Origin of the sequence: Streptococcus sp. SR4 (genome assembly GCF_000517725.1) — a bacterium.
Taxonomy (GTDB): domain Bacteria; phylum Bacillota; class Bacilli; order Lactobacillales; family Streptococcaceae; genus Streptococcus; species Streptococcus salivarius_F.
Map to the genome: position 1 here is coordinate 57672 of NZ_AZYW01000068.1, position 56939 is coordinate 114610.

Consider the following 56939-nt stretch of genomic DNA (forward strand, 5'->3'; position numbering starts at 1 on the left):
AGCTTATTTTCACTTCTGGTGGGACTGAAGGAAACAATACAGCTATCAAAGGTTACGCCCTAGCCAATCAATATAAAGGTAAGCACCTGATTACAACTGCTATTGAACACCACTCTGTCCTTCACACCATGGCCTACTTGGAAGAGCGTTTTGGTTTTGAAGTAACCTATATTCAACCAGAAAATCAAGTCATTACTGCCCAACAAATCGCTGATGCCTTACGTGACGATACCATTCTGGTTTCTGTTATGTATGCCAATAATGAGACTGGCCAATTACTTCCTATTAAGGAAATTGGAGACTTGCTTGCCAATCACCAAGCTGCCTTCCACGTCGATGCCGTTCAGGTAGCAGGAAAGCTTCCTATTCACCCAGAGGAACTTGGAGCCGATTTTCTCTCTATTAGTGCCCATAAATTCCACGGACCTAAAGGTGTCGGCTTGCTCTATCATAACGATTTGCATTTTGACAACCTACTCCACGGTGGTGAGCAAGAAGAAAAACGCCGTGCCAGTACTGAAAATCTGGTCGGTATTGCCGGTATGACCGCAGCTTACAAACAAGCTAGCGAGAATTACCAAGACAATTACCAGCATGTTGAAACGATTCGTCAGGCCTTTCTAGATTCCCTTACCATTCCTTATGAAATCAATGGTGGAAGACCTAGCCTACCTCACGTCATCAACATCAGTTTTCCTGGTAAGGAAAATGGGCCTCTCTTAACCTTGTTAGACCTAGCAGGCTTTGCTGTCTCAACGGGTTCTGCTTGTACTGCTGGAACTGTTGACCCTAGCCACGTCATCCAGGCCCTCTATGGCAAGGATTCTGACAAGCTAAAAACAGCCATTCGCATTAGTTTATCAGAGGAAAATACCGCTGAAGAACTCCAGGCCCTAGCAGAAAAACTTAATCAAATCATAGGAGACTAACATGGCATTTGAAAAAAGCATTCATTTGACTGACTGTAAATACCGTTACACCATCAGTCCTAATGTCAAAAAATTCACCCTACGTGATACGACTTTTGTGCAAAATAAAATCGGAAACTACGAGTTGCACCGCCTTCTCGAAAAAGTGCCTAACTCAGGCGAAGGTTTCCCACTCAAAATCACTATTAACAAAGACTTGACTGGTTTCAAATTGTCGATTACAGACAAATCTGGCCTTCGTAACGTTAATATCTTTAAAAATGAAGATCATCACATCTTGCAAGAGAAATTCTATTTCTTGATGCAGAGTTTGGTTGATCGTAACGTTTTCGAGCAAGAAGAAGTCTAAATTTTTTCTTACTACATAGAAATAGCCTATCCATGTGATAGGTTTTTTATATCGCCTCATCTACACTATTTTGTTGCAATCTTCACAAACTTTTCTTAAAATATAAGAGAATCATACTAATTAAAGAAAGGAAAGCGATCAATGACATTTGAGAAAAACATCCCAAACGCCACTGCCAAACGTCTCTCTCTCTACTATCGTATTTTCAAACGATTCCATCGTGAAAATATCGACAAAGCAAGCTCTAAACAAATTGCTGAAGCGATTGGGATTGACCCTGCTACTGTTCGTCGGGACTTCTCCTACTTTGGCGAACTAGGTCGTCGTGGTTTTGGTTATGACGTGAACAAGCTAATGACATTTTTCGCTGAACTCCTTAATGACAATGCGACAACAAAGGTACTCCTCGTAGGTGTTGGTAATGTCGGGCGTGCCCTCCTCCACTACCGTTTTCAAGAGCGTAACCGCATGCAGCTAGTCATGGCTTTTGATACAGACGATAACGAACTGGTTGGAACTCAAACCGAAGACAAGATTCCTATCTATGGGATTTCCCAGATTAAGGACAAGATTGCCCAAGAAGATATCAAAACAGCCATCCTTACAGTGCCATCAGTTAAGGCCCAGGAGGTGGCTGATCTTTTGGTTGAGGCTGGAATTGAAGGCATTCTCTGCTTCTCTCCGGTCAACCTCAATCTTCCACGCCATGTGGTGGTCCAATATGTAGACTTGACTAGCGAACTACAAACCCTACTCTATTTCATGAAAGAAGAAGAAAAATCAAGGAGAAACAATGACTAAACCAATTATCGGAATCACTGCCAATGTAAGGCCTAATCCAGCCCATGAAGACATCAACTGGTCCTATGCCCCATCTGGCTTTGTAGAAGGAGTTCAAAGAGCCGGTGGCCTAGCAATCCTACTACCAGTATCCGATCCTTCGGAAGCCAAGACCTACATCTCCATGATTGACAAACTCATCCTGATCGGTGGACAAAACGTTGACCCTAAATTCTACAACGAAGAGAACCATGCCAGTGAAGATGACTTCTTCCTCGAACGGGATATCTTTGAAATGGCACTCATCGAGGAAGCTACTAAGCAAAAGAAACCCATCTTTTCAATCTGTCGTGGAACCCAACTCATGAACGTCGCACTTGGTGGTAGCCTCCATCAAGATATTGAGAATCACTGGCAGGACAAGCCTTCTGATTACCTCTACCATGAGATGATTGTTGATGAGAACAGCAAGTTGGCAGAAATCTACGGACGCGAAACGTCTATCAACTCCTTCCACCATCAAAGTATCAAACACTTGGCCTCTGACCTTCGTGTCATTGCGCGTGATCCTGAGGACAACACAGTCGAAGCTGTTGAGTCAAATAGTCCAGACCTTCGCTTTCTTGGTGTACAGTGGCACCCAGAGCTTCTCCTAGACAAACGTGAAGAAGACCTCAAACTCTTTGAATACGTCGTTAACGAACTTTAAAAGCAACTGAGACTGCACTCAGTTGCTTTTTCTTGTCTTTATCCCATCGGCTCAATCTAAAGCTCAAAATCCTCCCTCTCCTCACGAAAGGAATAATAGGTTGATTTTCCAACAATCAGATGATCAAGCAGACAAATCCCTAAGTCATCACAGGACCGCTTAATCTTTTGAGTAAAATCAATATCATTACGACTAGGATAGGCTTCCCCCGAAGGATGATTGTGAACCACAATCAAAGACGTTGCCATCAGATGACAGGCATAATGTAAAATCTCACGTGGCTCAGCAATCGAACGACGGACCCCACCAATAAAGACCGTCTTTTGCTGAATAATACGGTTCTGCGTATCCAAATAGATAGCCACCAGATGCTCCTGAGGCTTGTCGCCAATATCCAACATCATACGACGCGCCACCTGCTGGCTAGACATAATCTGCTCAGACCGAGCCAACTCAGCCTTCTCAATCCGCTTAGCCAACTCCACCATAGCCTTGAGCTCAATAGACTTCACACGCCCAATACCAGGAATCTCCTGAAGCTCATTCAAGGACAAACGAGACAAATCCGCCAAACTCGTCATCCCTTTCAAAATACGATTGGCCATAGATAGGACCGACTCAGACCTAGTCCCTGTCCGCAGCACTATCGCCAACAACTCCTGGTCCGACAAAACCTCTGCTCCCTTCTGTAAGAGTCGCTCACGAGGCAAAAGCCCCGACTCCTCAGATACAATACTATACATAAGAAAAAACCTCCTACTTACCTATTCGTAAGTGGGAGGGGGATAATTACTATTTCATAGTATTTTTACTACTCTTGGATGTAAATCTACGTTTTATTCTTCTCAAAATATACTTCACAGCAGTTCCTGGACCTACAATAATATATTTGAGAGCACCTTTTATACCACCGATATTATCAAAATTAATATAGGTATTTGGTAAAGTATCAGGTCGGATATTTAACACAACATTATCTACAAAAGGCGTAATATAGATATCGTTTTTTGCAATCGCATAATCATAACGTCTTGCCCATGCGAGGTAAACTAGAATACGCTCAATTGAATGCAAAATGGTATGTTGAGGAATTGGTTCTGCTGGGATTTCTTCATCTTGCAAATCAAGGTCAAACAACGGTTTCAAAGCATCATATTTAAACCAAATAAATGTTCCATAACTCATGATAAAAGTATTCATCTTATCAAAGTCAATTTCTCGACCAAGATTCATACGCTCCCATAAATCATTCATTCCTTCGGCAAAACGATTCTCATTCCAAGGATCCACAATTTTAGTATAACGGAAGAAAGTTGGAATATCAGCAATTACAAGCCCTAACCTATCATCACGTTCTAGATTTGCAATAATATTATCAGCAGGTTGAATTAACATTGAGAAAAGTTCATTTCGCCATGAATCTCCAACCCAATAAGGGTATTCTGGTGATTTTTTCGTATGGAAATGTCCAATATAATCATAAGCAGAAAGTTCATCTTTCAACTTAAGCATTGGAATAACATCACGTCCACGATTCCCAGTAATAAAGATTCGAGCTACTTTTCCATTCTTATCAAGGATAGACTGAATCTCTTCCTTCTTCTCTTCAGAATCCGTTGTTAAGAAGAGGTCATAAGTAAAGTGAAAATTCTCAAATTGCTTCAAAAAGTCTTCGAGTAAGTCGACATAGTAGGTGTGAAGATGTACAGCAATTTTTTTAGTGTCTGAATATGTCTCTGAGCTTTCCTCAATGACTTTGCGATCAAGTAAATAAGGTGGAGTCGGTAAACTCATATCCGACATGTGTGACAAAATGAATTCTACCGGATAGTCCGTTCTATTCTCAATTTCCTTAAGCAAATAAGGTGCAAGGTGCTGGGTTAAATCAAATGTCTTAACCTTAATAAATGGAACCCCTGCATCAAGCAAAACATGAGGATAATGAATTGTAAAATTACTATGGAAAAACTTATCATTTAGTGGAATCGTATTAAGAATCGATTCATACTTAAATCCAGCATCCATAAACTTCTTGGTATAAAGAGTTTCATAATTATCGATTACCTTTTGAACATCTTCGAAACTCTCAACTGACTTCCAGAACTTTTGGAAAACACTAGATTCAACTAAACGTTTTTTAAATGAAATAAAGTAAGATTGCAAATGTTCATGAATATAAATATCACCAGCCTTGATTCCTTGATGATTAGTCATACCCCAAAAATCTACATTTGGGTTTGATTCATATTTATCATAGATTGGTGCCATATCCCATAGAGGACCAAAACAGGTATCATTCATAACAGTGACAGAATCATACTGTTTCAAGTTATCAAATCCAACAAATTCCATACCATCATGCCAAGCAGCAAAATCGTAACCCTTATTCTCACGTTGGATAAAATCATCAATCAAGTGTTTATCACGAAGCTTTTGTACTTCACTTTCACTAAGACGACTATTTGAAATAAAAACCAATTTATCAAACAAGGGTCTCATATGTTCAAGTTGATAAAATACATGTCGACTAATATGATCATATTTATTGAAATGAACATAAAGCAATAGACGTTTCATTTACTTCTCCTAAAGAAATTAATAATTTTAGTTGGTATTGTCCATCTTCTCGAAGTAACAACACTGTTATATTGGATTTGTAAGTCATCATATAAACTCTGTATACGATTCAACTCACTTTGAAAATCTTGATTTTCTTTCTTCAAGACTTCAATATACTCATTTTGGTCATGAGAAATCTGTGATACCTGATTTAGTTTCAAATTCAAGTCTTCTATCTGACGGTCTTTTTTAAAAACTAAGATATCCAAATCACGATCCTTAACGAGGGCCAAGTGTGAAATTCTTTGAATATCCTGATCTGGATACTTGTTGAGATATTTAATTTGAGAATCTAAGATACCAGTGAACCGCCTTTCAGCAGTCTCCAATGTCATAGGTTTTGAATCAGATCCCAAATTCATACGATATACAGTAGTGGAATCACTCAAAAAAGAAATTTTAGTGCGTTTGAATAATTCAAGTTGCAACTCAAATGTATCGTCTGCAGCTGTATCGCTAATTTGAGCAGATACATCTTGCATAAGAGCGGTATCAACCACCCAGGTTGAAGCCATTGTCATTCCTTTCATGACAAGCATCTCTTCGTAAGAATCAATCAAAGGAAGTGCCTTATTAGCAAAGGCATCTTTTTGGATAAGATTTCCGTCTAGGTCTACCATGTCAAATTCGGTATTTGACCATAGTGAATCCGTTGAAGCATCTAGCAAATCAACTTGCTTTTGAAGTTTTAATGGGTCCGTCCAAAAATCATCACTATCACATCTCGCGATGTATTGACCCTTAGCTTCTTGGCAAACTTTTTTCCATGTTCTAGTAATGCCAAGATTCACTTCATTACGAAAAGTTCTAACTTTTTCAGGAAACTTTTTTTGATACTCTTGAATAATCTCATACGAATGATCTGTTGAAGCATCATCAATGATAATAATCTCAAAATCAAAATTAGTTTTCTGATTGAGAAAGCTATCTATAGCCTCTCGTACCCAATCCCCCTTATTATAATTGGTACAAATAATCGATACTTTCATTCAAACTTCCCTTTTTTCTCTTAAGAAAAACTCCACTTCCCATTTCTTTGAATAATACCAGTTGCAGAATCTTTAGCTGACTCGTCATCTTCATCAATATCATCCCTATTTAGAACAATAACTGGAATCTCATCAGCTGGAAGAAAGGCTAGAACTTGGTTATTCGCATCCCTTACAGTAATTTCGAGTTTTAACTTAATATCGTTTAGCCCTGCCAGTGAACACTGATAGTTTACTTTAACATCACCCTTGCCACTTGTTAAATTATCCATCGTATTATCATTGTAAATCCAAATATTACGATCAATATCTGTAAATGAGATAGCAATATAAGTAGGCACATCTTCTAGCAGAGTATACATCAAATCAAATGAAATTGGTTCATTTGGTGTCGCTCTCTTAGAAGACAATAGTGATAACTTCAGATTTTCCACAACTGAACCACTTCTTTCAATTCCTGATTGTTCTGAAGTGATTACTTGTTCTGTATTGTCAAAACTATATTGATTGGCAACGTCTCTAGGCTCGCCTTTGGCTTTAATGTATCCGTCCTCAATCAAAATAGCCTTGTTACAGTACTTCTTAACAGCTCCCATATCATGGGTTACAAGAATTGTTGTTTTCCCTGATTTCTTACGTTCCATAAAGTAGTCATTACACTTACGTTGGAAGGCTTCATCACCTACTGCAAGAACCTCGTCAAGGATAAGAACATCACCCTGTGCCTTGATAGCCACAGAGAAAGCCAAACGGACCTGCATACCAGACGAGTAGTTCTTGAGTTTTTGGTTCATGAAATCTTCAAGCTCTGCGAACTCAACAATCTCATCATACATGGCATCAACTTCTGCCGTCGTAAAGCCAAGCATGGCTCCGTTCATATAAACATTCTCACGTCCAGTTAATTCAGGGTTGAAACCGACACCAAGTTCAATAAATGAAACCATTTTGCCATTTACGGTAACCGTCCCTTGTTCAGGAACATAAATTTGAGAAATAATCTTCAATAATGTTGATTTCCCTGAACCATTTCGTCCCACGATTCCGAAGAAATCACCTTCCTCAACTTCGAAGTCAATGTCTTTCAAGACATGTTGTTCTTTATAGCCTTTGATTCCTTTAAACCTATTTACTAGGGCAGTTCTAAGACTTTGAGTAGACTCAACCGGTAATTTGAAAAACTTACTTACATGGTCCACTTTAACTGCAATTTTCTTTTCTGTCATTAGAGAATCTCCGCGAATTTTTTAGCTTGATGATGGAAAATGTAGTAACCAATAGCAAAGATAACAAGTGGTAGGAAATACGGAATGATAGCAATAGCCTTATGTCCAATTAAATCCCAACCACGTAAGCTACCTGAGAAGACAATAAAATGTCGCAAGTCCTGAATAATTTGTGCTAAAGGATTCAACATCATCAGTTTTGCAATCTTAACTTGTCCACGTTGCAAAATAAATGTCAATGAATAGATAATGGGTGTCGCATACATACCAGCTTGCATAACTACTTCCCAAATCGGACCAATGTCACGGTACTTAACAAAGAGCGTTGCTAAGACAAAGGCAATACCAGCTGAGAAAAGGAAAAGTTCCGCAAATAATGGAATAACTGTCAACCATCCAACTGAAAAATTAACACCGTTTACCAAGGCAAAAACAAAGACAACAAGTAGGTTGATAATATAGTTAATTGAAGCCCCAACAACAGATGAAATGACGATAATCTCTTTCGAAAAATTCAATTTTCGTAACAAGTCACCCCTTGATACAATTGACATCATACCCATACTCGTCGCTTCTGAAAAGAAACTCCATGTAACCATACCAATTAAGAGGCCAATAGCGTAATGCGGTGTTCCGTCGTCAAAACGCAAGAAGCGAACAAACACTAGGTACATGATTGTAAAGAGCATAAGTGGTTTCAAAATAGACCACAAATGACCGATTAAACTACCTTGATAGCGCAATTTGAAATCGGTTTTAACCATTTCTCGTAACAAAATACGATTTTTCTGACTAAAAAAGTCTAACATCTTTCTCTCCTCTATATGCAAACTTTGTAAGAATCAATGTCGTAAACACAGTTGTGTGAAAAGCTCTATTTTTTCGATAACCGTATTTTCGGATACGTGCTAAACGTTCTCTAAATGGAGCATCCATAATTGTCACAAAGTTTTCAATGATTTCCTTATTCTGTGAACTTAACGGGAGTTCTAACAAATTTCTAGCCTGATCTTGACTAGCTTTGATAAGACTCCAATATTTGGCAAAAAGGATATGGGGTCTAACCCAATTTTTCATCCGCTTTCGCAAAGTTCGGGCGCCAAGGACATTACTGCTATGCTGACGATAAAGCTCGGTTGGCTCATCAATATAGACTAAGTTACCAAAGGCAGAAGCTAGCAAACCCAGATACCAGTCATGCATCAGTAAATCATGCTTTTCCTCACCAGTCCATAGTTCTGCTAAAGCATGGTTTATCATAGCAACGCCACCAGTAACTGTATTTTCAGTCAACTCTTGAATCAGCTCAGTATTCGCATGGTCAGACTGAGTACGAATCATACTCTCATGCAGGACAGATAAATTTTCATCCACTACCTTTAAATCTGTGTAAATGAGTAAAGGTTTATCCTGAGAATACTTTTTGGCTTCTGCCACTTGAAGTGAGATTTTTTCAGGAAGCCAAAAATCATCCTGATCACTGAAACAGTATAGGTCTGCCTCCCCATGCTTAAGTAGGGCATGGAAACTTTTGATTACACCAACGTTTTCAACATGATTCTCATTGATAAAGTGAATACGTGAATCTCGTGCAGCCAGTTGTTTAATAATTTCAACTGTCCCATCAGATGAACCATCGTCACGTATGAGAAGTTTCCACTCTTGATAGGTTTGCTCTTGGATACTCTTCACTTGTTCTGCTAAATACTGCTTACCATTGTAGGTTGACAGTAAGATATTTACTTTCATGATAAAAATAACTCCTCGTACTCACCTACAATTTTTTTCCAAGTAAAGTTCTGTTCCATGTTCTCCTTAGCTAACTTTCCTAGTTCAGAGTAATCTAAAACACCATCTACTTGATCAATCAAATAGGACAGATTGCCCTCATCTTTTTTCCAATAACAAGCTGTATCTTGAGCTACTGACCGGTTAAATGAGACGCCTAATACTAAATTCAAATCAGTTTGTGCCATAGCTTCCAGTAAGCCAGGGTTGGTTCCTCCAACTTCATGACCATGAATATAAGCAAAGGCTTCTTTGCGAATATATTTTAATAGGTCTTGATCATAAACTGTTCCAACAAACTTCACACGTGGATCCGTATCAAACTGTGTTTTAGAACGCAATTCCTCAAAATAAGCATTGCCCTCATGATTACAAATAATAATTAAATCACGTTTTGTTGAGGAACTCATAAACTCACGAATGGCCGTTTCATAGTTATTTTCTGGAACAAAACGACCAAGAATCAAATAATAGTTTTTCTCGTAAGTGTTCCACGTCTTGTAAATATCTCTAACTTTAGCATCCTGATTTGTAAGTCTTGTCGGTGATAAGTCTGTTCCATAAGCAATATAAGTTGTCTTAGACCACGGATAGGCATCTTGAATATAAGTTTCAATGCCTGGATTATCCGAGATAACTAAATCAGCATGTCTTGTCATTACTTTCTCAGAGTACTTTAGATAAGCTTGTACTGGCTTGGGCCACTTAGCTCTTTTCCACTCCAAACCATCTGGATTAATGTAGAATTTACCACCAATTTTATGAATCTTAGTAGCAAAGGGAGCCACAAAAGCACCTATAGTATTTCCTAGAACATAGAAAATCGGTTCTTCTATATTTTCCTCATGGATTATCTTCAAAGCGTAATTAATAGCCATCATATCATAGGCAATAACGCGAGCCGGTCCTAATTTCGGTGCCTTAATCGTGAAACAATCTACACCCTTATATTCGAAATGCTCATAGGCCTTTTGATCAGAAAGGCAGGCAACATGGTATTTAACTTGGGATGAAACTTGGTTGGAGACTAATTGATCTACAAATGTCTCAAAACCACCGTATTTTGCTGGAAGTCCACGACTTCCGATAATGAATACGTGTTGCATAAATCCCCTTTCTAACAAGTCTATAATCTAGTCAATTATACCATTTTACAAAGCTTTTGCCTAATGCAAACAGAAAAGCAGCCACTAAGGACTGCTTAAAAAAACTATTTATAAAATGCTAGAAATTCAGTTCTTCACACCGTAATACTGAAGAATTGTCAATACTACTGACATCAATATAAACAGATTGGCAATAACATAAACAAAGTATTCTCGTCTATCAATTGTCTCATCGAAGTCTATGTTATTTTGAGGATAAAATACTCTTGAACAGTTAACAAACAAACCTAATAGGAGTAAAACACCTGTGAAATAACGACCTTGAACACCTGCAAAACTAATATCAGCAGTTTGGCCCCACATAAGATATGAAGTCATTAAAATACCAAATGAAATTCCAATAGCTACAAGTGCAGTACCAATTTTACTAATTTTTGGTAAAGGTAAAGGTTGAGGAAGCATTAAAATAATAGAACTTACAAAGATAAGATAATACCACGAAATATTACCTAAACCATAGGTTAACCAACCGAAAGTAAATAATGACCCCATCTTATTGGGAATCAAGTCAATCCATTCCCGAAGGAAGGTCTTGAAAAAGACGTTAGCATGTGCAATAGTGAATTTTATCTTGTCCACTGGGTTTGCACCATGAGTTACCTTACTTGCATTAATATCACTCGATTGCTTCAACCATAAGAAACTTAATATGGCGGTAACAAAAATTAATAGAGCTGCATAAAGATAGTTCTTCTTAATTGTCATCTTTTCCTTTGGTATAAACAATAATAAGCCCACTAAAAGAACATATGGTAATTTCATCGTTGCTAAAACTAAGCTCAGTGCTGCAAAAATGATCATATCTCTTAAACTTACTTTTTGTTCTCTATTTATCAGATAACAGAACTGTGCTATCAAATAAAACGTTAATGCGTTAACCATTCCATCAGTACTGAAAGAAGCCGCTAAATAAACACACATTGGTAACAAAGCAATGGTGCCAAAAAGAATTTCAAAACCTTTAGCTTTTTTTATAGCAAGACGAGTAATTAAAGCATAACACACTAAATTACAAAAACGACCTAAAATGACTAACCATAGGAGACTAAGTCCTAGAATCCTTGCTATCCAAATACCAATCACTTGAGGAATGTAAGGGATAAATGATGATGCATTGGTAACAATAAAGAGTGAAGAATGTACCTTTTTAAAAGATACCTTTATCTTATCTAAACCAGTTTGTTTTAAAGGAACTTTAAACTCTTTAGTAACCTTACTAACATCATCTGAGACTTTTAAATCCTTGTCTTTTTTCGGTAGATAAGCATGGAAATCTGCTACATATAAGGCACGAGCAAAATGTGCATTCTCATCTGGAATGTCAAGGTTAGGGGAAGAAACAACAAATAAACTTCCTGAAAGTACAATAGCAATGGCTATTTTGTTATAAAATTTCCCTGGTAATAAAATAATGATAGAAAAGAATATACCTGTTACTAATAATAAACTTTTAGGAAGATTTACAAGACTACCACCTAAATATATATATATTACTCCAATTGTAAGCCAAACCAGGATAACCTGCATCCAGTGCTTACGTAAATTTTTCAAAAAATCAGAAGAAACCTCCTGCATTTTTGAAGCAATTAAATCTGTCCGCATTATCACTCAACTACCTTTCAATTTTTTGATAACTGGCCAAACACTAAAACCACCGTATTTTAAGAATTTCAAAAATACAGGGACAACATATGATAGCGATGAATTAATATTTACTTTTTGAACTCCACGTTTAACATACTTATTTTTATCCCAATGTTTTCCAAAATACTTCTCCATAAAGATAATAATATCTTTAAAATCTTGTTTTGTAGCCTCAGGGTAATTTAACAAACGATAAGTATGTCCGACACATAGGTGCTCAATTGCTAAATATTGCAGCTCATCCTTATAGGTTTCGAATTTATCATTAAATAAATCAAATAAATACTTTAATGAATCATAAATATCAAATATATTCGATTTATTAGAATTCATGATAGAGCCGGCAGTATTCACCGTATACTTATATATTGGTATTTGAATATAGCTCACGCTAGAACATAGAGAAGTTATATATGGCATCAAAGCAATATCTTCGTAAATTTTTCCTATAGGAAAACGAAATTTACTTAAGAATTCTGACCTATAAATTCTAGTCCAAGAAGCATGTTTTGTTAATAGGAAATAACGTAGATTCACTTCTTCAGATTCTAACTTCGAATAAAAAGGATTCACATTTAAGTGCTTAAGTAATTTCCCCTCCGAATCAACTAAATCAAAATCAAAGTAAATAACATCACTACCTTTATTCAAAATAAAGTTTTGAATATAATCTGGACAAATAGAATCATCAGGATCAATAAAAGTGACATATTCACTATCACTTACCAAATCAAGCCCTGCATTTCTAGCAGAAGAAACTCCACCATTTTCTTTATTAAGGAGTTCAATAAATGAAAATCTATTTGAATACTCTTCTATGATTTTTTTAGAATTATCGGTACTTCCATCATTTACACATATTACTCTCAGTGAACATTCTTCAAGTTTATTTTGCTCTACAATACTGTCTAAGCAATTAGAAAGTAAGTTTTCCATATTATATACTGGAATAATTACAGTCAAATCGTAAGTCATTGTCTTCTCTCTTTAATTCTTTCTCTAAAATAAATAATTGAAATACCAAACACATACACAATCATAACTACTAAAAATGCTAATGAAGCACCAAGCATCCCCCACGAATAGATAAATGTCTTAGTAATTAATAAAGTAACAACCAACATTGCAACATAAATAGCAATCAGTAGGTGTTGCTTTCGCATAATGGTAAGGATGTTTTCAAAAATAATCGCGACAGCGTACAAAACTCCAGCTAAAATCAAAATTGTAAATGGTACCTGATAAGATGCTAAATCTAATCCAAAGACTAGTCCTAATACTTGGACTCCTAGTAAATAAGCTAAACAAACTACTAGTAACCCACCACCTATGATATAAAGCAAAAGTTTTTTGATAATCGAATCAAACTTCTCATATTCTTTATCCACATACAAAAAAGCAAGTTGTGTAATCAAAGGACGAACCATTAGAATAATAAGGCTCATGAAAAAGACAGGCATGAAGAGAATATTGAAATCTCTTTGCATTCCTGTTTGTAATACTCCCTCAGATAAACCTCGCTCAATGATTAATTTAGGCTCATTTAAAACATAAAGTAGTATGAAACCGTTCAAGAAAAGTGGGAAGCACTCCTTAAGGATATCCAGAGACTCATGAATCTTCCTTAGGTCAAATACTCCTCTCCAATTAATTGATTCGAAGTGATGAACAAACCTAAACTCATATAATAGAATAAAAAGTCCATTCCAAATGGTCAAAGCTAGCAAGGATGTAATAAGAGATTTTGAAATAAGCAAAGCAAGAAACAAGACCACCGTACTAGTCGAATAACGATAGAACATGGTCTTTCCTGCAATATCCATACGCTCACGTTGTTGAAACAACCCCTGAAAAAGATCAGAGACTGAATCCCAAGCTCGATATAAAATCATCAGAAACGCCATTAAAATAACAGACGAGGTATATCTATTACCCCCTATTATCTTTAAATAAGGTAACAGTGTTACTATCATGGCAAGTATCGTCAGAATGCGGGCTTGAAAGTACGCTCTAAACGAATGCTTCTGCCTTACATCTGTTCCATGATAATTTCGAACTTGAAAAAGACCGATAACTACCCAAAGAGTCCCGATAGACCATACCAAACTAAATTGGTCAGCTAGAGACGCCGAAGTCAATCGAGTAACGATTAAGAGATATAAAACCGATACACCTGAAGCTGCTAAATTTCCCAGCAGATTCCAAAAATATATCGTTTTTGCATCTGGAAGCTGACTTTTTTTACTCATCTTTCCCTCTCAAGGCAATTGTTTGTACTAAGTTTTTGAACTTTGTATCAAGTTTAGACAAGCGAACTGTTAATTGATATTGATTAATCAGTAGAAGGAAAATGATAAAGAGAAAAATAAAGTTTACCGCCGAAACAATTCCTAACGCACTCGCAATAATCTCAGCTAATTTTGGAAAGACGCTAAATATAAGCAATACTACTGAGAAGAAAATCCAAAATAGTGAATCATTAATTTGTACTTGAGATTTTCTAATCCCTCTAAGAATAAAGGTAACTGTCGCTAGAGATACAAAAATTAGAACAATTTGAAACCAAATAGTCATGGAGTCTAGCCTCGCTTTCTAAAGTTTTGAATGAGTAGAATTGACACAAACATATGTGTCATATATTTAATAGAACGAGAAAGAGTCAAATAACTTTCTCCCGCTTGTCTATCTTCCATTCTAACTTGTGCTTCCGCAACTTTTACACCATTACGGATGAGATAAGACACAGTATCTGGCTCTGGACCATAGTTAATATTGAGTGCAAACTCTTTAATTAAATCTTCTGAGAACATTCTCATTCCTGAAGTTGGGTCCTTAATTGTCTTACCAGTGGTAAGTTTAATAGCTGAACTAATTAAGATATTACCTAACATTCGTAAAGAATTTGGTCGTTTCTCTGTAACAAATCGAGAACCAATAACTAAATCAAAGCCATCATTGATTTTTTCTTCCAGACCTTGAATATATTCTGGTAAGTGTTGACCATCTGCATCAAATTGCACCGCTTTTTTATAACCATGCTCATATGCATATCTTAAACCTGTTTGAAAAGCTCCCGCAAGACCGAGATTCACTGGCAAATCAACAATATTGTAATGATTCTCATGGCAAATTTGTGAAGTCTTATCACGAGAGCCATCATTGATAATGACGTAGTCATATTGAGGATAATTTTGAATGATGTTGTTAACAACATTTTCAATCGAGCCTTCTTCGTTATAGGCTGGAATAATAATAAGTAAATCTGACATTTTTATACGTAGTTTCTCCTGAAAACTCTATTAAAAAGGTCAGTCAAATATATTCAAATCTATTTAACTGACCTTGATTCTTATTTCACTTCTTGTTTGTAAAACTCTTTCAAAGCATCTTGCCATGTTGGAATGACAAATCCTGTAGCCTTAGCCTTAGCCAAACTCATTGTTGAGTTAAGTGGGCGTTTAGCTTTAGCTGGGAATTGGCTTGAATCAACAGGTTTCACTTCAACATCAGTATCTTTGAGGATTTCAACCGCAAAGTCATACCAAGTTGTATCTTCTGCTGCATCATTTGACAAGTGATAGTAACCATATTCCTTACGGTTTTCAGCCAAATAAGTCATGAACTCTGCCAAAGTACGTGTCCAAGTCGGGCGACCATGTTGGTCATTAACAACTGTAAGTGTTTTGTGAGTTTTAGCAAGGTTTTGCATAGTGAAGACAAAGTTCTTACCATAGTTACCGAACACCCACGCAGTACGGATAATGTAGTAGTTAGTCACATGTTTTTCGACTAACTCTTCACCCATGCGTTTTGTACGACCATACTCTGTCTGTGGATCTGGTTTGTCATCAACTTCCCACTCTTGACCGACTGGTTTTTCACCATCGAAAACGTAGTCTGTTGAAATATAAACTAGCGTTGCACCATGTTTTTCAGCAGCCTTAGCGACATTTTCAGTACCTGTCACGTTGATAGCATAGTCAAGCTCTTTACCTTCATCTTCAGCAGCATCAACAGCTGTGTAAGCAGCACAGTGATAAACCAAGGTTGGTTTTACTTCCGCAAAAACTTCATCTACTTTGGCAGCATCAGTGATGTCCATTTCTGCCACATCTACTGCTACATATTCTTCGTTACGTTCATCAAGAAGGTGACGAAGCTCAGTTCCAAGTTGACCATTTGCACCTGTTACTAGAATCATATTTTTCTCCTTGTAATTTTCATTAATAGCACTTTAATTTTATCAAAAAAAGCAGAAAAAATCTGCTTTCATAAATAATTCTATACAACAAATTTATTTGTATAAATAGCTGGTTATCTTCACCCTTTTTCTTTAATAACATAAACTGGTCGTTTCTTGGTTTCTAGGAAAATCTTTGAAATATAGTTCCCGATGATTCCCAAGGCCAAGAGTTGGATTCCTCCGATAAAGAGGATGATCGAGACAAGGCTTGCCCAGCCTGCAACACTCCCACCTATAGTTAGTTTTCGGATAACGACAAAGAGAATTCCAACCAAGGAGATTAAGAATGAGAAGGTTCCTGCCCATGTGGCAAGTTTCAAGGGTACTTCTGAGAAGTTGATAAAGCCATCAAGTGAGTAACTCAATAGGCTCCAGAAAGACCAAGAAGTCTCTCCTGCCACACGTTCACGATTTTCATAAGAGACGTAGGCCACATCAAAGCCGACCCAAGAAAAGAGCCCTTTTGAAAAGCGATTCACTTCCTTGAGCTCAAGGATGGCATCAACGACTTGACGAGTCATCAAGCGGAAATCACGTGCCCCATCCACCATTTCGGTATCAGAAACTTTATTTATCAACCAATAGAAGGCCTTAGCAAAGAGTGAACGAATAGGTGGCTCACCCTTGCGGTCAGCACGTCGTGTTCCGACAACGTCGTAACCTTCTTGGATTTTGGCATACATCTCGATAAGAAGTTCAGGTGGATCTTGAAGATCGGCATCCATAACTGTGACATAGTCACCTTGGGCTGCTTCAAGTCCTGCCAGTAAACCTGCTTCCTTCCCAAAATTACGAGAGAAAGAGAGATAGTGAACATTTTCAAATTGTTTTGAAACCTGTCTCAAAACTTCCAAGGTGCGATCTTTTGAACCGTCATTGACAAAGTAATAGTTGAAAGCCAACTGATTGGCCATTTGTCGCTCAACTGCCTGACAAGCCTCTAAAAAAGGATGAATAGTCTCTTCCTCGTTATAACAAGGAACAACGATAGCCAGTGTTTTCATAAGATTTCTCCTAACGAATACCTAGGGCGATACGGGCATAACGACTCATCTTTTCGATAGTCCATGCTGGTGTCCAGACCAATTTAACCTCTGTCTTAGTGACTTCTGGCACTTCTTTCATAGCGTCATAAATTTGGTCTGTCAAAAGGTCTGCCAGTGGGCATCCCATAGTCGTCAAGGTCATATCGATTTCAGTATAGCCATCTTGCTGGAAACGGATATCGTAAATAAGGCCAAGGTTGACAATATCAATTCCCAACTCAGGGTCAATAACCATTTCTAAAGCTTCTAAGATACGGTCCTTGATTTTTTCAATTTCTGCTTCAGTGTATTTTACTTCAGACATAGCTTTTCCTCCAAAATCAGGGCCTAATAATCAGGCCCCTTCCATTTACTATCTTAGTCTTCAATAAAGTCTTTAAGTTGTTTACTACGGCTTGGGTGGCGCAATTTACGAAGGGCTTTAGCTTCAATCTGACGAATACGTTCACGAGTAACATTGAAGACTTTACCAACATCTTCCAAAGTACGCATCTTCCCATCATCAAGACCGAAACGAAGACGAAGAACATTCTCTTCACGGTCTGTAAGAGTATCAAGCACTTCATCCAATTGTTCACGAAGAACCACACGAGTTGTGTAATCTACTGGATTTTCAATAACTTCATCCTCGATAAAGTCACCCAAATGGCTATCATCTTCTTCACCGATAGGTGTTTCTAGAGAAACTGGCTCTTGAGCAATCTTAAGGATTTCACGAACCTTATCTGGAGTCATATCCATACGTTCAGCGATTTGCTCAGGTGTTGGGTCTTGTCCCAACTCTTGCAAGAGGTTACGTTGCTCACGCACCAATTTATTAATAGTTTCAACCATGTGAACTGGGATACGGATGGTACGTGCTTGGTCTGCGATGGCACGTGTGATCGCTTGACGGATCCACCATGTCGCATAAGTTGAGAATTTGAAGCCTTTAGAGTAGTCAAATTTATCAACGGCTTTCATAAGCCCCATGTTACCTTCTTGAATCAAGTCCAAGAACTGCATACCACGTCCTACATAGCGTTTAGCGATTGAGACTACCAAACGAAGGTTGGCTTCTGCCAAACGTTGTTTAGCTTCCAAGTCACCATTTTCAACAGCGATAGCCAATTCTTTTTCCTCTTCGTTACTCAAGAGAGGAACTACCCCAATCTCTTTGAGGTACATACGAACAGGGTCATTGACCTTAGCTGAGTTTGAACCAAGAAGTTCCTCATCTGTCAACTCTTCTGGTTTTGGGGCTTCAACAACATATTTAGATGAAGGATTTCCGTCCTTATCAGTGATAGAGATACCACCGTCTGTCAAACGTTCCAAAAGGTCATCAATCCCATCAGCATCAAGAACAAATGGGATAACTAGTTTTTCTGTGACTTCATCATCAATTGCTGTACCAGCTTTTTTGTGGTTACGAATGAAATCAGCGACTTGAACGTTAAATGCTGTATTTTGTTTTTTCTTTGCCATGTGTTACTCCATATCTCGTTTTTGGTCGATGAGCATCTGCAGGGCTTCCACCGCTGCATCCACATCACCGTGGTTACTTGATTCTCTTATTTGTTTACTTTGCTTACGAAAGTCCTGTTCCCTCAATAAATGATTTCTCCGCTCTTCAATAGCCTGAACTTCTTCAAGACTGGTTTCAGGTGGTAAAATCTCCTCTAAAACCTGATAATAGGCTGTTTGCACCTCTTGAGAAAGTAGAGACAAAGCTACGGTATCAATCTGACCATCCTGTTTCAGAATATGATAAAGCTCCTCTAACTCAGGTGTTTGGAAGAAAAACTCCTCTCTCATGCGATAGTCATTCAAAATCATAGGATGATTAAGCATACGATGGAAGAGTTGATTTTCCGCTCGACGAAGACCTGTAATCTTAGGTGTAGAAGGTAGTTTGACCGTCCCTCTGAATCCTGACGCTGAAGACTCATAAGCACTATTACTAGCAGCCGATAATTGAGCCGTCTGCTGATTCCTCATGGTCAACCGTTCGTTATTGACCGCTTGCTCGACTTGGAAAAAATCAAAGTCAGGCAAAAGGTCAGCCACCTTAGAAATGTAAGAATTTTGTGCCGTCACAGAAGGTGACTTGGCAATAATCTTAGCAATCTGCTCAACATAGGCAATCTCTGCTTGAAGATTGTCTACATTAGCAGGCTTGAGCTGTCCAATCCAAAATTCCACATCTGAAATGCGGGACTCGACCAAGAGTTTCCCCAAAGCCTCTTCGGATGTTTTCTGTAGATATTCATCAGGGTCCATATTGTCTGGAATTTTAACAATATCGACTTGAAAATCCGATAAAAGCTCAAGAGACTTGGCAATCGCATTTTGCCCAGCCTTATCACCATCATAGGTCAGAACAATTTTCTTGGTGAGTTTACGCAGACGATTGACATGTTCAGGGGTCAACGCCGTCCCCATAGAAGCCACAGCATTAACATGCCCAGCCCTATAGGCAGCAATGACATCCATGAATCCCTCCATCAGATAGACTTCATGAGTCTTCTGAATCACCGGTTTAGCCTGATCGAGGTGGTAGAGTTCATAAGACTTATTGAAAATGCGGGTAGCCCTTGTATTTTTGTACTTGGCTTGTCCTTTTTCAATATCGTCCTTAGTCCAAACACGCCCTGAAAAACCGATGGTCTTTCCAAACTCATTCTTAAGCGGAAACATGATTCGATTCTTAAAAGTATCGAAAAGACGATTACTTTCAGAAAGATTAAAAAGACCTGATTCTGTCAGTACCTCTTCGTCATATTTTTTTGATACAGACTGATAGAGATAATCTGGTTCGTCAGGGGCTAGACCAATCTGGAAGGTCTTAAGTAAATCGTCAGTCATACCACGCTCATAGAGGTAGGCACGCGCTGCTTCTCCTATCTTGGTCGTCATCAGGACTGCGTGATAAAACTTAAGCGCATCCTCATGAAGATCATAGAAGGCTTGATTAGGAGAATTCTGCTGCTGAGCCTGTCTTGGTGCGTCTATCGTAACTGCAATACCTAAGCGGTCTGCCAGAACCTTGACACTTTCTTGGAAAGAAATCTGACGGTATTCCTCTAAAAATTTGAAGACATCCCCAGACTTTCCACAACCAAAACAATGGTAAAACTGTCTGTCCTCAATAACATTAAATGAGGGGGTTTTCTCCTTATGGAAGGGGCAGAGACCCAGGTAATTGCGACCTGCACGATTAAGACTGACAACTTCGCCAATCACGTCGACGATGTTGGTACTGCTCTTAATATCTTCTATTAAAGCTTTATCAATCACCATCTAATCGCCCCCTATCTTACCATAATTGCATTACCCCTAATTATAACACGATGAAAAATGAAAGTAAAATAAAATTGATTTTTCATGAGCAAATACCTTGTCAAGATTTACAAAATCAGATAAACTATTAAAAGTAAATAAAAGAAAGGATTCATTGTCAAAATGATTAAAGAACTTAAAGACTTTTTGTTCAAGGGTAACGTCCTTGATCTTGCTGTAGCCGTTGTTATGGGGGCTGCTTTCAACGCTATCATCACTTCACTTGTAAGTGATATCATCACTCCACTTATCCTTAACCCAGTTGTTAAGGCTGCTAACGTTGAAAACCTCTCTAAATTGTCATGGAACGGTATCGCATACGGTAGCTTCTTGAGCGCAGTTATCAACTTCATCATCGTTGGTACTACTCTCTTCTTCGTTGTTAAAGCTGCTAGCAAAGCAACAGCTCTTAGCAAAAAAGAAGCTGAGGATGCTGCTGAAGCAGCAGGTCCATCACAAGAAGAATTGCTTGCTGAAATCCGCGATCTTCTTGCAAACAAATAATCTTTATTTGTTCAACTAAAGACATATGAAACTCAAGACGTCTGAAATCTCAGACGTCTTATTTTTTTGTACCTCAGGACTACTAACTGACTTATTTATTCGATGAAAAGAAAAAAACTTGAGTCTTCTCAAGTTTTTTTCTGTTAATTTCATTCTTAATTAGAATTTTTTACGTTTGCGAGCTGCCTCTGATTTACGTTTACGTTTTACAGAAGGTTTTTCGTAATGTTCACGTTTACGAGCCTCTTGAAGAGTACCAGCTTTAGTCACAGAACGTTTGAAACGACGAAGAGCGTCGTCAAGTGATTCGTTTTTACGTACTACTGTTTTTGACATTGAATTCACCTCCTCAAGATAATGTAACATTTTACACGTTCTATTCAAGTATACAAGACTGATCTTTTTCTGTCAAGAAATATCTTTTAAGATTGAGTATTTTTGATGTCAACACTATTTTCTAAGTCTTATTGGAGATTATCAGGGGCTTTACCATACAAAAAACTAGAGGAATCATCCTCTAGTCTCTCTTTTATTCAACTGCTGTATATTTAGAAGCATCCTTGATGTACTCGTCGTAAGTACCATTGTCTTTCAATTTCTTGATAACCTTGTTTACTGCTTCTTTCAATTTGTCATTACCTTTAGCCATAGCGACTGCTTTAGCATCACCATCGTCAACTTTGAGGGCAACACTGGCCAAAGCCAAATCTGGATTTTGTGCCACGTAACCTTCTGCTACTGGTTTTTCAAGGTCTACAGCATCAACTTGGCCAGACTTAACTTCGTTAATAGCTTCACCCATTGCTGTAAGTGATACGACTGTTGAGTCTTTCAACTGTTTCTTAGCAAGTCCTTCTTCGATAGTACCTTTTTGAACAGCTACTTTTTTACCTTTGAAAGCATCTAGGCTTGAGTAGGTAGATTCTTGATCTTTACGAACAATGATAGCATTTTGTGTTTCGTAGTAAGGATCTGAGAAATCGAAGGTTTTCTTACGTTCATCTGTTACTGAGATACCAGAGATAGCAATGTCAGCCTTACCAGCTTGAAGACTAGAAAGGACATTGTCAAAGCTCATAGTTGTCACTTCGAGTTTAACCCCAAGTTCATCAGCGATAGCTTGTGCCAACTTGATGTCTGAACCGACAACTTGGTCTTTACCGTCAACCAAAGTTTTGAACTCAAATGGTGCATAGTCTGGACTGACAGCCACGACAAGTTTTTTATTTTCTTTAATAGATTCGTAAGCGTCTTTTTTTGACCCACATGCCACCAAAGTCACAGCAGCAAGGAGAGCCATGGCTCCAAGGAATAGTTTTTTCATAAGAAACTCCTGTATAAATATAATTTTTGCTCGTTTATTTTACTTAAAATTAGTGGTATTGTCAACATTTATTAAGAAATTGCGACAGTTTTTCCAAGCCCTTTTGAAGGACCTCCTTATCGCAACAATAACCAATGCGAACATGTGACTCCTTGTCAAAACGGTTACCTGGAACCACAAGCACACCATACTCCTGAAGAAGCTCTAAGGCGAACTCTTCAATGGGACGGTCAACATCTAATTTGACGAAGGAAGTTGACACACGGGCAGGACGAATCCAGCTAGCCTTAGGTTCCTTGGCAATCCATTCATCCATAAGAGCTAGATTTTCCTCTACAATCTGACGATTACGCTCTAGGATGGCTTCTTTATTTTCCAGGACAAGGGTAGCCACCATATCGTCGAAGACACCGGCACAAATCATTGTGTAATCGCGGTAGTCCCGCAGAATGTCTGCCACCTCAGTATTAGAAGCTACCCAACCAACTCGAATACCAGGAATCGAATAGGTCTTTGAAAGACTGTTGACCGCAATTCCCTTTTCATATAAATCAACAATAGAAGGTGCAGGCTGGTCAAAACTGCGATAGACCTCATCTGAGAAGATATAGGCACCCACTTCTTTGGCGATAGCCACTAGGTCCTCAAGGTAAGCAGCATCCATAAGGGCACCGGTCGGATTATTAGCATTGTTAATGCAAATCATCTTGGTATTGGGACGAATCAGACGACGTAGTTGCTCCAAATCAGGCAACCAGCCCTTGTCCTCCTCAACTTCCCAGAGATCCACTTCTGCTCCTAGTGACTTAGGAATGTCATAGAGCTGTTGATAAGTTGGATACATGGAGATGACATGGTCCTCAGGCTCAATAAGCGCATAAAGGGCTAGCATCGTCGCTCCTGTAGCCCCATTGGTTTGGAGGATATTATCAACCGGCATGTTCTTGTATAAGCTAGCCACTTGAGTTTTGAACTCTGGTGACCCCTCAATCCAGCCGTAATCCATCTTTTTCTTTAGAAGTTGGGCAAAAAAGGCATCCTTATCAAGGCCTGACAGGTCAAATAATTCTTCCATTGTGAGGGCCTTAATTGAAACTCCTGCGATATCATATATGGCAGATTTTTCATGGACATTAAGCCATTCTTCAACACCAAAACGTGGTAGCTTCATAGTTTCTCCTTGCTTTTCTTAAGCACTCTATACGATGTCATTTGTCTATTTGAACAGACTTACCTACTTTGATAATAACTGTTTTTAGCAGAGAATTCAATAAAAAATGGGGTATTCCCCATTTAGATTTAAGAATTTTTGGAGACTCCCCTTAAGTGAATAAAGCGAGGACCAAACAAGACTTTTCGTTGTTGATGAAAGCACCTGAAATTTACTCTTTTCAGGTGCTCGGAAGTTTTAAATTTACTTACTTTGTTTGTAGGTTGATGCTTCTTTTAACCATTGGTCAAATTTTCCAGAGTCCTTAGTCTCTTTGATGACGGCATTGATTTCTTTAAGCAAGTCATCCGAACCTTTACGTGTTGCGACGGCATAAGCATCTGTGCCATCCGACTTGAGATTAAAGTTGGCAAGGGTTAAATCATCATTTTGAGCGATATAACCTTCTGCAATGGCCTTCTCAAGTACAACCGCTTGAAGCTGTCCTGACTTGAGTTCGTTAATCATTTCACCATTTGAAGTTAGTGATACGACACTTGCCTTAGGGATTTGTTTCTTAGCAACGGTTTCTTGGACAGACCCTTTTTGCGTACCGACAGTTTGTTTTGCGAGACTATCAGTGCTTGTGTAGTCATTTACCTTGTCTTTTTTGACAATCACTACATTTTCTGACGTATAGTAGCTGTCTGAAAAATCATAAACTTTCTTACGTTCGTCTGTCACCGAAATCCCAGCAATGGCGATATCAGCTTTACCACTTTGCACGTTAGCAAGAACATTATCAAAAGACATCACGGAAAATTCAACCTTTACACCGAGTTTTTCACCGATAGCTTTGGCCAACTCGATATCTGCTCCAACTAGCGTATCTTTGCCGTTAACCAACGATTTGAACTCAAAAGGTGCAAATTCAGATTCTGTTGCCACGACAATTTTTTTCTTTTCCTTAATCGTTTTGGGACTTACTCCCTGACTTCCACTACAAGCAACTAGAAAGCACGTGACGACTAGAGCTGTAAGGATAAAACAAAATTTCTTCATATAATAACCCCTTATTTAGTAGAACTCTTAAGTGAAAGAGCATAGGCATCTTGAACATAGCTGTCAATCTTACCTTCTTTTTTGAGTTTAGCGATAACCTTATTAACCTTTGCTTTTAGCTTATCGCTTCCTTTAGGCATTGCGACAGCATAGGCATCTTTTGAATCAGACTTGAGCGCAATGTCTGACACAGCTAAATCACTGTTTTGATCTACATAACCTTGTGCAATGGCTTTTTCAAGAACCACTCCTTCAACTTGACCAGATTTCAATTCATTGATAGCTTCACCAGGTTGTGCCAAGGATACCACATTAGCATCTGACAAGTTGGCTTTGGCGATGTTTTCTTGAATAGAACCTTTTTGAACGGCTACAGATTTTTTAGCAAAATCACCGGTTTGTTTGTAAGTTCCTGTCGCATCTTTTTTAACAACAAGAACTGTTTCAGACTCATAGTAGGTATCTGAGAAATCAAAGATTTTTTGACGTTCTTCAGTAGCTGAGATTCCTGAAATGGCAATGTCTGCCTTACCAGATTGAACATTGGCCAAGACATTATCAAAAGACATTTCAGAGAATTTGACTTTTACACCAAGCTCATCTGCAATAGCCTTAGCAATTTCGACATCAGCTCCAACAATCGTATCCTTACCATTTTGGATTGTCTTGAATTCAAAAGGAGCAAAGTGTGGATTAAGAGCAACTGTCAAAGTTCCTTTATCTTGTACCTTTTCCAAAGTGTCCTTCGACGAAGAACAAGCTGCTAAAGTCGTCAAAGCAAAGATCCCTGCAAATCCCAACAAAAGTTTTTTCCATGTTTTCATAATCAATCTCTTTTCTATATTTATTAACTTATGTAAGTATAATAATGTATTATTATGCATTTGTCAATGAAAAAATGAACTTTTATTGATTAAAATTTTCATTTTTATTAATTTTATCGTCATTACAAAATCTAAAAAATGCTTATTTAAAGCTCTTCTATCTGATTTTAACGACAAAAAAACTATTCATTCATTTGAATAAATAGTTCATATTATTACCAAAATTCTCGGATAAAGTCATTTTCGAGTCGCTCCCGATAGAAAAGTTCTGAGAGATTGTCTTTTTCAAAGACACGAAGGAGATTAATCATGTCATAAGCCAAGTCCATCTTAGGAACATCCTCTCTAGCAACCCAGCGAACTTCGCCTTCTTCTGTTGAATGGATTTTTCCTTCAAAATCCGAAGTTCTATAAAGGAATACTAGATAACGCTCATCATCTGTCGTGTAAAAATGCTTCATACCAACTAATTTAGGGTTTTTGATGGTCAAGCCAGTTTCTTCTTTAACCTCACGGATAACTGATTCTACCAGACCTTCATGTGCTTCGATATGGCCACCGGGTAGGGCTGCTCCCGACCAGTAATAACGCTTGGGATCGCGAATTTGCATGACAATATTTCCATGACCATCTTCGATGAGACACATGTTGGTCAGAATAGTAGCTTGTGAACGTGACATAGATAGTCCTTTCTAGTAAGTAGTCAAATAAAATCTTAACAATTAGTTTTTAATCGACTCTCGATGTCGCAAATGCAGATAAATAGAAGCATAGAAAGCCATAAACAATATATAACCAAATATTGGTATCCAAACAAGTTCTCTTTTTATCATCCACAAGGGCTCAAAAATAATTCGCGGATTCTCTTCATTCATATCACTTATACCTACCATAGCATGCAACAGAAATACAATAAGGTTAAAATTTAAACCAATAAAAGCTGCAATTTTTCTCTGATGCTTATAGGCAATCTGATCCTTATGGGCAAGAAGTAAGAGGAACCAGATAAGAAAGTTAAGCTCAAACGGAAACAATATACCACTTCAAAATAAGGTAGGGAAATAAACATAAATCAGAAAAGAAATAACAAAACCTGGTATAAAAAGACAGATTGTCTTAAACCAACTTGAATTCAATGTTGCCTCCTTTTTTGAAAGTTCATCTTGCTAAAGCATCAACCTAACGTCCAGTATTTCTAATCCATACTCTTCAGTTCTAGCACCATATCACGGATTTGAGCCGCCAATTCAAAGTCAAGTAGTTCTGCTGCTTCATGCATTTGTTTTTGAAGTTTCTTGATGGCTTCTTGGCGTTCTTTCTTGTTCATGGCACTGTAGTCCACAGTATCCTCTGCCACTTCTGCTTCATTAGCCTTGGTAATCGAAATAAGGTCACGAATTTCTTTCTTAATCGTTTGTGGAACAATGCCATGCTCCTTATTATAGGCCATCTGGATTTCACGACGACGAGCTGTTTCGTCCATGGCTTTTTGCATAGACTCCGTAATCTTATCCGCATACATGATAACGTGCCCTTCGCTATTTCGGGCAGCACGTCCAATCGTTTGAATAAGCCCACGTTCATTACGAAGGAAGCCTTCCTTATCAGCATCCAAAATAGCAACCAGACTAACTTCAGGAACGTCAATCCCTTCACGGAGAAGGTTAATCCCGATAAGAACATCAAAGACACCCAAACGTAGGTCACGGATAATCTCAGTACGTTCCAAAGTCTTAATGTCAGAGTGCATGTATTTAACCTTGACACCCATTTCCTTAAGATAGTCAGTCAAGTCTTCAGCCATCTTCTTAGTCAAAGTGGTTACGAAGACACGCTCGCCTTTTTCAGTTCGGGCATTGATTTCACCAAGGAGGTCATCCATTTGTCCCATGGTTGGACGCACTTCGACTTCTGGATCAAGAAGCCCTGTCGGACGGATAATTTGCTCAACGACAGTCTCAGTTTGCTCCATCTCATAGTCACCTGGAGTGGCAGACACATAGACAATCTGATGAACATGACTCTCAAATTCTTCACGTCGAAGTGGACGGTTATCAAGCGCTGATGGCAAACGGAAACCGTAATCAACCAACATCTTCTTACGGGCCTGGTCCCCGTTATACATTCCCTTAATCTGACCCATGGTCATGTGACTTTCATCAATCATGATAAGGAAATCTTCTGGGAAGAAATCAAGCAAGGTGAAGGGGGGCTCGCCTTCTTTACGTCCATCCATGTGTCGTGAGTAGTTTTCAACACCATTGGTGTAGCCCATTTCACGAAGCATTTCAACATCGTATTCAGTCCTCTGGCGGATACGTTGAGCCTCGATGAGCTTACCCTCAGCTTCAAATTGCTTAACCTGGGCTTCCATCTCTTCCATAATATTCTTGATGGCTTCTTCCATATGCTCTTCATTGGTCATAAAGTGAGTCGCCGGGAAAAGAACAAGGTGCTCAACCTCGCCGAGATTGCGTCCTGTCAAACTTTCAATCTCACAGATACGGTCAATCTCATCACCGAAAAATTCCACACGAAAGGCGTGTTCATCGCGGCTGGCAGGGAAAATCTCGACTACATCACCGCGTACACGGAATTTCCCACGTTGGAAATCAATGTCATTTCGCTCAAACTGGATATCAACTAGGTCATTGAGCAACTTGTCTCGAGAAATCTCTTGCCCTGGACGAAGACTAACCGCTGAATCGGCATATTCTTTTGGCGAACCCAAACCGTAAATACAAGAAACGGAAGCCACAACGATAACATCATTACGCTCAAGGAGGGCAGATGTCGCTGAGTGACGGAGCTTATCAATTTCATCATTTACAGAACTATCTTTTTCAATATAGGTATCTGATGACGGTACATAGGCCTCTGGCTGATAGAAATCATAGTAGGAAACGAAGTATTCTACAGCATTGTCTGGGAAAAACTCCTTGAACTCTCCATAAAGCTGACCTGCCAAAGTTTTATTGTGGGCGATAACCAAGGTTGGTTTATTGACGCGCTGAATGACCTGACTCATGGTATAGGTCTTACCTGTCCCTGTCGCCCCCTTTAGGATTTGAGCTTTCTCACCACCTTCAATATTCTCCACCAAGGCTTCGATGGCCTGAGGTTGGTCCCCAGAAGGTTCATATTTAGAAACCAAATGGAATTGGTTGTCTTCTTTTCTATCTATCATGGTTTTTCCTTTCATTTATGTAATCATTCATCTCTTGGTCGGAGAAGATTTCTCCACTTGTAAGCGGAATTTGAATCATTCGCATCTTAGCGACATAGGCACGTTTCTTCCGTGATTGATGACCAAGTTTTTTGTCATAGGTAACAGCTGTCTCACCATTTTTGAAGAAGACAAGCAAAACCTGGTACCTCTTTTTATCATCAACTTCGGCATCATAGTCGAAAACATGCTCAATGCGTTTCAAAGAATATCTCACCGTCGAAGAGCGTTCAATATCCTCCATCCGTGTTGTCCAAGCTTTCTTGACAAATTCAATCTCGGATAGGGGAATGTCAAAGGTTTTCCGTCCAAATGCTTGGCCGTAGTAGGTCAAGAAATTGTCATCAAGTTCCAAGAGGTTTCCATGACCTTTGAGATTTACGATACCGTCTATGAGAAGAATAATGGAAAATAAAAGCCAAAATAAAACAATGATAGCAAGAAACTGCTTGACTGGATTTTCACGGAGAGAACCTCTAATGAGCTCAGGACAAAGAATCCATAAAGACAAGACGGAAAATATAAGGCCAACCACTATTTTCAATTTCAACATGACCCTATCAAGCTTAACTATCATATTGTCCCCTCCAAGTGTTTCTTCTATTTTAACACAGAAGTAAAAAGACCGAGTCTTTGAACTCAGCCTTAAAAGTTTTCTTTCTTCAATTGTAATCGAAGGATGATGATACCTACCACCAAAACCACACAGGTAACGATATTACCTTCTAGGCCAAAGGCCCCACCTGACAACCAATCAGGCACGCCTGACCTGGCCTGAAAGTGCAATAAGCTGCCACCTGCATTCTGTCCACTAACTGACACGCCAACTAGATTTCCTTGCGCAAAGTTCCAAGCACCGTGAAGGGCAGCGACTCCCCAGATATTATCTGTCTTGAGCATGTAAAGAGCCATGAGAACACCCACTAGAACAATACTGATGAGGGACAAGGCGGTAACACCTTGATTTCCTAGGTGTAATATTGAAAAGAAAGAACTTGAAATAGCAATTCCCCAAGAAAGGTTTAATTTATTAGTCACCGTCTGAAGCAACCAACCACGTGTCACCAGTTCCTCGGTTCCACCTTGGATAAACCAGAAAGGTATTAGGGATAGTATATATAGGACTGTTCTCTGAGAAAAGTCCACTTTTACAAATTCTAACCCTCCAAGTAAATAAGTCCCAAGGAAACTAACTAACAAGAGTAGAGTCCCAAATCCCCACCCCTTAAGCAAGTTCAACCAAATATGACCCTTAAAAAATCCAAGTGTACGAATGGGGCGTTTTTCAACAACTTTAACCCAGAAAAAGATAGCTAAGGCAGTGAAGACAAAGGTTCCCAACTGAAAATACAAGGTTGAAAACAATTTATAGGAAATCGTATTTATATCCTGGAACTGAATATTGCCATTTAATACTAAGAACCAAAGGACAATAGCCACTGGAATTCCCACAACAATCCCTGATAGAAATCCACCTATGAGGACATAACCAAAGGCAATAAAACAGGACAGCATAATCATCAGCCAACTTGGGACTTTATCATATAGGCTAGTATATTTCTCAAGCATACGTTTCTTCATTTTTTTAGCTCCTGTAACAAATCTTACATGTATTCGATTACAGTGTAACTAATTGACACAAGCTTGTCAAATTCTTCTAAAACTCTTCTCATATCTAACGAACCTTGTTACATTTCCTAACATCAAACTCCAAGAAGTTTGATAACAAGACCTTTTTTTGATAGAATAGGAAGGTATTTTATAAAGGAGACTTTTTATAATGAAGAAAAAACTTCTGACACTCTTCTTGAGTGTCATGTCAGTTTTCTTTGTTTTCGGAGCTAAGGTATCTGCCGAGACTATCTCAGTCGTTTCAGATACAGCCTATGCCCCATTTGAATTCAAAGATTCTGATCAGACCTACAAGGGTATCGACGTTGATATTATCAACGAAGTTGCCAAACGTAAAAATTGGGACGTTAACCAAACCTTCCCTGGTTTCGACGCAGCTGTCAATGCTGTTCAATCAGGCCAAGCTGACGCCCTTATGGCCGGTACTACTGTTACCGACGCACGTAAGAAGGTATTTACTTTCTCAGACACTTATTACGACACCTCAATTGTTATCTACACACGTAGTAGCGATAAAGTCAGCGACTACAAACAATTGAAGGGTAAAACAGTCGGTGTTAAAAACGGTACCGCTGCTCAAACTTGGCTTGATAAAAACGCTAGCAAATATGGTTTCACAGTTAAAACTTTTGACACTAGCGACTTGATGAACAACAGCTTGGATTCTGGTTCTGTTGACGCAGCTATGGACGACACACCGGTTGTTAAATACGCTATTGGTCAAGGAAAAGACTACGCTATCAACATTAAGCCTGAATCTATCGGTAGCTTCGCTTTCGCTGTTAAAAAAGGTGGAAAACACGAAAATCTTATCAAAGACTTCAACGAAGCTCTTAAGGAAATGAAGGAAGACGGCACCTACGACAAAATCATGAACAAATGGTTGGGTGACTCAGAAAAGTCTTCTTCATCAAAACCTTCAGCAGATCTTAAATTGACTGGTGATGCTAACGCAAAAGCCACTCCTGCTAAGGAAACCTACACTATCTCAATGGACTCATCTTTTGCTCCATTCGAATACCAAAATGGTTCTGGTAAATATGTAGGTATCGATGTCGATATCATCAATGCCATTGCTAAAAACCAAGGTTTCAATGTCAAATTGACAAACCCTGGTTTCGATGCATCACTTAATGCTGTACAATCTAGCCAAGCTGATGCCGTATTGGCTGGTATGACCATCACTGATGCTCGTAAACAAATCTTTGACTTTTCTGATCCTTACTACACATCAAACATTCGTTTGGCTGTAGCTAAAGGAAGTAAGGTTAAATCTTACAAGGATCTTAAAGGTAAGACTGTAGGAGCTAAGAATGGTACATCATCATACTCATGGTTGGAAGACCACGCTGGTGAGTATGGCTTTACTGTTCGTGCTTACGATGAAGCTTCTACTATGTACGACAGCTTGAACTCTGGTTCAATCGATGCTCTTATGGATGACGAAGCCGTTCTTCTATACGCTATCCAACAGGGACGTAACTTTACAACACCAATCGAAGGTATTGCCACTGGTGAAGTCGGCTTTGCCGTTAAAAAAGGTGCTAATCCTGAGTTGATTGAGATGTTCAACAATGGTTTGGCTGCTATCGTTAAAGATGGTACTTACGATAAGATTATCAATAAATACCTCGATAGCAACAAATCAAAAGAAGGAATCTCAAAAAAAGCTACCGATGAAACAACCATCGTAGGCTTGATTAAAAACAACTACAAACAACTTCTCCAAGGTCTTGGAATTACCCTTGGATTGACCCTTCTTTCATTTGCTATTGCCATGATTATCGGTGTTATCTTCGGTATGATGGCAGTTGCACCAAACAAGACACTCCGCGTGATTTCGCAAGTCTTTGTTGACGTGGTTCGTGGTATCCCATTGATGATCGTTGCAGCCTTCATCTACTGGGGTATTCCTAACTTGATTGAAAATATCACTGGTCACCAATCACCAATCAATGATTTTGTGGCAGCGACAATTGCCCTCTCACTTAACGGTGGTGCTTACATTGCCGAAATTGTACGTGGTGGTATCGAAGCTGTTCCTATTGGTCAGATGGAAGCTAGCCGAAGCTTGGGTGTCCCTTACAATACAACAATGCGTAAGGTTATCTTGCCACAAGCGGTTCGCTTGATGTTGCCAAACTTCATCAACCAATTTGTTATCTCATTGAAAGATACGACTATCGTATCAGCTATCGGTTTGGTTGAACTCTTCCAAACTGGTAAAATCATCATTGCTCGTAACTACCAATCATTCCGTATGTATGCGATCTTGGCCATCCTTTACTTGGTCATCATCACATGCTTGACGAAATTGGCTAAACGACTAGAAAAGAGACTTAAATAATGGCTGAATTGAAAATCGATGTGCAGGACTTGCACAAATCATACGGCGACAATGAAGTCCTTAAAGGCATTGACGCCAAATTCTACGAAGGTGACGTTGTATGTATCATCGGTCCTTCAGGTTCAGGTAAATCAACCTTCCTTCGTACGCTTAACCTACTTGAAACAGTGACATCTGGTAAAGTAGTCGTTGATGGCTATGAATTATCAGATTCTAAGACAAATCTTGACAAAGCCCGTGAAAATATCGGGATGGTCTTCCAACATTTCAACCTCTTCCCACATATGACAGTCCTTGAAAACGTGACATTTGCACCTGTTGAACTCGGACGTATGAACAAGGAAGAAGCTGATAAATTAGCTATGGATCTTCTTGATCGTGTTGGACTTGCTGACAAGGCCGATGCAACGCCAGATAGCTTGTCAGGTGGACAAAAACAACGTGTGGCAATTGCACGTGGTTTGGCAATGAATCCTGATATCATGCTCTTTGACGAACCGACTTCTGCCCTTGACCCTGAAATGGTCGGAGACGTTCTTAACGTTATGAAAGAATTGGCAGAGCAAGGTATGACCATGATTATCGTTACTCACGAAATGGGATTTGCTCGTCAAGTTGCCAACCGAGTAATCTTTACTGCGGACGGTGAGTTCCTCGAAGATGGTACTCCAGATCAAATCTTTGATAACCCACAACACCCACGTTTGAAAGAATTCTTGGACAAGGTTCTAAACGCCTAATTATCAAAACAGTTACTCTTGCTAGAGTAGCTGTTTTTGATTACCATTTTGGATAAGAAAAACAGAGCAAGTGCTAGACTTGCTCTGTTTCTTCATTTAATTCAGGGTGTTTCGCTGCTTCTTCCCTTGCCAAACGCTCACGTTCAAGACGGAGTTTTCGGTTAGGATTTAAGCGTGTAAAGAGTTCTTCAAGTTTCTTTGGATTCCAAACATCGGCCGCAGAAACAAAGTTTCCATCTTTATCCCTGAAGGATATCGGTTTATCTCCCATTGTAAACCTCTTATTTCAATATTTTTATATTTCACTGACCTTACGCAGTTAGTGAGGTTGATAGGCAGTCCGACATAGCGGCTGCCGTAGACTATCTTGTGCTTCAGCACTTAGAGAGTCTTTCAACGTCAATCCACAAACTCAAATTCGAAGTTACCGATACGAACGATATCGCCATCCTTAGCACCACGTTCACGAAGCGCTTCATCAACTCCCATACCACGCAATTGACGTGCAAATTTCATGATAGATTCGTCACGTTCCATATTAGTCATGACAAAGAGTTTTTCAAGTTTCTCACCAGAAAGTACCCATGAAGCATCGTCGTCACGACTAATTTCAAATGGACGTTCATCCTCGTTAAAGCCATAGTAAACTTCTTCTTGCTCCATATCGTCTTCGCTATAAAGCAAGAATTCGTCTGTCTCATCAAGCAATTCTGCAGTAGCTTCCAAGAGATTTTCCAAACCTTGGTGAGCCAAACTTGAAATTGGAAAAATTTGTGGCAACTCATCAAATTCATCATAGTTAGCAGCCAATTTTTCCTTAAACTCTTTCAAGTTTTCCTCAGCCCCAGGCATGTCCATCTTATTAGCCACAATAATTTGTGGACGTTCCATCAAGCGAAGGTTGTAAGTTTCCAACTCTTTGTTAATTTGAAGATAGTCCTCGTAAGGATCACGCCCTTCACTCGCTGACATATCAATCACATGAAGGATAACACGTGTACGCTCAATATGGCGAAGGAACTGTGTTCCCAAACCAACACCCTGGCTAGCCCCCTCAATCAATCCTGGAAGGTCAGCCATGGCAAAGCTCTCACCTGACTTCGTACGAACCATCCCCAAGTTAGGAACAATTGTCGTAAAGTGATAGGCACCAATCTTTGGTTTTGCTGCTGTTACCACACTGAGAATCGTTGATTTACCAACGGATGGGAAACCAACCAAACCAACATCAGCCAAAATCTTCAATTCCAATTGAAGTTCACGTTCTTCTCCTGGTTCACCATTTTCAGCGATTTCAGGAGCAGGGTTACGAGGTGTCGCAAAACGGATATTTCCACGTCCACCACGTCCACCGTGAGCAACGACAAACTCTTGGCCATCCTCAACCATATCAGTAATAACCTTGCCTGTCTCAGCATCACGCACCGTTGTACCAGGCGGGATGCTAACGATGAGGTCTTCAGCACCTCGACCGTGCATTCCCTTGGTCATGCCTTTTTCGCCATTCTTAGCCTTGAATTTACGGTTATAACGGAAATCCATAAGGGTACGCAAGCCTTCGTCAACTTTGAAAATGACTGAGCCACCCTTACCACCGTCACCGCCCCAAGGACCGCCATTGGGTACATATTTCTCACGACGGAAGGCAACCATTCCGTCTCCACCACGACCAGCTTTGACACTAATCTTGGCTGTATCTAAAAACATACTCATCTATATTTCTCTCTTTCTGATTCGTATGCCATGTACAAATTCAATTACAAACGAAAGAATTTCCGACATACACAAAAAAACGCTTGATAGCGTCTTAAAGGACAGCTGCGACTGCTTGGAAAATCAATGCCCCAACTGTTACTAATAGCATAATCAAAACGACCAATACTGTTAGACGTTCAAAAAATGATTTCTTACGTGGTCCGTTATCTCCAAATGCCACTTGAATTTACCTCGTTTTTTCTTCTAATATTTCACAATAATAGTAACAAAAATCTGCCTATTTCGCAACTCTTAGACTAGCTTAAGCCAAAGGAATTCCAAAAACCGTTAAAGCTTCCAACTCCTCCTCGGTCAAACGTCGCCAAGCACCAAGGTCTAAATCATCTGGCAGGCTTAAAGGTCCCATGCTCAGACGTTGTAACTCTGTCACTTCCTTACCACAAACAGCTACCATACGCTTAACCTGATGGAATTTCCCCTCAGCAATGGTAATCTGAACCAGGCTAGTCCCAGTAGCCCTATCTACTGAAATAATTTCTAGTTTAGCCGGTTGGCAAGTATGATCTTTGAGTTCAATTCCTTTTTCAAAAGCCAGAATATCCTCCTGATTCATGATTCCATCAACCTTAGCCTGATAAATCTTATCAACATGTTTCTTTGGAGACAGCATAGCGTGAGCTAAATCGCCATTATTTGTCAAAAGCAGGAGACCGTGAGTATCAATATCCAAACGTCCAACAGGAAAGACCTGCTTATGTCGTGCTGTATCATCCAGTAAATCAAGTACTGTCTTGTGACGGGCATCCTCCGTCGCTGAAATGACTCCCTGAGGCTTATTTAAAAGATAGTAAACAAAGGTCTCGTGTGTTAATGCTTGACCTTGAAAAGCAATCTGGTCTTGATTCTCATCAATCTGAGTCTTGGGTGACGTCTCCACCTGACCATTTACGGTCACTTGCTTCTTTTTGAGAAAGGTCTTGACTTGACTGCGACTACCAACACCACAATCAACCAAAAACTTATCCAGACGCATCTATACTTCCTCCTTTATTGGAATCCAAACTTCCATCTCATAATCTTCAGCCTGACGATTCCCTGGTGGATAAACCTCTACAGTTGGCTGATTAATCATTTCAAAATGTTTCTTAGCATAATGAAAACTCTCCCAAACAGCTGCTGTTGCAGGCCCACTAAGTTTAAAAACCGCATAAGTAGCTGGTGCAAGAGCAATCATTTCCATACTATCATCCTCACCAGCCAAGGCCGTTACATAAGTCTTGCGACTGCCATCATTGATCCGAATACCATAGGTAGGAACAGCCAAATCATCTTGTTCTGCCAAAAAGGGTACCCAAAGAAAGTCTGTTGGCTGACCTAGTTCCTCGCCCTCAAAAACCATCCCTGAAAAACTCAAAAATCCCTTTCGAACAACCTTCACATCATAACGAACGGTTACTAAATCTAGCTTTTGAATCACCTTTTTCAGTTTTGTCAGTTCAACTGGAACCTCATCCGCTAGGACATAGGAAATCTTTTCTACAAATGCTTCTTTTTCAGCATTACCAGAACCTATAGGAACCAAAACCCAATCTTCTGCTGTAACACTTTGGTCTTCACAAAGGTAGGTAAAGTGCTTTCCTCCTTCGTTAAAAGACACATCAGCTAAACGAAAAAGGGGCTCAGGCAAATCGACAACCACCATTTCAAGCCCCTTTGCTTGAAACAAGAGCTCTTGATCCCTTAAACGCACTTTCATAGCCAAGCTATCACTATCAATAGAAAAGCTGTTATCCAAGTCCATTACAGACTGAAAGAAGGCCTGGTGTAACCCTGAAAAAGTCCAGACAGCATGCCAACGACACATCATCTCGTAATCATCAATGGTCACAAGAAGAGAGAGCTCCTGCTGGTCTGACGCATAAGAATAGGCTTGAACTTTCAATCGGTCTGGTGTCAGGTAGTCATTAACAAAGACCGCAAAGTCATCCATGGTTTGAAAATCTGACATAAACGCTCCTTTTCTATTCCTCGACCGAGCCTGTCACATACATGGTAAATGTAGCCCTTGTAAGAATTTTCTCTTCCTGATTAGTAATAACAACTTCCACCACCTTAGTCGTCTTACCATTATGAACACACAGGCCTTCAATTTTGAGTTGGTCAGACAAATGCCCTGCCTTAAGATAATTGATATTAGACTGAAGCGTCACCGCATAGTCACCTGTTGAAATGGCCACGAGCCCTGCGACCTGGTCACAAAGCGTAAACAGATATCCCCCATGAGCATTACCAAAATAATTCAGGGACTTCTCGACTACCTTAGTTGTCACGATAACATGTCCCGTTTCAAATAGTTCTTCTTGAAAATTCTCAAATACACGGATCTCATGTAGTTTGTCTTCCATAGCAAGCCCTCCTATCGTTGCTCATTCCACACCTAGTGAAATGACACGTCTTTATCTACTAGTATAACACGAAGTTCATAAAGGATAATAAGCTTATTTAGCTAAGCTAATATCAACCTTAATATCTTCACGAAAAAGCTTCTTCACTCGACAATAATTATCCACAAAAGCCAAGAGTTCTTGTTCATTTTCCAAAATCAGATCCTTAGGTAAATAAATCGCAAGTGTAAAATGCCCTTCTTCATAGTTGGAATCAACCTGAATAGCAAGCTCCTCAATTCCCTGATACTTGGCAAAATAACTCTGTAGACACATGGTCACACAAGAAGCCAAAGCAATATTCACCAGGCTCATAGGTGTTTCCCCATCTTCCGTATAGCCAAAAAGTTCCACAGGTGCTCCATACCCCTCTGAAAGTGAATGGAATCGTTTGTCACCTTTAATTGTTGTTTGATACATCATATCACCTCAATTTGTTTTTATTATTATAACAAAGAGAGGCCTAAGGACCGAGCTGAACGATTTGAAATATCTATCAAAAAAACAGAAAGCGTAAGGGTTTTCAACTCTTATTTTCCAATAGATTAGTCTTGTACAACACTGATATTACCGAGGGATTCCAGTTGAGTAAAAACGACTGGGAGCGCTTTTAAAATTTTGTTTTTTCATTTAAAATGACTTTACTAAGAAAAAAGGGAGACTATTATGAAAATATTTTCTAAATTAACTTTAGCCTCTGTCTCAGTTCTTGCCTTGTTGACCTTAGCAGCATGTGGCAACCCTAAAGACAAAACTGACTCGTCATCTTCAGCACCATCATCAAGCAAGGTGACCAAAGAATCTTCTTCAACTGATTCAAGTGCTTCAGTAAAAGTCAACAAAGATGGATCAACTGAAGTCAGCGACGGAAACGGTAACTCAGCAAAAACAAACGGCAATAACACTGTAGAAGCCAACGATAGCGAGGGTAACAGCGCAACAGTTGGTCAAGATGGTTCAGTCGAAGTTAATAGCCAAGACGGTACAAACGTCAAAGTCGGATCAGACGGAACTGTCTCAATTGGTAACTAAATAAGATAAAAAAGGCTAGCTATTCTGCTAGTCTATTTTTTAGATTTAGATTGATGTAAACGCTTCCTGAAAGTGTTATAATAGGCGTGGTAATCCAATTCAGGAGGTGAGACAATGAAAAATAAAATCATCTTGGGATGTTTGGCTGCAGCGACTTGTGAGATTCTCTTTGGGCTCAGTTTTATCTTTACCAAATCTATTACAGCACAGGTCAGTGACCTGGCTTTAATCTCTTGGCGTTTTGTCACAGCCTTCCTTTTTATTAACCTCTATTTCCTCATCAGTCGACGTCGGATAAACATTAACGGTAGGAATCTTAAACCTCTGACACGTATTGCCATCCTCAATCCGATTATCTATTTTATCTGTGAAACGATTGGCATTCGTATGACGACGGCTTCTGAAAGTGGAGCCTTTCTCGCCTGCATCCCAGTCGTTGCCCTTATCATGTCTAGCCTTATTTTAAAAGAATGGCCCAGCCGTTGGCAGGTGGTCGGTGTCATCACCACCCTCGTCGGTATCATCATGGCTGTCTTTGCTGCTGGCGGTTCTACCCACTTCTCCCTGGTGGGCTACTTGATTCTAGGTCTAGCAGTTGTCTCCTACGCCCTGTATTGCGTTGATGTTGAAAGGGCCAGTCAATTCAGTAGCCTTGAGATTACTTATTTTATGCTTGCCAGTGGTTGCATGACATTCGGACTCTTTGCACTTAGCCAAGGCTTTCTAGCAGGCGATTTGAAAGAGCTCTTGCTACTCCCTGTGACCAATCCAAAATTCACTATCACCATCCTTTATCAAGGCTTGGGATGCAGTGTTCTGGGCTATCTTCTATCAAATTTTGCCATCGCAAATATCGGGGTTAACCGAACAGCATCCTTTATTGGGATTTCGACAATTATCTCAATTCTAGCGGCTGTCGTCGTCTTAGGAGAACCCTTCTCGTATTTACAAATTTTTGCAGGAATTTTAGTCGTCTTGGGCGTCTATGTGGCCAATAAAACCTAAAACTCTCGGGAATTAATCTTCCGAGAGTTTTTAGTCTTAATCAAGCTCTGTTTGGATTAACACGACGAGTTCTTCCTCATTAGGAATGCTGCTTACCGCAGTCGGCTCAGGTAAAGCCTTATCTCCATACCCCTTAATAATATGTGATAAGAACACAGACGCTTTTGTCATGGCAAGAGGTAAAGAATCTGCCCTAATGCTACGACCAAAATCAGGAAAACTAATTTGATAACCTTCCTCAATCGTGTGAAAAATCGCTGGATATTCGTATAACATGTCTCTTCCCCCATTTCAATACTATACTCCTCTATGATAAGATGCGTTTGAAGAGAAGTCAACCAAAATCATTACAATGGGGGAGTGAAACCATTCGAAACAAGGCAGCAAAGTTAAAATAAGGCTTAGTCCGTATTCAACTTGAGAAAGTGGCACCGATTCGGTGCTTTTTTGCTGCACAAAGAGTCCCTTGGAATCATCCAAAGGACTCTTTTTATCTGTTCTATTTCTTAACCCCATCCAAAATATCAATCACCTTATACAAATCTGGTTCTGTGATTTGATAAGGCGCTTGTTCACGGACAATTGGTTTGGCACAAAAGGCGATGCCGATGCCAGCTGTCTTAATCATAGGCAAATCATTGGCTCCGTCACCCATGGCGATAGTTTGCGAGAGTTCGAGACCATTTTCTGCTGCCCAATCTTTGAGTTTGGCTACCTTGACATCTTTGGTGACAATGTCACCATAGACCTTACCAGTTAAGACACCGTCAACCACCTCTAGGTGATTAGCCTTAACATAATCGATTCCTGCTTCAACTGCTAGTCTATCCACAGTCTCATGGAAACCTCCAGAAACCAAGCCTACCTTAAAGCCACGGGCGTGGAGTTCATCTACAAGTTCCTTGGCTCCCTTGTTGAAATGAATACGAGCGTAGACCTTGTCAAATATACTCTCTGGTAATCCCTTGAGGGTCGCCACACGCTCATTCAAGGCCTGTCTAAAATCCAATTCTCCACGCATGGCACGCTCTGTGATTTCAGCAACTTCTTGACCAACGCCTGCTTCTTCACCCAATAAATCGATAACTTCTTCTTGGACTAGCGTTGAATCTACGTCCATAACCAATAAACCTTTAACTTCTGACATAATTACCTCGATTCTTTGATGCCTTTATATGACTTTACCAAATCTATTAAAAATATGAAATGACAAACGGATCTTACAAAAAATTCTGGACATTAGCCCAGAATCTTTCACTTACATACGAATTTGTTCGCGAGTCTTTTCATAAGATGATACAAAACGATCTGTCACACCTGGTTCAACTGTTTCCAAGGCGTAAGAGATTTCTTCCAAAGATGCATCATAATCATGGTCAACTTCAAACAATTTAAGGGCATGCTCAAAGCTACTTTGAACCGCAGGTTCGAACGAACGGTAGCGGTTTGAGTATTGCAAGAGTTGCTCAGTCAAGGTTGCATTTTGAACAACCAAGTAAGCTGTCTCTTCCAAATGATCAATGGCATTTTTAGATGTTTCTGTCAAACGCATTACCGCATCAATATTAATACGTCCACGGCTAAGTTCATCCATAAGAGCCTCAATTTGAGCACTTGTTGAGAAGAAGACACTCAAGAAGGATTGAGGAATACCTGGAAGATTACGTTTTTCCATGTAACGCTTGATAACATGCAATTTATTAACATAAACATCAAGCTCTTCACGTGCCTTAGCTTCGTTTTTCTCAATAGCCTGAAGTTTTTCAAAGACCTCAACCTGACCATTTTCAACAGCAGACAAGGTATTGAGACTCTTTTCAAAGATCTTTTCAAGTTCTGAGAAAGGTTTCACCTGAGTTTCAAAATTTTCAAGGGTTGGCAAAACAGCAGTTTCCACACCAGAAATATCTGAAGCGAAGCTACGAACATCTGCTGCATAGGTTTCATCGAAAATGTAAGTCAACATGAGACGTTCAAGCTCTTCTTGAAGTTTCTTGTTGTTATCTTTAGCATGCTTGAGATAATCTGGCAAAATTTTCTTTTGACGCATAACAACCTTGTATGATGCAATTTCACGTTCGAAAATGCTATACAAGTTGTCAATCTTTTCTTGAATCTCAGCGTTTTCTTCTTCCGCACGGTCCAAATCAAGAGAAACCAACTCACTTGAGTTTGAACGGATAGCTTCACGAATTTCTTGGAAGCGACGTTCAATATTTTTCTCAGGGAAGTGATAATTTTGCTCAATCAACTTGCGGTAGCCAGATTCCAAATCATCCAACTGATCTGGGAAATCATCTTCCAACTTAGCTACAATAGCAGGAATCTTCTCTGAAATTTGACCCAATGCGATGGTGTGTTCTTCTGCACGATCCAAGATGCTTGAGGCCTCAACAGGGTCACCTGATGAGTTAAGAGTCACGAATTCTGCAAATTCAGCTTCAATGTTTTTAAGCTGTTTATTGATTTCGGTCATGGTAGAACCAAAATTATCAGAGTTTTCCTCGATTGAGTTTTGCAACTCTTCGTACAAGTCTAGTGCGTGCTTAACGCGAGCACTATTCTTTTCTTCTTGTTCTTTCAAGGTTGAGAGCGCCTCGCGGATAGACTTGATGTCTTCTTCCACAAGATCTAACTGACTCTCAATATTATTGATTTCCCCACTAGCCTTGAAGAAATGGAAGGTATCGTTCATATTTTCAGCTTCGAAAATATGATTTTCAATATCTGCGAATGAATTTGTTGAGATATCTATCCATTTCTGGTTCCATTCACGGAAGGTTGTTTGACTTTGTCCAATCAAGTGAAGCTTTTTGACTTCTTCAATCTCTTCATTAACTGGCAAGTCAAACAATTTTTGCTTGCGTTCTTCAAGCTCTGCAATCCGCGAATCATTTCGTTTTCTGATAAGAATACCGACTAAGTAAGCGATAATTACGAGCATAACTACCACTACAATCAGTAAAACAATTCCGCTAGACATAGTTTCTCCTTAATCGTCTATTATGTTCATAAATGTAGAATAACATTACGATTATATCATAGTTATCCTAGCATTGCACCCTTTTCTAAAAGAATATTAGATATCTAGAGTACTGTAAACGGCATTTTCTTCGATAAATTCGCGGCGAGGTTCAACCTTGTCTCCCATCAACATATCGAAAATCTTATCTGCTTCTGCAGCATCATCCACAGAAACACGTGCCATCAAACGATTTTCAGGGTCCATGGTTGTTTCCCAAAGTTGGTGGTCATCCATTTCACCCAAACCTTTATAACGTTGTACCGTAGGTTTTGAACGTCCCACACTATACTTTTCAAGAGCAGCACGCAATTTGTCTTCTTGATCGGCACCAGGTTGGATGTATTCTTTAATCTCAGAACCAACCTTAATCCCATAAATTGGTGGTTGAGCGATGTAGACATAGCCTGCTTCCAAGACTGGACGCATAAAGCGGTAAATCAAAGTCAGAAGCAAGGTACGGATGTGAGCCCCATCGACATCGGCGTCGGTCATGATGACCAACTTGTGATAACGAGCCTTGCTGACATCAAATTCAGCTCCAAAACCTGTTCCCATAGCTGTGAAGAGAGAACGAATTTCTTCATTAGCTAGAATCTTATCCATGCTAGCCTTTTCAACGTTCAAAATCTTACCACGAATTGGCAGAATAGCTTGGAATTCACGGTTACGACCTGACTTAGCAGAACCACCGGCTGAGTCCCCTTCGACAATGAAAAGCTCGTTCATTTCGGCATTATTTGATGAACAGTCTGCCAACTTCCCTGGAAGGTTAGAAATTTCAAGCCCTGACTTCTTACGTGTCACTTCACGGGCACGCTTAGCGGCGATACGGGCCTTAGAAGCCAAAATCCCTTTTTCAACAATCTTCTTAGCAATGGCAGGATTTTCCAAGAGGAAGCGACTTAGAGCCTCACTAAAGAGACGATTGGTAATCTTAACCACTTCAGAGTTTCCAAGCTTGGTCTTGGTTTGACCTTCAAACTGTGGATTTGGATGCTTGACAGAGATGATAGCAGTCAACCCTTCACGAACATCATCCCCAGTCAAATTATCATCTTTTTCTTTGAGAATCTTATTCTGACGTGCATAGTCATTAATGACACGCGTTAAGGCTGTACGGAAACCTTGTTCGTGAGTACCACCTTCATGGGTGTGAATGTTGTTAGCAAAACTCATCACCGTTTCATGATAGCCAGTCGTGTATTGCATAGCAACTTCAACCGAAATACCATCCATCTCACCATCAGTGTAGATAGGTTCATCAAAGATAACATCTTTGTTTTCATTGATGTATTTCACATAAGATGTGATACCACCTTCGTAGTGATAATGTTTCTCTTGTTCGAGACCCTCACGCTTATCTGTGATAGAGATACGGAGCCCCTTGTTCAAAAAGGCTAGCTCTTGGATACGTTTAGCCAATTTTCCAAAATCAAACTCGGTTGTCTCTTGGAAAATCTCTGGGTCTGGCGTAAAGTGAACAGTCGTACCATGTTTCTCTGTTTCACCAATTACTGCTAGATCTGCCACCACGACCCCACGTTTATACTCTTGGAAGTGGATATGGCCATTTTTATAAACCTTAACATCAAGTTGTGTTGAGAGGGCATTAACGACCGAAGAACCAACCCCGTGCAATCCACCAGAGACCTTATAACCGCCTCCGCCAAATTTACCACCAGCGTGAAGTACCGTAAAGACAGTTTCAACTGCAGGACGGCCTGTTTTTTCTTGGATATCGACTGGAATACCACGACCATCATCGACAACCGTGATAGAATTGTCCGGCTCAATAAAGACCTGAATATGAGTGGCGAAACCAGCCAAGGCCTCATCGATTGAGTTATCGACAATCTCCCATACCAAATGATGCAACCCTTCTTTTGAGGTTGATCCAATATACATACCTGGGCGCATACGTACCGCTTCAAGCCCCTCTAGGACTTGAATCTGGCTGGCATCATATTCTTGCGCTTTTTCTTCAAGATTTTTTAATTCATCAGTCATTTATGTCACAATCTCCAATAATGATTTGTGGCCATCAACAAGCAAGGTATCCAGACCCGCTGCTCGACCAGCCTCTATATCTATCTGGCGGTCACCTATGACCAAGCCATGTTTAATATCGTATTTGTTAATTAAATAAAGAAAACTATCTGGACTAGGCTTTCTAGCAAAACCATTTTCAGAAGTTACAACCTCCGTAAAATAAGGGGCAATCTCTGCCTTATCAAGGATGTCTAGCACCAAGTGATTACGGTGGCTAACCAAGAAATTACGCCCACCTTCTTCCACTATCTTAGCGAGGATAGCCTTAGCCCCCTCAAAAAGTACAGGCTCTTGCAAATGCTTAGCTTCCTCCTGTTTGTATAGGGTCCGAAAATCGGCTATATCGGGAGCAAATTTCGCGATAGCTGTGCTGGTTGATACCTTAAGGGCATCATAAATTTCTTGGTGCTCTGCCGTCCGACCAAATTGCTCTAAAGTTGCTAGAAAGGCTTGGGTTGATACCTGGTAATTATCCAACAAGGTACCACCCAAATCCCAGATATAATCTCCATAATTCATAACCTTAATTATACCATAAAAGGTCAGATTTTGCTTGTTTTTCACAGCTAAAAAGGCTTGGATAAGCTATCCAAACCTTAATTTTTTATTTCAGAATCAAACTTGCCACAATAGGACTAATAAAGACATATAATATCCCTGTTACAGCGATCGAAAGACCACCCATGGCACCTGCAACTTGACCATATCTGAAGGCAGTTCCTGTACCAACAGCGTGTCCGGTCCCTCCGAGTGAAAGTCCGATAGCAACTGGATCTTTAATGCCAATCATTTTTAAGAAGACAGGACCCAAGACAGAGGTTAAGATACCCGTAATAACAACGACGACCAAGGTTACTGTCGTAATCCCCTGCATTTTTTCCGAAATCCCTACAGCCATGGCAGTTGTTACAGACTTAGGAAAGAGAGAAATGGCTAAGAAATAATCCATCCCAAAAAGCTTAGCAATCAAGGCTGTATAGCTTGTATTTAGGACACAAGCAACAGTTGAACCAATGAGAATACTCTTATAGTGATGGCGCATAAGGTGTAGATTCTTGTAGAAAGGAACTGCTAGAGCGACCGTTGAAGGAATAATCAAACTATTAAGATAAGACCCACCTACATAGTAATCCTTGTAGGAAATCCCTGTATAGTGCAAAATGACGATAATCAAGGCAGTCGATACAAGGAGAGGCGTTGTCAAAGGATTAGGAAAACGGCGATAAATCAAAAGCCCTATTGTGTAAGCTAGTACAGAAAGTGTTAGCCCAAACAAGGGTGTATTAAAAAAATTAGCCACGTTTAACCTCCTCGTAATCACCTTCAAAATGTTTTTTGATGAATCCGACAACCACTGCAATTACCACAATATTAAGAACCAAGGCTCCCATAATAATCAAAATAATAGGGACAATATTCGCTGAAATAGCATTCCATCGTTCCATAATACCGACACCTGCTGGCAAAAATAGAATAGTCATATTGGCAATTAAAAATTCTGCTACTGCATGAATATGACGTAGACGAATCCACTTAAGCTGAAGAGCAATAAGAAGCAAGAATAGGCCAATAATGCTTCCAGGAATAGGTAATTTGAAGAATGTTGAAATAGCTTCACCAATAACGGCAAACAAACAAATCAACATGAATTGAACGTAGTATTTCACGACTTGCCTCCTAGGTTTAATCACCTATTAGTCTACTCCTTTTTTTTTGAATTTCAAGAGTTTTCAGTAAATTCTTTTGAAAAATTGAGAGGCATAAATCAGCCTCTTTGAATATAAAAAAATCCAACCCTAAGGCTGGACTTTATCACAGATGCCACCACCGAGAATTGAACTCGGAACGGAGCATTACCATTGCTCTATTATACCATTTAACTATAGCGGCAACTGTTTTAATCTTACCATACTTCTATTTACTGTGGCAAGATTTTTTGCTTATTTTTTATAAATTTAAGTCTTGGTAAGGCGTACGGTAACCAACCTGTAAAACCTTACCATCTTTAATCAAGATAGGACGTTTAATCAACATACCATCTGAAGCCAAGAGTTCAACAGCTTCATCAAGAGATAGTGTCGGTAGCTTATCCTTTAAACCTAGAGAGCGGTAGGATTGACCACTCGTATTGAAGAATTTCTTAAGTTCTAAATCTGACCCTTCCAAAAGCTCTTTTAAAAATTGAGCTGAAGGTGGATTTTCCTTAATATTAATAGATTCAACATCTAAACCTAATTGATTGAGTTCTGCCTTTGCCTTACGGCAAGTGCTACATTTTGGATATTCATAAAAAGTGTACATGTTTTTCTCCTTTTTTCTAGCATAAGCTATCTCTCTGGGACTGTCAAACCTGATGTCTTCTAAATGCAGTAGAAAACACTTAGCTTCTTCTCCTGCTGCATAATTACCTATCTGACCACTACTAGGCAAGACACGATGACAAGGGACCAGAATCAACCAAGGATTTTTACCAACAGCAGTTCCCACAGCCTGTGCGGATTTGCAGGAGATTTGCTGGCTAATCTGTCCATAGCTAATGGTCCGTCCATAAGGTATCTCCCCTAAAACTGACCAGACTTTTTGTTGAAAATCTGTCCCTCTATCAGCTAGAGGTAGGATATCTGGACTTGGATTATCCCCCTTAAAATAAGCCTCTAACCAATGCTTGGTCTTTTTCAAGATAGAATTTGAGGTGTCTACTAGCTCCTCTTCCTTGATCCCTGCCTGAAAATGTTTTTGCCCCTCCAACCAAACACCATAAAGCGCTTGGTCACTTGCCACCAAGCACAAGCGTCCAATAGGAGATAAATAATACTGACGATAAAGCATATCTTTATTATAACAAAAAAGACAGGAATCTCTTGTTCCTGTCAATTAACTCTTATGATTTACCTTTAATCAAACGCACACGAACGATATTTTCACTAGCTTCAAACTTGGCAACCAATTCATCAATCTTAGACTTGTCTGTTTCATCAAGGTCAAGAAGTGTATAGGCATAGTCACCCTTAGAACGGTTGATGATATTATCAATATTGATATTAAAATCAGAAACCGCTGTAGAGATACGAGCCACAATATTAGGCACGTTTTTATTAATCAAGGTGATACGGTATGGAGCACTCAAGGCCTGTTGCACACGTGGGAAGTTAACAGAGTTAACAATTTCACCTGTTTCCATAAAGCGACGGATAGTTTGACCTGCCATAATCGCACAGTTAAGTTCTGCTTCACCTGTTGAACCACCAACGTGTGGGAAGACTGTTACATTAGGTTTGTTAAGTAGGTCTTCTGTACCAAAGTCAGTGATATAACGTTTAACCACACCTGTTTCCAAAGCATCAAAGAGAGCATCATTATCTACCAACTCTGCACGGGCAAAGTTAATGATAGTTGTGCCTTTTTGCATGAGATTGAAGGCATCCGCATTGAAAGTCCCCTTCGTATCAGGTGTCAATGGGACGTGAACAGTGATGTAGTCACAGTTTTCAAAAATCTCTTTAAGATCAGAAACACGTTTTACATGGTGAGAGATATTCCAGGCAGCTTCAATAGAAACATATGGGTCGTAACCATAGACCTTCATTCCCAAACGGTAAGCATAATTGGCAATACGTGCACCAATCGCACCAAGCCCGATAACACCCAATGTCTTACCAGTAATCTCGCTACCTGCAAACTGTTTCTTACCTGCTTCAATTTGTTTAGGAACATCGTCACCACTAAGTGTGTTAACCCAAGCATTGGCCGCAATATAGTCACGTGCTGAGAGTAAGATAGAGGCCAAAACAGCTTCTTTAACAGCGTTAGCATTGGCACCTGGAGTATTGAAGACAACAATCCCTTTTTCAGTTGCTTCGTCAACTGGGATATTGTTAGTACCTGCACCAGCACGCGCAATAGCTTTCAAGTTGTCAGGGAAGACAGTGTTATGGAGATTTTGACTACGAATGATATAGGCATCCGGATTTTCCGCTAAATCACCATCAATTTGGAAATGATTTCCAAGTTCCTTCAAACCAATCTGGTTAATATTGTTATACGTTTTTACACTAAATACCATAATTTTATTCCTCTTAAATCAATGTATCCCGTGGTGAGCTGCTTCATCAAGTTCTTGATAAAAGGCTTTCTCCCGCTTAGTTTTGATTTTCTGATAAGCAAGGCGTTCACCATCAATAAGAACCTTGCCACAATAGACATAGCCAAGCTTCTCCAAAATATGCTGCATGACAGTATTCTTTTCATGCGTATCGCAACGGAAATCATGAGCATCAGTTCCCTCAATAAGACCCTGAATGAAGGTTTGAGCAATGCCCTGACCCGTAAATTCACTTAAAACGGCGATTCTATGAAAAGTAATGTAGCGCTTATTGTGGTGTTTCCAGTCCCCGTCATAGATTTTGTCGTAAGCAGGGTCTCCATCAACAATCACCGCAGCATAAGAAACGATTTGACCATCAACAATTCCTACATAGGCCTGCCCATTAAGGACATCGTCAAAGATAGTTTCTTCAGTAGGGTAACCATCAGCTCCTTGCCATTGGGTACTCCCTGCTTCTGCTAAAGCAGTTCTAGCACTCTCAATCACAGTCATGATAGCCCCAATTTCATTTGGGAAGGCTTGTCTAATTTCCATCTCTTTACCTAATTATTTATTTTCGGCTTCAAATTTCTTCATAAAGTCAATCAAGTCAAGTACACCCTGACGTGGGAATGCATTATAAACACTAGCACGCATACCACCTACTGAACGGTGTCCTTTGATATTCTTGAAACCTAGAGCATCTGCTTCTGCTACAAATTTAGCATCCAACTCTTTACTTGGTGTTACAAATGGGATATTGCAGACAGAACGATCCTTGGCATCTTTGACAGGATTTGTGTAGAAATCAGATGACTCAATGTAATCATAGAGAAGTCCTGATTTCTCACGTTGAATTTCAGCCATCTTGTCCACGCCACCAATTTCATTTTTAACCCAGTCAAAGACGAGTTTTGAAATATAGATGTTGAAACATGGTGGTGTATTGTAAAGTGATCCTGCTTCAGCTTGAATACGGTAATCCAACATGGCAGACAATTGTGGTTGGTCGTTAAGGAAGTCTTCACGAACGATAACCACTGTCACCCCAGCAGGTCCAATATTTTTCTGAGCACCAGCATAGATAAGGGCAAAGTCCTCAACATTGTAACGAGCAGCCAAAATATTTGAAGACATATCAGCTACAATTGGCACACCATTAGTATCAGGCAAATCGTAGATAGATGTTCCTTCAATGGTATTGTTCGTTGTCAAGTGAACATAAGCAGCTTCTGGATCAATTGTTGCTGGGTCAAAGCTTGGGATGTGATCGTAAACAGTTTCTTCTGAAGAGGCCAAAAGAATTGGTTCAAAAGGAATGGTTTTTGAAAGTTTAACAGCTTCTGTATAAGCTTTTTTACCCCATGAACCACCTACAAGGTAGTAAGCTTTCTTACCTTGAGCGAGGTTAAGTGGGACCATTGTAAATTGTGTTGAAGCGCCACCTTGCAAGAAAATAACCTTATAGTTATCAGGAATGGCCATAAGCTCACGAAGTGTCGCTTCCGCATCTTTAACGATTTTGTCAAATTCTGGAGAACGGTGGGACATTTCTAGCACGGACATACCGGATTCTTGATAGTTAAGCAATTCAGCTTGGGCTTTTTCAAGCACTGGTTTTGGTAATGTAGCAGGTCCTGCTGAGAAATTATAAATTGTCATAAAGACACCTCCAAAATTTTAATGGTCCTATTATAGCGAATTTTCTGAATATTGTAAAGTGTTAACAGTAAAAAACGAACGGGATTAACCGATCGCCTCAAAAAAGTTAGGTATTTTATGTATATTTTCATCAGTAATTGATTTTAGTATCCGTTTATTTTTGCTTAAGAAAATAGGCTGCCCCAATTAGATTAGCTCCATTATGATGATGACAAGCAACAATCTCGGGACGTTTAATAATTTTACCGATAAAGTCAATCTCATGGTGAACCTTATCAAACTGGCGGTTGACCTCCTCGATAAGAATCGGCTGGGCTGAAATGCCACCTCCAATAACAAAGGTTTCCATATCAAAGATAGTTTGAAGATTCAAAATGGTAATGGCTAGGTTACGGCAATAGCTTTCAAAAAGCGGATAGACTGTTTTATCTCCTTCATTTATGGCCTTAAATGCGGCTAAACCATCCTTTAAATCTGAGTTACCTAGCACTTCATTTACCTTGGTAATTAAACCGACAGCCGACAAAGTCATGCCTCGCATCAATGAAGGATCAACTTTTTCCATTTGAACTGGTAACAGAAAGGTCAACTCACCCGCTTGAAAATGACTTCCTTGAAAAAGTTTACCATTAATAATAAATCCACCACCTAGACCTGAACCCAAAACAAGAGCTGCACCATTGGCCACTCCTTGCAAATGACCTGTAGCTAGCTCTGCCAAGGCCGCTGCTTTACCATCATTAAGAGCCATCACAGGCAGATGGTACTTGGCTTCGAGGACCTCTTTAATACGAAAGCCGTGGAAGAACCTCAATAAGCCACCATGATAAATCACACCTTCCTCAGTATCAACCGTCCCTGGAACACTAATTGCTATACCTGATAAGTCTACTTCAACTGAAGTAACTATCTGATCAATCACGTCAATAGCTTGTTCTAAGTTTTGTGGGGATGACTGCGTCGGCAGACTCTTTTCAATGGCGAACTGCTCCGAAACAAGTGCTGACTTCACCTGTGTTCCCCCAAAATCAATCGCTAAAATCGTCATAAGCATCCTCCACAGATTGTTTTTCGTCATTATAACACAAAAGAGCAAAAACTAGAAAAAACGGTTCCAAAATGCTATCATAAACTTACAGAATTAGATAAAAGGAGTTATCTCACATGACTAAATTTCTACACACTTGTGTCCGTGTCAAGGACCTAGAAGCCTCACTTAAATTCTATAAAGAAGCTCTTGGTTTCAAAGAAGCTCGTCGCAATGATTTTCCAGAATATAAGTTCACCCTTGTCTACTTGCAACTCGAAGATGATCCTGATTACGAGTTGGAATTAACCTACAACTACGACCATGAAGCTTATGATCTCGGAGATGGATACGGGCATATCGCCGTTGGTGTTGATGACCTAGAAGCTACACACCAAGCTCACAAAGAGGCTGGCTATACTGTCACAGACCTCTCAGGTCTTCCTGGTAAACCAAAAATGTACTACTTTATCACTGATCCAGATGGCTATAAGATTGAAGTTATTCGTTTGACGCAATTCCTAGAAAAATAAAACAAAAAAAGTCAGATTGTATAGATCTGGCTTCTTTTTGTGCTTAATTTTTATTATCTGTCTTTAAGGCTGACAAAATTTGGGTACGAATATCATCCACACCGTTTGGATTATTTGGTAGGAATAAGGTTTGATTGCCTTTAGCCGCAAAAGTATTAAGGGTATCTAGATATTGGTTAGTCAAGAGAATAGACATAATCTGCTCTTCAGACATACCCACATTGGCCTCTTTAAGTTCTGCGATAGATTCAGCCAATCCATCAACGATTGCCTTACGTTGTTGGGCAATACCGACCCCGTGAAGACGATCTTTTTCAGCTTCGGCTTCAGCTGCTGTAACAATCTTGATCTTATCAGCTTCTGCCAATTCTTGAGCTGCGACACGCTTACGTTGGGCAGCATTGATTTCGTTCATAGACTGTTTAACTTCAGCATCTGGTTCAACTTTGGTAATCAAAGTCTTAACAATGATATACCCATAAGTTGTCATTTCTTCAGCCACTTGGTGTTGAACCTCAAGGGCAATTTCATCTTTCTTCTCAAAGAGTTCATCGAGCGTCAATTTAGGAACTGATGAACGGAGAGCATCCTCAATGTATGATTTAATTTGAGCTTCTGGACGCATGAGTTTATAGTAAGCATCTGTAACATTTTGCTCATTAACACGATATTGAGTAGCCACATTCATCATGACAAAGACATTATCCTTTGTCTTAGTCTCAACCACAATCTCACTTTGAAGCAAACGTAATTGAATACGAGCGGCAATTTTATCGATACCAAATGGTAAACGCATATGAATCCCACTCGTTGCAATTTTTTGATAACGTCCAAAACGTTCAACGATAGCCACTGACTGTTGACGTACAACGTAAAGCATACTAATGAGAATTCCCAAAATAATCAGGAAGGAAAACAGTAAAAAGAGAAGTGCTGCTTGCATGTTAAGTCCTCCAAAATAAACATTAAAAATTTCTTTGCTTTATTATAGCACAGCAATACAATTTTTCAAGAAAAATAGTATGGCTCATTTGAAATAGTGTAAAAGAGACACTTTCTTTATCGCTTATGTGTTAGCACTCCTGAAAACTTGGAAACTCCTGTTAGTCGAGAAATTTGTCCGCAATAGGCGAGACTTTTCGATGTAAGAAAAAGGCTGAAACGATTGCGTTTCAGCCTCTTAGTATTTTCGAAAATAAAATCGTTGGAAGAATCATTCTAGATGGCATCTAAAACTCAAATCTCAAAAGACTTATTTACGATACATCTTGACTTGAAGGTAAATATCGTTATAGATTCCTAGCCATTTTTGTCCCAAGTTGTTATAGACTTCAAGGTTTTTAATGGTTGATTCTGAGGGATAAAAGGCTTTATCATCAGTGATACTCTTTGGAAGCAAGGCTTTAGCTGCTTGGTTAGGTGTGGCATAACCGATATATTCAGCATTTTTGGCTGCATTTTCTGGTTTAAGCATGAAATTGATAAAGGCATAGGCCTCTTTTTCATGCTTTACAGTCTTAGGAATCACCAGATTATCAAACCAAAGATTTGAGCCTTCAGATGGGACAACATAACGTAGGTCCTCATTTTTATCAAGCATCTCACTAGCTTCCCCTGAGAAGGTTACTCCAATGGCCGCATCACCTTGAACCATGTAGCCCTTCATCTCGTCACCAACAATAGCCTTGATATTTGGTGTTAGACTATTAAGTTTAGTTTCAGCCAAACGTAATTCAGTCATGTTCTTCGTATTCAAGCTATATCCCAGGCTATTGAGTGAGAAACCAAGGACTTCACGCGCACCATCAACTAGCATAATCTGGTTTTTGTAATCTGGTGACCAAAGATCATCCCAGTGCTGTGGTGCTTTTTTCACCAATTTTGTATTATAAACAATACCGACAGTTCCCCAGAAATAAGGGATGGAATAGTCATTGTGAGGGTCAAAACTAAGTCCTTTAAAGCTTGGGCCAATCTGGTCAAAACCTTTGATTTTAGATTTATCCAACTTCACCAAAAGGTCTTCCTTAACCATTTTATCAATGGTATAGTCTGACGGCACAGCGATATCGTAGGTTGTTCCGCCCTGCTTAATCTTGGTATACATGGCTTCATTGGAATCAAAGGTTTCGTACTGAACCTTGATGCCCGTTTCTTTTGTAAACTTGGTCAGGAGGTCTGGGTCAATATAATCACCCCAGTTATAGATAACTAATTTGTCCGACACATTTCCTGTACGACTCTGCATGTAGGCAGAGATGCCCCAAAGGAAGAAGATAATGGCTAAGATACCTGCCAGAAATTGATAGAGTCTACGCATCCTGCTCCTCCTTCTCCTTGGTAATCGCATAATAACCTATCACTAAAAGAATAGAGAATAGGAAAACAACGGTTGACAAGGCATTGATTTCCAGAGAAATCCCCTTACGTGCACGTGAGTAAATTTCCACAGCAAGTGTTGAAAAACCATTTCCCGTTACAAAGAAGGTTACTGCAAAGTCATCCAATGAATAGGTAAAGGCCATGAAATAACCAGCAATAATACCAGGTGTCAAGTATGGCAACATAACCTCACGTAACATCTGCCATTGAGTTGCACCTAGGTCATAAGCGGCATTCACCATATCTCGATTCATTTCCTTGAGACGTGGCAACACCATGAGAACCACAATTGGGATTGAAAAAGCAATGTGACTCAATAAGACAGATACAAAGCCTAATTGGAAACCAATCAAGGTGAAGAGAATCAAGAAACTAGCACCAATCATGACGTCCGGTGCAACCATGAGCACGTTATTTAGGGATAAAATCCCAGTCTGTTGCTTTTGTTTACTCTCATAGATAAAGATAGACCCAAAGGTACCAATAATCGTTGCTAGAAGAGCGCTAAGGAAAGCTAAAAAGAAGGTTTGAGTCAGAATTAACATAAGACGGCTATCTGAAAACATGCTCTGGTAGTTATCCAGAGTAAAACCTGTGAAACTATTCATATCGCCACCACTGTTGAAAGAGTAGGCGATTAAATAAAAGATTGGCAGGTAAAGGATAACAAAGACAAGAGCTAAATAGAGATTTGCAAATTTTTTCATTGACGTCTCTCCTTTGTTAACCACATTGTCGCAATCATAGCAGCAATAAGAACAACACCAATGGTTGCCCCCATTCCCCAGTTTTGTGTCGTGAGGAAATGCTGTTCGATGGCTGTCCCTAGGGTGATAACTCGGTTACCACCAATCAAGCGTGTCAGCATAAAGAGGCTGAGACTAGGAATGAAGACCGACTGGACACCAGAGCGTACCCCATTAAGCGATAAGGGAAAAATAACCTTGGTAAAGGTCTGCCAATCATTGGCTCCCAAATCTTTACTTGCATTCACAATATTTTCATCCAAATCATCCAGTGCATTGAAAATCGGTAGAATCATAAAGGGAATTTCAATGTAACTAGCTACGAAAATAAAGGAGAAATCCGTAAAGAGGATTTGCATGGGTGCAATCCCAAAGAAACCGAGAAAGGCATTGATACCGCCTTGTTGACCAAAAATCCCCATAAAAGCATAGGCTTTCAGAAGGAGATTGACCCAGGTTGGCAAAATGACCAACATCAACCAAAGTTGCTTATGCTTCAGTCTGGTTAAAAGATATGCCGTCGGATAAGAGATAATAAGCGTTACCAGAGTAATGATGGCTGCATAAAGAACCGAGTTAAAACTCATCCTTAAGTAAGTCCAACTGGAAAAGAAGGTGCCATAATTATCCAAAGTAAAGTTGCCACTGATATCAAAGAAAGACTGATAGAGTAGCATGAGCACTGGAGCAACCACGAAGAGTAGGAGCCAAAGGAGGTAAGGTACCGAGAAGAGGCTAGCTGTTTTCTTCATAGCGCTCCTCCTCAATGGCATTAATCAAGCCATCTTCATGTTCTTCCACTTCCACATATTCTTCAATACGTGCATCGAACTCTTCTTCTGTCTCATTAAGACGCATGATATGAATATCCTCAGGCGTAAAATCAAGACCGATAATCTCACCCTCAATCGCCTTACGGGTTGAATGAATCATCCATTCATTGCCAAGATTGTCATAGGCAATGATTTCATAGTGGACCCCACGGAAGAGCTGAGTTTCCACGCGAACTTGCAATTTGCCTTCCTCAGGAAGTGTAATCTGCAAATCTTCAGGACGAATAACCACTTCGACAGGTTCGTTAGGACGCATTCCTCCATCGACAGATTCAAAACGTTTCCCATTGAACTCAACCAAATAGTCCTCAATCATAACACCTGGTAGGATGTTAGATTCTCCAATAAAGGTTGCAACGAAGTGATTAATCGGTTCATCATAGATATCAACCGGAGTTCCTGATTGAACAATTTCACCATCATTCATAACAAAAATCCAGTCCGACATGGCCAAGGCCTCTTCCTGATCATGAGTGACAAAGACAAAAGTAATCCCTAAACGTTGTTGCAATTCGCGCAACTCGTATTGCATTTCAGTACGTAGTTTCAAATCCAGTGCTGACAAAGGCTCATCCAAAAGGACTACACGGGGTTGGTTAATAATCGCACGAGCAATAGCCACACGTTGACGTTGACCACCTGATAATTTTTGAATCGAGCGCTTTTGATAACCATTTAGTTGAACCATCTTTAAGGCTTCTTCTACACGCTCTTCAATTTCCTTTTTAGGCACCTTTTTCAATTTAAGAGCAAAAGCCACATTGTCAAAGACATTCATATGTG

At 39.6% G+C, this 56939-nt stretch carries 60 protein-coding genes, 1 tRNA gene and 1 pseudogene (2 of these 62 cut by a window edge); 10 read left to right on the forward strand and 52 right to left on the reverse strand.

Translation table 11 applies throughout. The features are described 5' to 3' along the window. The 4 genes from HMPREF1519_RS07985 to HMPREF1519_RS08000 form a co-directional block, all read left to right on the forward strand. Positions 1 to 929 carry the 3' portion of a cysteine desulfurase family protein gene (locus HMPREF1519_RS07985; RefSeq protein ID WP_037611832.1) on the forward strand. 184 nt of this gene lie to the left of the window's left edge, so 929 of the gene's 1113 nt are visible here — the last part of the coding sequence; its start codon lies beyond the left edge, outside the window; its stop codon occupies positions 927 to 929. A gap of 1 nt (position 930) precedes the next feature. Further along, a complete protein-coding gene (locus tag HMPREF1519_RS07990) occupies positions 931 to 1278 on the forward strand; it encodes a DUF1831 domain-containing protein (RefSeq protein ID WP_002884733.1) in 348 nt (115 codons plus the stop codon). Positions 1279 to 1419: 141 nt separating this feature from the next. Next, a complete protein-coding gene (locus tag HMPREF1519_RS07995) occupies positions 1420 to 2079 on the forward strand; it encodes a redox-sensing transcriptional repressor Rex (RefSeq protein WP_037611833.1) in 660 nt (219 codons plus the stop codon). Further along, a complete protein-coding gene (locus HMPREF1519_RS08000) occupies positions 2072 to 2767 on the forward strand; it encodes a gamma-glutamyl-gamma-aminobutyrate hydrolase family protein (RefSeq protein ID WP_022496740.1) in 696 nt (231 codons plus the stop codon). The genes HMPREF1519_RS07995 and HMPREF1519_RS08000 overlap by 8 nt, the downstream gene beginning before the upstream one ends. A 56-nt stretch (positions 2768 to 2823) precedes the next feature. Here the strand turns inward: HMPREF1519_RS08000 and radC are convergent, their stop codons facing one another. The 17 genes from radC to dnaG all read right to left on the reverse strand — a co-directional run bounded on the left by radC (position 2824) and on the right by dnaG (position 20770). Continuing rightward, the gene (radC, locus tag HMPREF1519_RS08005) at positions 2824 to 3510 is read right to left on the reverse strand and encodes a RadC family protein (protein ID WP_037611835.1); all 687 of its coding nucleotides are present in this window, start codon (positions 3508 to 3510) and stop codon (positions 2824 to 2826) included. A gap of 49 nt (positions 3511 to 3559) precedes the next feature. Continuing rightward, positions 3560 to 5344 carry a rhamnan synthesis F family protein gene (locus HMPREF1519_RS08010; RefSeq protein ID WP_037611837.1) on the reverse strand — a complete coding sequence of 595 codons (1785 nt, stop codon included), beginning with the start codon at positions 5342 to 5344 and terminating at the stop codon, positions 3560 to 3562. Next, positions 5341 to 6375, reverse strand: coding sequence for a glycosyltransferase family 2 protein (locus HMPREF1519_RS08015; RefSeq protein ID WP_037611839.1), 1035 nt, complete (start codon positions 6373 to 6375; stop codon positions 5341 to 5343). Before HMPREF1519_RS08015 ends, HMPREF1519_RS08010 begins: the two co-directional genes overlap by 4 nt. A gap of 20 nt (positions 6376 to 6395) precedes the next feature. After that, the gene (locus HMPREF1519_RS08020) at positions 6396 to 7601 is read right to left on the reverse strand and encodes an ABC transporter ATP-binding protein (RefSeq protein WP_037611840.1); all 1206 of its coding nucleotides are present in this window, start codon (positions 7599 to 7601) and stop codon (positions 6396 to 6398) included. Further along, positions 7601 to 8410 (reverse strand): ABC transporter permease, encoded by an 810-nt coding sequence (locus HMPREF1519_RS08025; RefSeq protein WP_037611841.1) that lies wholly within the window; start codon positions 8408 to 8410, stop codon positions 7601 to 7603. Before HMPREF1519_RS08025 ends, HMPREF1519_RS08020 begins: the two co-directional genes overlap by 1 nt. Next, positions 8394 to 9350: a glycosyltransferase family 2 protein gene (locus HMPREF1519_RS08030; protein ID WP_037611843.1), complete on the reverse strand. Its 957-nt coding sequence runs from the start codon at positions 9348 to 9350 to the stop codon at positions 8394 to 8396. The genes HMPREF1519_RS08025 and HMPREF1519_RS08030 overlap by 17 nt, the downstream gene beginning before the upstream one ends. Continuing rightward, positions 9347 to 10495 (reverse strand): beta 1-4 rhamnosyltransferase Cps2T, encoded by a 1149-nt coding sequence (cps2T, locus tag HMPREF1519_RS08035; RefSeq protein WP_037611845.1) that lies wholly within the window; start codon positions 10493 to 10495, stop codon positions 9347 to 9349. The genes HMPREF1519_RS08030 and cps2T overlap by 4 nt, the downstream gene beginning before the upstream one ends. A gap of 126 nt (positions 10496 to 10621) precedes the next feature. Continuing rightward, positions 10622 to 12157: a DUF2142 domain-containing protein gene (locus tag HMPREF1519_RS08040; protein WP_037611953.1), complete on the reverse strand. Its 1536-nt coding sequence runs from the start codon at positions 12155 to 12157 to the stop codon at positions 10622 to 10624. 6 nt (positions 12158 to 12163) lie between these two features. Next, positions 12164 to 13174 (reverse strand): glycosyltransferase, encoded by a 1011-nt coding sequence (locus HMPREF1519_RS08045; protein WP_037611847.1) that lies wholly within the window; start codon positions 13172 to 13174, stop codon positions 12164 to 12166. Then, a complete protein-coding gene (locus tag HMPREF1519_RS08050) occupies positions 13171 to 14448 on the reverse strand; it encodes a lipopolysaccharide biosynthesis protein (protein WP_037611848.1) in 1278 nt (425 codons plus the stop codon). Before HMPREF1519_RS08050 ends, HMPREF1519_RS08045 begins: the two co-directional genes overlap by 4 nt. Beyond that, positions 14441 to 14773 carry a DUF2304 domain-containing protein gene (locus HMPREF1519_RS08055; RefSeq protein ID WP_037611849.1) on the reverse strand — a complete coding sequence of 111 codons (333 nt, stop codon included), beginning with the start codon at positions 14771 to 14773 and terminating at the stop codon, positions 14441 to 14443. The genes HMPREF1519_RS08050 and HMPREF1519_RS08055 overlap by 8 nt, the downstream gene beginning before the upstream one ends. A gap of 5 nt (positions 14774 to 14778) precedes the next feature. Then, positions 14779 to 15474 carry a glycosyltransferase family 2 protein gene (locus tag HMPREF1519_RS08060; RefSeq protein ID WP_173018418.1) on the reverse strand — a complete coding sequence of 232 codons (696 nt, stop codon included), beginning with the start codon at positions 15472 to 15474 and terminating at the stop codon, positions 14779 to 14781. Positions 15475 to 15548: 74 nt separating this feature from the next. Further along, positions 15549 to 16400 (reverse strand): dTDP-4-dehydrorhamnose reductase, encoded by an 852-nt coding sequence (gene rfbD / locus HMPREF1519_RS08065; RefSeq protein ID WP_002884247.1) that lies wholly within the window; start codon positions 16398 to 16400, stop codon positions 15549 to 15551. Positions 16401 to 16519: 119 nt separating this feature from the next. Then, a complete protein-coding gene (locus HMPREF1519_RS08070) occupies positions 16520 to 17446 on the reverse strand; it encodes a glycosyltransferase family 2 protein (RefSeq protein ID WP_037611851.1) in 927 nt (308 codons plus the stop codon). Positions 17447 to 17456: 10 nt separating this feature from the next. After that, positions 17457 to 17792, reverse strand: coding sequence for a metal-sulfur cluster assembly factor (locus HMPREF1519_RS08075; protein WP_002884757.1), 336 nt, complete (start codon positions 17790 to 17792; stop codon positions 17457 to 17459). Between the two features lie 53 nt (positions 17793 to 17845). After that, entirely contained in the window at positions 17846 to 18955 is a 1110-nt protein-coding gene (gene rpoD / locus HMPREF1519_RS10500) for an RNA polymerase sigma factor RpoD (RefSeq protein ID WP_002884252.1), read from the reverse strand. Positions 18956 to 18958: 3 nt separating this feature from the next. Continuing rightward, positions 18959 to 20770: a DNA primase gene (gene dnaG, locus HMPREF1519_RS10505; RefSeq protein ID WP_037611852.1), complete on the reverse strand. Its 1812-nt coding sequence runs from the start codon at positions 20768 to 20770 to the stop codon at positions 18959 to 18961. 162 nt (positions 20771 to 20932) lie between these two features. Here dnaG and mscL point away from each other — a divergent pair, with 162 nt between their 5' ends. Then, positions 20933 to 21313, forward strand: coding sequence for a large conductance mechanosensitive channel protein MscL (gene mscL, locus HMPREF1519_RS08090; protein WP_037611854.1), 381 nt, complete (start codon positions 20933 to 20935; stop codon positions 21311 to 21313). Positions 21314 to 21472: 159 nt separating this feature from the next. Here the strand turns inward: mscL and rpsU are convergent, their stop codons facing one another. The 9 genes from rpsU to HMPREF1519_RS08140 all read right to left on the reverse strand — a co-directional run bounded on the left by rpsU (position 21473) and on the right by HMPREF1519_RS08140 (position 30480). Then, positions 21473 to 21649: a 30S ribosomal protein S21 gene (gene rpsU, locus HMPREF1519_RS08095; protein WP_002884573.1), complete on the reverse strand. Its 177-nt coding sequence runs from the start codon at positions 21647 to 21649 to the stop codon at positions 21473 to 21475. A 193-nt stretch (positions 21650 to 21842) separates the two neighbouring features. Further along, positions 21843 to 22637, reverse strand: a complete 795-nt coding sequence (locus HMPREF1519_RS08100; protein ID WP_002886806.1) for an ABC transporter substrate-binding protein — start codon at positions 22635 to 22637, stop codon at positions 21843 to 21845. Positions 22638 to 22698: 61 nt separating this feature from the next. Beyond that, positions 22699 to 23808 carry an aminotransferase gene (locus HMPREF1519_RS08105; RefSeq protein ID WP_022496614.1) on the reverse strand — a complete coding sequence of 370 codons (1110 nt, stop codon included), beginning with the start codon at positions 23806 to 23808 and terminating at the stop codon, positions 22699 to 22701. A 243-nt stretch (positions 23809 to 24051) separates the two neighbouring features. Further along, positions 24052 to 24849: a transporter substrate-binding domain-containing protein gene (locus tag HMPREF1519_RS08110; RefSeq protein ID WP_022496613.1), complete on the reverse strand. Its 798-nt coding sequence runs from the start codon at positions 24847 to 24849 to the stop codon at positions 24052 to 24054. Positions 24850 to 24860: 11 nt separating this feature from the next. Next, a complete protein-coding gene (locus HMPREF1519_RS08115; protein ID WP_022496612.1) occupies positions 24861 to 25673 on the reverse strand; it encodes a transporter substrate-binding domain-containing protein in 813 nt (270 codons plus the stop codon). Between the two features lie 215 nt (positions 25674 to 25888). Further along, entirely contained in the window at positions 25889 to 26353 is a 465-nt protein-coding gene (locus tag HMPREF1519_RS08120) for an 8-oxo-dGTP diphosphatase (RefSeq protein ID WP_037611855.1), read from the reverse strand. A gap of 515 nt (positions 26354 to 26868) precedes the next feature. Further along, positions 26869 to 28860 carry an excinuclease ABC subunit UvrB gene (gene uvrB, locus HMPREF1519_RS08130; protein WP_022495733.1) on the reverse strand — a complete coding sequence of 664 codons (1992 nt, stop codon included), beginning with the start codon at positions 28858 to 28860 and terminating at the stop codon, positions 26869 to 26871. Then, positions 28850 to 29476: a hypothetical protein gene (locus HMPREF1519_RS08135; protein ID WP_037611859.1), complete on the reverse strand. Its 627-nt coding sequence runs from the start codon at positions 29474 to 29476 to the stop codon at positions 28850 to 28852. The genes uvrB and HMPREF1519_RS08135 overlap by 11 nt, the downstream gene beginning before the upstream one ends. A gap of 68 nt (positions 29477 to 29544) precedes the next feature. Next, entirely contained in the window at positions 29545 to 30480 is a 936-nt protein-coding gene (locus HMPREF1519_RS08140) for a CPBP family intramembrane glutamic endopeptidase (RefSeq protein WP_037611861.1), read from the reverse strand. A 199-nt stretch (positions 30481 to 30679) separates the two neighbouring features. On the opposite strand from HMPREF1519_RS08140, the gene HMPREF1519_RS08145 reads away from it, so the two are divergent. Both HMPREF1519_RS08145 and HMPREF1519_RS08150 read left to right on the forward strand, forming a co-directional pair. Further along, positions 30680 to 32878 carry an ABC transporter substrate-binding protein/permease gene (locus HMPREF1519_RS08145; protein WP_022496327.1) on the forward strand — a complete coding sequence of 733 codons (2199 nt, stop codon included), beginning with the start codon at positions 30680 to 30682 and terminating at the stop codon, positions 32876 to 32878. Then, positions 32878 to 33618 (forward strand): amino acid ABC transporter ATP-binding protein, encoded by a 741-nt coding sequence (locus HMPREF1519_RS08150; protein WP_022496326.1) that lies wholly within the window; start codon positions 32878 to 32880, stop codon positions 33616 to 33618. The genes HMPREF1519_RS08145 and HMPREF1519_RS08150 overlap by 1 nt, the downstream gene beginning before the upstream one ends. Positions 33619 to 33691: 73 nt before the next feature. Here the strand turns inward: HMPREF1519_RS08150 and HMPREF1519_RS08155 are convergent, their stop codons facing one another. The 7 genes from HMPREF1519_RS08155 to HMPREF1519_RS08180 all read right to left on the reverse strand — a co-directional run bounded on the left by HMPREF1519_RS08155 (position 33692) and on the right by HMPREF1519_RS08180 (position 38198). After that, positions 33692 to 33889, reverse strand: coding sequence for a hypothetical protein (locus HMPREF1519_RS08155; RefSeq protein WP_002884415.1), 198 nt, complete (start codon positions 33887 to 33889; stop codon positions 33692 to 33694). 128 nt (positions 33890 to 34017) lie between these two features. After that, the gene (gene obgE / locus HMPREF1519_RS08160; RefSeq protein WP_022496325.1) at positions 34018 to 35331 is read right to left on the reverse strand and encodes a GTPase ObgE; all 1314 of its coding nucleotides are present in this window, start codon (positions 35329 to 35331) and stop codon (positions 34018 to 34020) included. Positions 35332 to 35425: 94 nt separating this feature from the next. Further along, positions 35426 to 35554, reverse strand: a complete 129-nt coding sequence (locus HMPREF1519_RS10420; RefSeq protein ID WP_002884629.1) for a DUF4044 domain-containing protein — start codon at positions 35552 to 35554, stop codon at positions 35426 to 35428. Positions 35555 to 35635: 81 nt separating this feature from the next. Continuing rightward, a complete protein-coding gene (locus HMPREF1519_RS08165) occupies positions 35636 to 36367 on the reverse strand; it encodes a pseudouridine synthase (RefSeq protein WP_022496324.1) in 732 nt (243 codons plus the stop codon). Continuing rightward, complete coding sequence (locus tag HMPREF1519_RS08170; RefSeq protein ID WP_022496323.1) at positions 36368 to 37342, reverse strand: GyrI-like domain-containing protein; 975 nt, start codon at positions 37340 to 37342, stop codon at positions 36368 to 36370. Positions 37343 to 37355: 13 nt separating this feature from the next. After that, positions 37356 to 37739, reverse strand: coding sequence for a PaaI family thioesterase (locus HMPREF1519_RS08175; RefSeq protein ID WP_022496322.1), 384 nt, complete (start codon positions 37737 to 37739; stop codon positions 37356 to 37358). A 93-nt stretch (positions 37740 to 37832) separates the two neighbouring features. Next, the gene (locus tag HMPREF1519_RS08180; RefSeq protein ID WP_037611863.1) at positions 37833 to 38198 is read right to left on the reverse strand and encodes an OsmC family protein; all 366 of its coding nucleotides are present in this window, start codon (positions 38196 to 38198) and stop codon (positions 37833 to 37835) included. Between the two features lie 246 nt (positions 38199 to 38444). Here HMPREF1519_RS08180 and HMPREF1519_RS08185 point away from each other — a divergent pair, with 246 nt between their 5' ends. Both HMPREF1519_RS08185 and HMPREF1519_RS08190 read left to right on the forward strand, forming a co-directional pair. Then, positions 38445 to 38810, forward strand: coding sequence for a hypothetical protein (locus HMPREF1519_RS08185; protein ID WP_022495784.1), 366 nt, complete (start codon positions 38445 to 38447; stop codon positions 38808 to 38810). A gap of 114 nt (positions 38811 to 38924) precedes the next feature. Beyond that, positions 38925 to 39815: a DMT family transporter gene (locus HMPREF1519_RS08190; RefSeq protein WP_022495785.1), complete on the forward strand. Its 891-nt coding sequence runs from the start codon at positions 38925 to 38927 to the stop codon at positions 39813 to 39815. A 36-nt stretch (positions 39816 to 39851) separates the two neighbouring features. On the opposite strand, the gene HMPREF1519_RS08195 is transcribed toward HMPREF1519_RS08190, so the two are convergent. From HMPREF1519_RS08195 to HMPREF1519_RS08260, 14 genes and pseudogenes are all read right to left on the reverse strand, one after another. Beyond that, positions 39852 to 40091, reverse strand: coding sequence for a hypothetical protein (locus HMPREF1519_RS08195; RefSeq protein ID WP_002884756.1), 240 nt, complete (start codon positions 40089 to 40091; stop codon positions 39852 to 39854). Positions 40092 to 40314: 223 nt separating this feature from the next. Then, positions 40315 to 40962 (reverse strand): phosphoserine phosphatase SerB, encoded by a 648-nt coding sequence (gene serB, locus HMPREF1519_RS08200; RefSeq protein WP_022495786.1) that lies wholly within the window; start codon positions 40960 to 40962, stop codon positions 40315 to 40317. 111 nt (positions 40963 to 41073) lie between these two features. Continuing rightward, positions 41074 to 42798, reverse strand: coding sequence for a septation ring formation regulator EzrA (ezrA, locus tag HMPREF1519_RS08205; RefSeq protein WP_037611865.1), 1725 nt, complete (start codon positions 42796 to 42798; stop codon positions 41074 to 41076). Between the two features lie 96 nt (positions 42799 to 42894). Beyond that, on the reverse strand, positions 42895 to 44847 hold the full coding sequence (gene gyrB / locus HMPREF1519_RS08210) for a DNA topoisomerase (ATP-hydrolyzing) subunit B (RefSeq protein WP_022495788.1): 1953 nt from the start codon (positions 44845 to 44847) through the stop codon (positions 42895 to 42897). Further along, positions 44848 to 45408, reverse strand: a complete 561-nt coding sequence (locus tag HMPREF1519_RS08215) for an HAD-IA family hydrolase (protein WP_037611867.1) — start codon at positions 45406 to 45408, stop codon at positions 44848 to 44850. Between the two features lie 85 nt (positions 45409 to 45493). Continuing rightward, a complete protein-coding gene (locus HMPREF1519_RS08220) occupies positions 45494 to 46189 on the reverse strand; it encodes an LrgB family protein (RefSeq protein ID WP_002884772.1) in 696 nt (231 codons plus the stop codon). Then, complete coding sequence (locus HMPREF1519_RS08225; protein ID WP_002884266.1) at positions 46182 to 46556, reverse strand: CidA/LrgA family protein; 375 nt, start codon at positions 46554 to 46556, stop codon at positions 46182 to 46184. Before HMPREF1519_RS08225 ends, HMPREF1519_RS08220 begins: the two co-directional genes overlap by 8 nt. A 152-nt stretch (positions 46557 to 46708) precedes the next feature. Next, positions 46709 to 46779 (reverse strand) — tRNA-Thr (locus tag HMPREF1519_RS08230). 57 nt (positions 46780 to 46836) lie between these two features. Further along, positions 46837 to 47190 carry an arsenate reductase family protein gene (locus HMPREF1519_RS10510; protein ID WP_037611955.1) on the reverse strand — a complete coding sequence of 118 codons (354 nt, stop codon included), beginning with the start codon at positions 47188 to 47190 and terminating at the stop codon, positions 46837 to 46839. Positions 47191 to 47232: 42 nt separating this feature from the next. After that, positions 47233 to 47718 (reverse strand): annotated as a pseudogene (locus HMPREF1519_RS10515) (methylated-DNA--[protein]-cysteine S-methyltransferase); the annotation flags it as partial. Positions 47719 to 47770: 52 nt separating this feature from the next. Further along, a complete protein-coding gene (locus tag HMPREF1519_RS08245; RefSeq protein WP_022496815.1) occupies positions 47771 to 48952 on the reverse strand; it encodes a 3-phosphoglycerate dehydrogenase family protein in 1182 nt (393 codons plus the stop codon). An 18-nt stretch (positions 48953 to 48970) separates the two neighbouring features. Then, on the reverse strand, positions 48971 to 49528 hold the full coding sequence (locus HMPREF1519_RS08250) for a GNAT family N-acetyltransferase (protein ID WP_022496814.1): 558 nt from the start codon (positions 49526 to 49528) through the stop codon (positions 48971 to 48973). A 12-nt stretch (positions 49529 to 49540) separates the two neighbouring features. Further along, positions 49541 to 50635: a 3-phosphoserine/phosphohydroxythreonine transaminase gene (serC, locus tag HMPREF1519_RS08255; RefSeq protein WP_014634872.1), complete on the reverse strand. Its 1095-nt coding sequence runs from the start codon at positions 50633 to 50635 to the stop codon at positions 49541 to 49543. Positions 50636 to 50789: 154 nt separating this feature from the next. Next, the gene (locus HMPREF1519_RS08260; protein WP_022496813.1) at positions 50790 to 51683 is read right to left on the reverse strand and encodes an ROK family protein; all 894 of its coding nucleotides are present in this window, start codon (positions 51681 to 51683) and stop codon (positions 50790 to 50792) included. Between the two features lie 116 nt (positions 51684 to 51799). On the opposite strand from HMPREF1519_RS08260, the gene gloA reads away from it, so the two are divergent. Next, the gene (gloA, locus tag HMPREF1519_RS08265) at positions 51800 to 52195 is read left to right on the forward strand and encodes a lactoylglutathione lyase (RefSeq protein ID WP_002884456.1); all 396 of its coding nucleotides are present in this window, start codon (positions 51800 to 51802) and stop codon (positions 52193 to 52195) included. Positions 52196 to 52238: 43 nt separating this feature from the next. On the opposite strand, the gene HMPREF1519_RS08270 is transcribed toward gloA, so the two are convergent. From HMPREF1519_RS08270 to HMPREF1519_RS08290, 5 genes are all read right to left on the reverse strand, one after another. Beyond that, entirely contained in the window at positions 52239 to 53138 is a 900-nt protein-coding gene (locus HMPREF1519_RS08270; protein WP_004183097.1) for an SPFH domain-containing protein, read from the reverse strand. Between the two features lie 309 nt (positions 53139 to 53447). Further along, complete coding sequence (locus HMPREF1519_RS08275; protein WP_022496812.1) at positions 53448 to 54515, reverse strand: ABC transporter substrate-binding protein; 1068 nt, start codon at positions 54513 to 54515, stop codon at positions 53448 to 53450. Beyond that, positions 54508 to 55284, reverse strand: a complete 777-nt coding sequence (locus HMPREF1519_RS08280; protein ID WP_022496811.1) for an ABC transporter permease — start codon at positions 55282 to 55284, stop codon at positions 54508 to 54510. Before HMPREF1519_RS08280 ends, HMPREF1519_RS08275 begins: the two co-directional genes overlap by 8 nt. After that, positions 55281 to 56075, reverse strand: a complete 795-nt coding sequence (locus HMPREF1519_RS08285; protein WP_021143764.1) for an ABC transporter permease — start codon at positions 56073 to 56075, stop codon at positions 55281 to 55283. Before HMPREF1519_RS08285 ends, HMPREF1519_RS08280 begins: the two co-directional genes overlap by 4 nt. Beyond that, positions 56059 to 56939: the 3' portion of an ABC transporter ATP-binding protein gene (locus tag HMPREF1519_RS08290; protein WP_002884517.1), read on the reverse strand. It continues 274 nt past the right edge of the window; the window shows 881 of its 1155 coding nt (coding positions 275-1155); its start codon lies beyond the right edge, outside the window; its stop codon occupies positions 56059 to 56061. Before HMPREF1519_RS08290 ends, HMPREF1519_RS08285 begins: the two co-directional genes overlap by 17 nt.

What these genes read in the sequence shown, in the direction of transcription:
- HMPREF1519_RS07990 (WP_002884733.1), top strand. Translation starts at nt 931, where the DNA reads ATGGCATTTGAAAAAAGCATTCATTTGACTGACTGTAAATACCGTTAC.
- HMPREF1519_RS07995 (WP_037611833.1), top strand. Translation starts at nt 1,420, where the DNA reads ATGACATTTGAGAAAAACATCCCAAACGCCACTGCCAAACGTCTCTCT.
- HMPREF1519_RS08000 (WP_022496740.1), top strand. Translation starts at nt 2,072, where the DNA reads ATGACTAAACCAATTATCGGAATCACTGCCAATGTAAGGCCTAATCCA.
- radC (WP_037611835.1), bottom strand. Translation starts at nt 3,510, where the DNA reads ATGTATAGTATTGTATCTGAGGAGTCGGGGCTTTTGCCTCGTGAGCGA.
- HMPREF1519_RS08010 (WP_037611837.1), bottom strand. Translation starts at nt 5,344, where the DNA reads ATGAAACGTCTATTGCTTTATGTTCATTTCAATAAATATGATCATATT.
- HMPREF1519_RS08015 (WP_037611839.1), bottom strand. Translation starts at nt 6,375, where the DNA reads ATGAAAGTATCGATTATTTGTACCAATTATAATAAGGGGGATTGGGTA.
- HMPREF1519_RS08020 (WP_037611840.1), bottom strand. Translation starts at nt 7,601, where the DNA reads ATGACAGAAAAGAAAATTGCAGTTAAAGTGGACCATGTAAGTAAGTTT.
- HMPREF1519_RS08025 (WP_037611841.1), bottom strand. Translation starts at nt 8,410, where the DNA reads ATGTTAGACTTTTTTAGTCAGAAAAATCGTATTTTGTTACGAGAAATG.
- HMPREF1519_RS08030 (WP_037611843.1), bottom strand. Translation starts at nt 9,350, where the DNA reads ATGAAAGTAAATATCTTACTGTCAACCTACAATGGTAAGCAGTATTTA.
- cps2T (WP_037611845.1), bottom strand. Translation starts at nt 10,495, where the DNA reads ATGCAACACGTATTCATTATCGGAAGTCGTGGACTTCCAGCAAAATAC.
- HMPREF1519_RS08040 (WP_037611953.1), bottom strand. Translation starts at nt 12,157, where the DNA reads ATGCGGACAGATTTAATTGCTTCAAAAATGCAGGAGGTTTCTTCTGAT.
- HMPREF1519_RS08045 (WP_037611847.1), bottom strand. Translation starts at nt 13,174, where the DNA reads ATGACTTACGATTTGACTGTAATTATTCCAGTATATAATATGGAAAAC.
- HMPREF1519_RS08050 (WP_037611848.1), bottom strand. Translation starts at nt 14,448, where the DNA reads ATGAGTAAAAAAAGTCAGCTTCCAGATGCAAAAACGATATATTTTTGG.
- HMPREF1519_RS08055 (WP_037611849.1), bottom strand. Translation starts at nt 14,773, where the DNA reads ATGACTATTTGGTTTCAAATTGTTCTAATTTTTGTATCTCTAGCGACA.
- rfbD (WP_002884247.1), bottom strand. Translation starts at nt 16,400, where the DNA reads ATGATTCTAGTAACAGGTGCAAATGGTCAACTTGGAACTGAGCTTCGT.
- HMPREF1519_RS08070 (WP_037611851.1), bottom strand. Translation starts at nt 17,446, where the DNA reads ATGAAAACACTGGCTATCGTTGTTCCTTGTTATAACGAGGAAGAGACT.
- HMPREF1519_RS08075 (WP_002884757.1), bottom strand. Translation starts at nt 17,792, where the DNA reads ATGTCTGAAGTAAAATACACTGAAGCAGAAATTGAAAAAATCAAGGAC.
- rpoD (WP_002884252.1), bottom strand. Translation starts at nt 18,955, where the DNA reads ATGGCAAAGAAAAAACAAAATACAGCATTTAACGTTCAAGTCGCTGAT.
- dnaG (WP_037611852.1), bottom strand. Translation starts at nt 20,770, where the DNA reads ATGGTGATTGATAAAGCTTTAATAGAAGATATTAAGAGCAGTACCAAC.
- mscL (WP_037611854.1), top strand. Translation starts at nt 20,933, where the DNA reads ATGATTAAAGAACTTAAAGACTTTTTGTTCAAGGGTAACGTCCTTGAT.
- rpsU (WP_002884573.1), bottom strand. Translation starts at nt 21,649, where the DNA reads ATGTCAAAAACAGTAGTACGTAAAAACGAATCACTTGACGACGCTCTT.
- HMPREF1519_RS08100 (WP_002886806.1), bottom strand. Translation starts at nt 22,637, where the DNA reads ATGAAAAAACTATTCCTTGGAGCCATGGCTCTCCTTGCTGCTGTGACT.
- HMPREF1519_RS08105 (WP_022496614.1), bottom strand. Translation starts at nt 23,808, where the DNA reads ATGAAGCTACCACGTTTTGGTGTTGAAGAATGGCTTAATGTCCATGAA.
- HMPREF1519_RS08110 (WP_022496613.1), bottom strand. Translation starts at nt 24,849, where the DNA reads ATGAAGAAATTTTGTTTTATCCTTACAGCTCTAGTCGTCACGTGCTTT.
- HMPREF1519_RS08115 (WP_022496612.1), bottom strand. Translation starts at nt 25,673, where the DNA reads ATGAAAACATGGAAAAAACTTTTGTTGGGATTTGCAGGGATCTTTGCT.
- HMPREF1519_RS08120 (WP_037611855.1), bottom strand. Translation starts at nt 26,353, where the DNA reads ATGTCACGTTCACAAGCTACTATTCTGACCAACATGTGTCTCATCGAA.
- uvrB (WP_022495733.1), bottom strand. Translation starts at nt 28,860, where the DNA reads ATGATAGATAGAAAAGAAGACAACCAATTCCATTTGGTTTCTAAATAT.
- HMPREF1519_RS08135 (WP_037611859.1), bottom strand. Translation starts at nt 29,476, where the DNA reads ATGATAGTTAAGCTTGATAGGGTCATGTTGAAATTGAAAATAGTGGTT.
- HMPREF1519_RS08140 (WP_037611861.1), bottom strand. Translation starts at nt 30,480, where the DNA reads ATGAAGAAACGTATGCTTGAGAAATATACTAGCCTATATGATAAAGTC.
- HMPREF1519_RS08145 (WP_022496327.1), top strand. Translation starts at nt 30,680, where the DNA reads ATGAAGAAAAAACTTCTGACACTCTTCTTGAGTGTCATGTCAGTTTTC.
- HMPREF1519_RS08150 (WP_022496326.1), top strand. Translation starts at nt 32,878, where the DNA reads ATGGCTGAATTGAAAATCGATGTGCAGGACTTGCACAAATCATACGGC.
- HMPREF1519_RS08155 (WP_002884415.1), bottom strand. Translation starts at nt 33,889, where the DNA reads ATGGGAGATAAACCGATATCCTTCAGGGATAAAGATGGAAACTTTGTT.
- obgE (WP_022496325.1), bottom strand. Translation starts at nt 35,331, where the DNA reads ATGAGTATGTTTTTAGATACAGCCAAGATTAGTGTCAAAGCTGGTCGT.
- HMPREF1519_RS08165 (WP_022496324.1), bottom strand. Translation starts at nt 36,367, where the DNA reads ATGCGTCTGGATAAGTTTTTGGTTGATTGTGGTGTTGGTAGTCGCAGT.
- HMPREF1519_RS08170 (WP_022496323.1), bottom strand. Translation starts at nt 37,342, where the DNA reads ATGTCAGATTTTCAAACCATGGATGACTTTGCGGTCTTTGTTAATGAC.
- HMPREF1519_RS08175 (WP_022496322.1), bottom strand. Translation starts at nt 37,739, where the DNA reads ATGGAAGACAAACTACATGAGATCCGTGTATTTGAGAATTTTCAAGAA.
- HMPREF1519_RS08180 (WP_037611863.1), bottom strand. Translation starts at nt 38,198, where the DNA reads ATGTATCAAACAACAATTAAAGGTGACAAACGATTCCATTCACTTTCA.
- HMPREF1519_RS08185 (WP_022495784.1), top strand. Translation starts at nt 38,445, where the DNA reads ATGAAAATATTTTCTAAATTAACTTTAGCCTCTGTCTCAGTTCTTGCC.
- HMPREF1519_RS08190 (WP_022495785.1), top strand. Translation starts at nt 38,925, where the DNA reads ATGAAAAATAAAATCATCTTGGGATGTTTGGCTGCAGCGACTTGTGAG.
- HMPREF1519_RS08195 (WP_002884756.1), bottom strand. Translation starts at nt 40,091, where the DNA reads ATGTTATACGAATATCCAGCGATTTTTCACACGATTGAGGAAGGTTAT.
- serB (WP_022495786.1), bottom strand. Translation starts at nt 40,962, where the DNA reads ATGTCAGAAGTTAAAGGTTTATTGGTTATGGACGTAGATTCAACGCTA.
- ezrA (WP_037611865.1), bottom strand. Translation starts at nt 42,798, where the DNA reads ATGTCTAGCGGAATTGTTTTACTGATTGTAGTGGTAGTTATGCTCGTA.
- gyrB (WP_022495788.1), bottom strand. Translation starts at nt 44,847, where the DNA reads ATGACTGATGAATTAAAAAATCTTGAAGAAAAAGCGCAAGAATATGAT.
- HMPREF1519_RS08215 (WP_037611867.1), bottom strand. Translation starts at nt 45,408, where the DNA reads ATGAATTATGGAGATTATATCTGGGATTTGGGTGGTACCTTGTTGGAT.
- HMPREF1519_RS10510 (WP_037611955.1), bottom strand. Translation starts at nt 47,190, where the DNA reads ATGTACACTTTTTATGAATATCCAAAATGTAGCACTTGCCGTAAGGCA.
- HMPREF1519_RS08245 (WP_022496815.1), bottom strand. Translation starts at nt 48,952, where the DNA reads ATGGTATTTAGTGTAAAAACGTATAACAATATTAACCAGATTGGTTTG.
- HMPREF1519_RS08250 (WP_022496814.1), bottom strand. Translation starts at nt 49,528, where the DNA reads ATGGAAATTAGACAAGCCTTCCCAAATGAAATTGGGGCTATCATGACT.
- serC (WP_014634872.1), bottom strand. Translation starts at nt 50,635, where the DNA reads ATGACAATTTATAATTTCTCAGCAGGACCTGCTACATTACCAAAACCA.
- HMPREF1519_RS08260 (WP_022496813.1), bottom strand. Translation starts at nt 51,683, where the DNA reads ATGACGATTTTAGCGATTGATTTTGGGGGAACACAGGTGAAGTCAGCA.
- gloA (WP_002884456.1), top strand. Translation starts at nt 51,800, where the DNA reads ATGACTAAATTTCTACACACTTGTGTCCGTGTCAAGGACCTAGAAGCC.
- HMPREF1519_RS08270 (WP_004183097.1), bottom strand. Translation starts at nt 53,138, where the DNA reads ATGCAAGCAGCACTTCTCTTTTTACTGTTTTCCTTCCTGATTATTTTG.
- HMPREF1519_RS08275 (WP_022496812.1), bottom strand. Translation starts at nt 54,515, where the DNA reads ATGCGTAGACTCTATCAATTTCTGGCAGGTATCTTAGCCATTATCTTC.
- HMPREF1519_RS08280 (WP_022496811.1), bottom strand. Translation starts at nt 55,284, where the DNA reads ATGAAAAAATTTGCAAATCTCTATTTAGCTCTTGTCTTTGTTATCCTT.
- HMPREF1519_RS08285 (WP_021143764.1), bottom strand. Translation starts at nt 56,075, where the DNA reads ATGAAGAAAACAGCTAGCCTCTTCTCGGTACCTTACCTCCTTTGGCTC.